This window comes from Arthrobacter sp. MYb214 (genome assembly GCF_002979865.1).
Taxonomy (GTDB): domain Bacteria; phylum Actinomycetota; class Actinomycetes; order Actinomycetales; family Micrococcaceae; genus Glutamicibacter.
The window spans coordinates 338091-395573 of record NZ_PCPZ01000003.1; the positions used below are offsets into that span (position 1 = coordinate 338091).

The 57483-nt window shown below is 60.0% G+C and carries 50 protein-coding genes and 3 pseudogenes (2 of these 53 running past the window's edge); 27 read left to right on the forward strand and 26 right to left on the reverse strand.

Annotation, left to right across the window (positions count from 1 at the left end):
* A protein-coding gene (locus CQ012_RS10345) for an alcohol dehydrogenase catalytic domain-containing protein (RefSeq protein ID WP_105656074.1) crosses the window boundary here: on the forward strand, nt 1-180 show its end. Its footprint begins 993 nt before the window's first position; only the last 180 of its 1173 coding nucleotides appear in the window; its start codon lies off the left edge, out of view; its stop codon occupies nt 178-180.
* A gap of 3 nt (nt 181-183) precedes the next feature.
* Here CQ012_RS10345 and ku read toward each other — a convergent pair whose 3' ends face one another.
* Nucleotides 184-1149 carry a non-homologous end joining protein Ku gene (gene ku / locus CQ012_RS10350; RefSeq protein ID WP_105662153.1) on the reverse strand — a complete coding sequence of 322 codons (966 nt, stop codon included), beginning with the start codon at nt 1147-1149 and terminating at the stop codon, nt 184-186.
* A 164-nt stretch (nt 1150-1313) separates the two neighbouring features.
* On the opposite strand from ku, the gene CQ012_RS10355 reads away from it, so the two are divergent.
* The 3 genes from CQ012_RS10355 to bcp all read left to right on the forward strand — a co-directional run bounded on the left by CQ012_RS10355 (nt 1314) and on the right by bcp (nt 5075).
* On the forward strand, nt 1314-3830 hold the full coding sequence (locus CQ012_RS10355; RefSeq protein WP_105662084.1) for an ATP-dependent DNA ligase: 2517 nt from the start codon (nt 1314-1316) through the stop codon (nt 3828-3830).
* Nucleotides 3831-3844: 14 nt separating this feature from the next.
* Nucleotides 3845-4102: a DUF4235 domain-containing protein gene (locus CQ012_RS10360; RefSeq protein ID WP_105656071.1), complete on the forward strand. Its 258-nt coding sequence runs from the start codon at nt 3845-3847 to the stop codon at nt 4100-4102.
* A gap of 496 nt (nt 4103-4598) precedes the next feature.
* The gene (gene bcp / locus CQ012_RS10365; protein ID WP_105662154.1) at nt 4599-5075 is read left to right on the forward strand and encodes a thioredoxin-dependent thiol peroxidase; all 477 of its coding nucleotides are present in this window, start codon (nt 4599-4601) and stop codon (nt 5073-5075) included.
* A 128-nt stretch (nt 5076-5203) separates the two neighbouring features.
* On the opposite strand, the gene CQ012_RS10370 is transcribed toward bcp, so the two are convergent.
* The 4 genes and pseudogenes from CQ012_RS10370 to CQ012_RS18000 all read right to left on the reverse strand — a co-directional run bounded on the left by CQ012_RS10370 (nt 5204) and on the right by CQ012_RS18000 (nt 8856).
* Nucleotides 5204-6283, reverse strand: coding sequence for a carboxylate-amine ligase (locus tag CQ012_RS10370; protein WP_105662085.1), 1080 nt, complete (start codon nt 6281-6283; stop codon nt 5204-5206).
* Nucleotides 6284-6611: 328 nt separating this feature from the next.
* Nucleotides 6612-7606 (reverse strand): annotated as a pseudogene (locus tag CQ012_RS10375) (IS481 family transposase).
* Nucleotides 7603-8781, reverse strand: coding sequence for a Cmx/CmrA family chloramphenicol efflux MFS transporter (locus CQ012_RS10380; protein ID WP_105662086.1), 1179 nt, complete (start codon nt 8779-8781; stop codon nt 7603-7605). Before CQ012_RS10380 ends, CQ012_RS10375 begins: the two are co-directional and overlap by 4 nt.
* Nucleotides 8782-8802: 21 nt before the next feature.
* Nucleotides 8803-8856 carry a chloramphenicol resistance leader peptide gene (locus CQ012_RS18000; RefSeq protein WP_124770126.1) on the reverse strand — a complete coding sequence of 18 codons (54 nt, stop codon included), beginning with the start codon at nt 8854-8856 and terminating at the stop codon, nt 8803-8805.
* A 677-nt stretch (nt 8857-9533) separates the two neighbouring features.
* Between CQ012_RS18000 and CQ012_RS10385 the strand changes: the two genes are divergently transcribed.
* A complete protein-coding gene (locus CQ012_RS10385; RefSeq protein WP_286134638.1) occupies nt 9534-9851 on the forward strand; it encodes a hypothetical protein in 318 nt (105 codons plus the stop codon).
* 142 nt (nt 9852-9993) lie between these two features.
* Here CQ012_RS10385 and CQ012_RS10390 read toward each other — a convergent pair whose 3' ends face one another.
* Nucleotides 9994-11370 (reverse strand): NAD-dependent succinate-semialdehyde dehydrogenase, encoded by a 1377-nt coding sequence (locus tag CQ012_RS10390; RefSeq protein WP_105662088.1) that lies wholly within the window; start codon nt 11368-11370, stop codon nt 9994-9996.
* Nucleotides 11371-11800: 430 nt separating this feature from the next.
* Between CQ012_RS10390 and CQ012_RS10395 the strand changes: the two genes are divergently transcribed.
* The 6 genes from CQ012_RS10395 to CQ012_RS10420 all read left to right on the forward strand — a co-directional run bounded on the left by CQ012_RS10395 (nt 11801) and on the right by CQ012_RS10420 (nt 16613).
* Nucleotides 11801-12673, forward strand: a complete 873-nt coding sequence (locus CQ012_RS10395; protein WP_105662089.1) for a hypothetical protein — start codon at nt 11801-11803, stop codon at nt 12671-12673.
* A gap of 9 nt (nt 12674-12682) precedes the next feature.
* Nucleotides 12683-13102 carry a phage holin family protein gene (locus CQ012_RS10400; RefSeq protein WP_105662090.1) on the forward strand — a complete coding sequence of 140 codons (420 nt, stop codon included), beginning with the start codon at nt 12683-12685 and terminating at the stop codon, nt 13100-13102.
* Nucleotides 13099-13677, forward strand: a complete 579-nt coding sequence (locus CQ012_RS10405) for a DUF3618 domain-containing protein (protein ID WP_105662091.1) — start codon at nt 13099-13101, stop codon at nt 13675-13677. The genes CQ012_RS10400 and CQ012_RS10405 overlap by 4 nt, the downstream gene beginning before the upstream one ends.
* Nucleotides 13678-13832: 155 nt before the next feature.
* A complete protein-coding gene (locus tag CQ012_RS10410; RefSeq protein ID WP_181149053.1) occupies nt 13833-15215 on the forward strand; it encodes a cryptochrome/photolyase family protein in 1383 nt (460 codons plus the stop codon).
* Between the two features lie 316 nt (nt 15216-15531).
* Nucleotides 15532-15942 carry a DUF4383 domain-containing protein gene (locus CQ012_RS10415; RefSeq protein WP_041650329.1) on the forward strand — a complete coding sequence of 137 codons (411 nt, stop codon included), beginning with the start codon at nt 15532-15534 and terminating at the stop codon, nt 15940-15942.
* Nucleotides 15939-16613 carry a hypothetical protein gene (locus tag CQ012_RS10420; protein ID WP_105662092.1) on the forward strand — a complete coding sequence of 225 codons (675 nt, stop codon included), beginning with the start codon at nt 15939-15941 and terminating at the stop codon, nt 16611-16613. The genes CQ012_RS10415 and CQ012_RS10420 overlap by 4 nt, the downstream gene beginning before the upstream one ends.
* 52 nt (nt 16614-16665) lie before the next feature.
* On the opposite strand, the gene CQ012_RS10425 is transcribed toward CQ012_RS10420, so the two are convergent.
* The gene (locus CQ012_RS10425) at nt 16666-17727 is read right to left on the reverse strand and encodes a 2,3-butanediol dehydrogenase (protein WP_105656062.1); all 1062 of its coding nucleotides are present in this window, start codon (nt 17725-17727) and stop codon (nt 16666-16668) included.
* A gap of 186 nt (nt 17728-17913) precedes the next feature.
* Here CQ012_RS10425 and CQ012_RS10430 point away from each other — a divergent pair, with 186 nt between their 5' ends.
* The 9 genes from CQ012_RS10430 to CQ012_RS10470 all read left to right on the forward strand — a co-directional run bounded on the left by CQ012_RS10430 (nt 17914) and on the right by CQ012_RS10470 (nt 28393).
* A complete protein-coding gene (locus CQ012_RS10430; RefSeq protein WP_219844364.1) occupies nt 17914-18444 on the forward strand; it encodes a very short patch repair endonuclease in 531 nt (176 codons plus the stop codon).
* 55 nt (nt 18445-18499) lie between these two features.
* Entirely contained in the window at nt 18500-19783 is a 1284-nt protein-coding gene (locus CQ012_RS10435) for an MFS transporter (protein ID WP_181149054.1), read from the forward strand.
* A 216-nt stretch (nt 19784-19999) separates the two neighbouring features.
* On the forward strand, nt 20000-21544 hold the full coding sequence (locus CQ012_RS10440; RefSeq protein ID WP_105662094.1) for an ABC transporter substrate-binding protein: 1545 nt from the start codon (nt 20000-20002) through the stop codon (nt 21542-21544).
* 1 nt (nt 21545) lies between these two features.
* Entirely contained in the window at nt 21546-22499 is a 954-nt protein-coding gene (locus CQ012_RS10445; RefSeq protein ID WP_286134640.1) for an ABC transporter permease, read from the forward strand.
* Entirely contained in the window at nt 22492-23343 is an 852-nt protein-coding gene (locus CQ012_RS10450; protein WP_286134641.1) for an ABC transporter permease, read from the forward strand. The genes CQ012_RS10445 and CQ012_RS10450 overlap by 8 nt, the downstream gene beginning before the upstream one ends.
* Nucleotides 23336-24874: an ABC transporter ATP-binding protein gene (locus CQ012_RS10455; RefSeq protein WP_105662096.1), complete on the forward strand. Its 1539-nt coding sequence runs from the start codon at nt 23336-23338 to the stop codon at nt 24872-24874. The genes CQ012_RS10450 and CQ012_RS10455 overlap by 8 nt, the downstream gene beginning before the upstream one ends.
* Nucleotides 24875-24942: 68 nt before the next feature.
* Entirely contained in the window at nt 24943-25782 is an 840-nt protein-coding gene (locus CQ012_RS10460) for a transporter substrate-binding domain-containing protein (RefSeq protein WP_181149055.1), read from the forward strand.
* A 674-nt stretch (nt 25783-26456) separates the two neighbouring features.
* A complete protein-coding gene (locus CQ012_RS10465) occupies nt 26457-27110 on the forward strand; it encodes a helix-turn-helix domain-containing protein (protein WP_105662097.1) in 654 nt (217 codons plus the stop codon).
* The gene (locus CQ012_RS10470) at nt 27107-28393 is read left to right on the forward strand and encodes a type II toxin-antitoxin system HipA family toxin (protein ID WP_105662098.1); all 1287 of its coding nucleotides are present in this window, start codon (nt 27107-27109) and stop codon (nt 28391-28393) included. The genes CQ012_RS10465 and CQ012_RS10470 overlap by 4 nt, the downstream gene beginning before the upstream one ends.
* 83 nt (nt 28394-28476) lie before the next feature.
* Here the strand turns inward: CQ012_RS10470 and CQ012_RS10475 are convergent, their stop codons facing one another.
* From CQ012_RS10475 to CQ012_RS10490, 4 genes are all read right to left on the reverse strand, one after another.
* Nucleotides 28477-29550 carry an alkene reductase gene (locus CQ012_RS10475; protein WP_105662099.1) on the reverse strand — a complete coding sequence of 358 codons (1074 nt, stop codon included), beginning with the start codon at nt 29548-29550 and terminating at the stop codon, nt 28477-28479.
* Between the two features lie 211 nt (nt 29551-29761).
* Nucleotides 29762-30514, reverse strand: a complete 753-nt coding sequence (locus CQ012_RS10480) for an SDR family NAD(P)-dependent oxidoreductase (RefSeq protein ID WP_105662100.1) — start codon at nt 30512-30514, stop codon at nt 29762-29764.
* 179 nt (nt 30515-30693) lie between these two features.
* A complete protein-coding gene (locus CQ012_RS10485; protein WP_105659173.1) occupies nt 30694-31491 on the reverse strand; it encodes an IclR family transcriptional regulator in 798 nt (265 codons plus the stop codon).
* A gap of 93 nt (nt 31492-31584) precedes the next feature.
* Nucleotides 31585-32886, reverse strand: coding sequence for a flavin monoamine oxidase family protein (locus tag CQ012_RS10490; RefSeq protein ID WP_105662101.1), 1302 nt, complete (start codon nt 32884-32886; stop codon nt 31585-31587).
* Between the two features lie 133 nt (nt 32887-33019).
* On the opposite strand from CQ012_RS10490, the gene CQ012_RS10495 reads away from it, so the two are divergent.
* Complete coding sequence (locus CQ012_RS10495) at nt 33020-34396, forward strand: PucR family transcriptional regulator (RefSeq protein ID WP_105662102.1); 1377 nt, start codon at nt 33020-33022, stop codon at nt 34394-34396.
* Nucleotides 34397-34503: 107 nt separating this feature from the next.
* Here the strand turns inward: CQ012_RS10495 and CQ012_RS10500 are convergent, their stop codons facing one another.
* The 12 genes from CQ012_RS10500 to CQ012_RS10550 form a co-directional block, all read right to left on the reverse strand.
* Nucleotides 34504-36015 (reverse strand): MFS transporter, encoded by a 1512-nt coding sequence (locus CQ012_RS10500; RefSeq protein ID WP_286134432.1) that lies wholly within the window; start codon nt 36013-36015, stop codon nt 34504-34506.
* A gap of 529 nt (nt 36016-36544) precedes the next feature.
* Entirely contained in the window at nt 36545-36730 is a 186-nt protein-coding gene (locus CQ012_RS10505) for a hypothetical protein (RefSeq protein ID WP_105659169.1), read from the reverse strand.
* Entirely contained in the window at nt 36727-37116 is a 390-nt protein-coding gene (locus CQ012_RS10510) for a riboflavin kinase (RefSeq protein ID WP_105659168.1), read from the reverse strand. Before CQ012_RS10510 ends, CQ012_RS10505 begins: the two co-directional genes overlap by 4 nt.
* 36 nt (nt 37117-37152) lie before the next feature.
* The gene (locus CQ012_RS10515; RefSeq protein ID WP_105662103.1) at nt 37153-38631 is read right to left on the reverse strand and encodes an aldehyde dehydrogenase (NADP(+)); all 1479 of its coding nucleotides are present in this window, start codon (nt 38629-38631) and stop codon (nt 37153-37155) included.
* Between the two features lie 31 nt (nt 38632-38662).
* On the reverse strand, nt 38663-39469 hold the full coding sequence (locus CQ012_RS10520) for a 2-keto-4-pentenoate hydratase (protein WP_105662104.1): 807 nt from the start codon (nt 39467-39469) through the stop codon (nt 38663-38665).
* 95 nt (nt 39470-39564) lie between these two features.
* Nucleotides 39565-39990 carry an ester cyclase gene (locus CQ012_RS17765; protein WP_219844153.1) on the reverse strand — a complete coding sequence of 142 codons (426 nt, stop codon included), beginning with the start codon at nt 39988-39990 and terminating at the stop codon, nt 39565-39567.
* 4 nt (nt 39991-39994) lie between these two features.
* Nucleotides 39995-40528 carry a flavin reductase family protein gene (locus CQ012_RS17770; RefSeq protein ID WP_208294291.1) on the reverse strand — a complete coding sequence of 178 codons (534 nt, stop codon included), beginning with the start codon at nt 40526-40528 and terminating at the stop codon, nt 39995-39997.
* 9 nt (nt 40529-40537) lie between these two features.
* Nucleotides 40538-41926, reverse strand: a complete 1389-nt coding sequence (locus CQ012_RS10530; protein WP_105662159.1) for an LLM class flavin-dependent oxidoreductase — start codon at nt 41924-41926, stop codon at nt 40538-40540.
* Nucleotides 41927-42459: 533 nt separating this feature from the next.
* Nucleotides 42460-43851 (reverse strand): ABC transporter ATP-binding protein, encoded by a 1392-nt coding sequence (locus CQ012_RS10535; protein WP_105662105.1) that lies wholly within the window; start codon nt 43849-43851, stop codon nt 42460-42462.
* A complete protein-coding gene (locus CQ012_RS10540; protein WP_105662106.1) occupies nt 43848-44606 on the reverse strand; it encodes an energy-coupling factor transporter transmembrane component T family protein in 759 nt (252 codons plus the stop codon). Before CQ012_RS10540 ends, CQ012_RS10535 begins: the two co-directional genes overlap by 4 nt.
* Before the next feature lie 7 nt (nt 44607-44613).
* On the reverse strand, nt 44614-45420 hold the full coding sequence (locus CQ012_RS10545; protein WP_105662107.1) for a glycosyl transferase family 9: 807 nt from the start codon (nt 45418-45420) through the stop codon (nt 44614-44616).
* A 117-nt stretch (nt 45421-45537) separates the two neighbouring features.
* Nucleotides 45538-46635: a nucleoside hydrolase gene (locus CQ012_RS10550; RefSeq protein WP_105662108.1), complete on the reverse strand. Its 1098-nt coding sequence runs from the start codon at nt 46633-46635 to the stop codon at nt 45538-45540.
* Between the two features lie 692 nt (nt 46636-47327).
* Between CQ012_RS10550 and CQ012_RS10555 the strand changes: the two genes are divergently transcribed.
* On the forward strand, nt 47328-47915 hold the full coding sequence (locus CQ012_RS10555; RefSeq protein ID WP_181149056.1) for a helicase associated domain-containing protein: 588 nt from the start codon (nt 47328-47330) through the stop codon (nt 47913-47915).
* Between the two features lie 408 nt (nt 47916-48323).
* Here the strand turns inward: CQ012_RS10555 and CQ012_RS17440 are convergent, their stop codons facing one another.
* The gene (locus CQ012_RS17440; RefSeq protein ID WP_146112952.1) at nt 48324-48620 is read right to left on the reverse strand and encodes a hypothetical protein; all 297 of its coding nucleotides are present in this window, start codon (nt 48618-48620) and stop codon (nt 48324-48326) included.
* 343 nt (nt 48621-48963) lie between these two features.
* Nucleotides 48964-50052, reverse strand: a pseudogene (locus CQ012_RS10565) (IS110 family RNA-guided transposase).
* A 113-nt stretch (nt 50053-50165) separates the two neighbouring features.
* Here CQ012_RS10565 and CQ012_RS10570 point away from each other — a divergent pair.
* A complete protein-coding gene (locus CQ012_RS10570) occupies nt 50166-51668 on the forward strand; it encodes an integrase core domain-containing protein (protein WP_105662111.1) in 1503 nt (500 codons plus the stop codon).
* A gap of 163 nt (nt 51669-51831) precedes the next feature.
* Here CQ012_RS10570 and CQ012_RS10575 read toward each other — a convergent pair.
* Nucleotides 51832-51966, reverse strand: a pseudogene (locus CQ012_RS10575) (ISL3 family transposase); the annotation flags it as partial.
* A 975-nt stretch (nt 51967-52941) separates the two neighbouring features.
* Between CQ012_RS10575 and CQ012_RS17445 the strand changes: the two are divergent.
* The 4 genes in view from CQ012_RS17445 to CQ012_RS10585 are tightly spaced (each overlapping or abutting the next) and all read left to right on the forward strand, a layout consistent with a single transcriptional unit that may run on beyond the window.
* Nucleotides 52942-53877, forward strand: coding sequence for a hypothetical protein (locus CQ012_RS17445; protein WP_146112953.1), 936 nt, complete (start codon nt 52942-52944; stop codon nt 53875-53877).
* Entirely contained in the window at nt 53874-55403 is a 1530-nt protein-coding gene (locus CQ012_RS17450) for a DISARM anti-phage system protein DrmE domain-containing protein (RefSeq protein WP_146112954.1), read from the forward strand. The genes CQ012_RS17445 and CQ012_RS17450 overlap by 4 nt, the downstream gene beginning before the upstream one ends.
* Nucleotides 55400-57103: a nuclease-related domain-containing DEAD/DEAH box helicase gene (locus tag CQ012_RS10580; RefSeq protein WP_105662112.1), complete on the forward strand. Its 1704-nt coding sequence runs from the start codon at nt 55400-55402 to the stop codon at nt 57101-57103. Before CQ012_RS17450 ends, CQ012_RS10580 begins: the two co-directional genes overlap by 4 nt.
* Nucleotides 57103-57483, forward strand: the beginning of a protein-coding gene (locus tag CQ012_RS10585) for a helicase-related protein (RefSeq protein WP_105662113.1). It continues 3111 nt past the right edge of the window; only the first 381 of its 3492 coding nucleotides appear in the window; the start codon lies at nt 57103-57105; its stop codon lies off the right edge, out of view. Before CQ012_RS10580 ends, CQ012_RS10585 begins: the two co-directional genes overlap by 1 nt.

The window sequence follows — 57483 nt, forward strand, 5'->3', positions numbered from 1 at the left end:
GGCCAATGCAATGTGCGCTCATGGACCCAGAAGCTGCTGCCGCTGGCCGAGGATGCAGCCGATCCGCTGGGCCTGGACGACTTGGTCACCCACGAGCAGCCGCTCTCGAACGGTCCGCAGATGTACGAGACCTTCCAGAAGAAGCAGGATGCGTGCATCAAGGTGGTGCTCAAGCCCTAGCGGCTAGGCGCTTTTCTTCCCGGAACCGGAGGCCTTCTTCTTGTGTGGCGAGGAGGAGGCCTCCTTTGCCGTTGCCTTCTTCGTGGCCGGCTTCTTGGCTGCCGTTTTCTTCGCAGGTTTCTTCGCTGCTGGCTTCTTCGCCGCCGCGGCCTTCCCATCCTTGGCTGCCTTGGCCGGGGCCTTGGCCTTGCGCCCGTCGATGCTGCGCTTGAGCGCCTCCATCAGATCGATGACCTCCCCGGACTCGCTGCTCTGGTCCGGGGAACCGAAGGTCGCCTCGGTATCCAGGTCCTCACCCTGCTCGATTTTCGCTTCGATCAGCGCCTGCAGCTGGACTTGGTAGTCATCCTGGAACTCGTGCGGCGTGAAATCACTGCTGTACTGGTCTACCAGGGAGGCAGACATCTTCAGTTCCTGCTCGCTGATCCGCGGTGATTTCTCCGGTGCCACTGCCTCGGCATCGCGCAGCTCGTCCGCCCACATGACCGCTTGCAGCACCATCACCTTGGATCGGACACGCAAGATGCCCAGCCGGGTCTTCTGGCGCAGGGCGAAGCGCACCACTGCCAGCTTCTCGGTGTCCTGAAGCGTTCGGCGCAACAGCTCGTAGGCCTTGGGCGATTTGGAGTCCGCCTGGAGATAGTAGCTCTTCTCCAGCATCAGGGGATCTACTTGGCTGGCCGGGACGAACTGGACCACCTCGATTTCGCGGCTCTTCTCCGCAGGCAACGCGTCCATGTCCTCATCGGTGAGCACAATGGTCCGTTCTCCGTCCTCATAGGCCTTGTCCAGATCCTTGTAGGCGATTTTCTTCCCGCACACTTCGCATCGGCGCTCGTAGCGGATCCGTCCGCCGTCCTTGTCATGGACCTGGTGCAGGTCGATGTCGTGGTCCTCGGTGGCGCCGTAGGCCTTGACCGGCACGTTCACCAGGCCGAAGGCAATTGATCCAGTCCAGATAGCTCGCATGGGCATAGTGAAGCATCTTTCCAGCCAGTGTGTCACTGCCCTAGTGATTCTGGCAGGCGGCGCTGAGGTTCGGCAGCGCGAAACGCAAAGCTTGCTTGGAACGCTGGATTCCCCGGCGCCGCTCGGGAAGATTGGTCCTCATAAGGCAAAGCAAAGGACAGCGCATGGCACGCAGGGAGCAAACCGTCACCGTCGCGGGGAACACGCTGAAGGTCAGCAATCTGGATAAGGTCCTGTACCCGCAGACCGGGACCACCAAGGGCGAAGTCATGGACTACTTCCAGCAGGTGGCCCCGGTGCTGATTCCGCATGCCGCGTGGCGCCCGGCCACCCGCAAGCGCTGGGTGGACGGCGTGGGGACCCCCGAAGAACCGGGCAAGGTGTTTTTCCGCAAGGATCTCGAGGACTCTGCCCCAGGCTGGATTCCCTCGGCCAAGCTGCAGCACAAGACCCACTCCAATATCTATCCGCTAGTCAACAACGAGGCGGTGCTGGCCTGGATGGCCCAGGTGGCTGCGCTGGAAATCCATGTTCCCCAGTGGCGCTTCGATTCCTCGCTGGAACCTGCCAATCCGGACCGGCTGGTGCTGGACCTGGATCCCGGTCCGGGCGCGGGCTTGGAGCAGTGCGCTGAAGTCGCCTTGATCTGCCGAGAGATTCTCGACGGCATGGACCTGCCCAGCTTTGCGGTGACCTCCGGTTCCAAGGGCATCCACCTCTATGCCGGACTGGATGGCAAATACACCTCGGAGCAAGTCAACGAGGTGGCCAAGGAATTGGCCTCCACCTTGCAGAAGGAGCATCCGCAACTGGTTCTCGCCAGCATGAAGCGCTCGCTGCGCGAGAACAAGGTGTTCGTGGACTGGAGCCAGAATAACGCCTCGAAGACTACCGTCTGTCCGTATTCGCTGCGCGGCCGGGCACGGCCCACTGTCGCGGCCCCGCGAACCTGGGAAGAAATCGAAGCGCCGGGTTTGGAGCAGCTGGACTTCCACGAGGTGCTGGACCGCATTGCTGATGGAATCGATCCGCTGGCGCAGCTGGCCTCGGGACAACAGCAGGACCCGGATCGTCTGGCGGTCTACCGCTCCAAGCGCGATGCGGCGCTGACACCTGAACCGGTGCCGGAGCAATCCGGGAATTCCCAGTCCGGTCAGCCGGGCGGAAAGGACGGCACCGGGCTGTCCTTTGTCATCCAGGAACATCATGCCCGCGCGCTGCATTGGGATTTCCGCCTGGAGCACGAGGGAGTGCTGGTCTCCTGGGCGGTGCCCAAGGGTCCACCCCTGGAACCCGGAATCCAGCGCTTGGCGGTCATGACCGAAGACCATCCGCTCTCCTACGCAAGCTTCGAAGGCAGCATCCCCAAGGGCCAATACGGTGCTGGGGAAGTATCAATCTGGGATTCGGGCAGTTGCACCATCGAGAAGTGGCGCGAAGGCAAAGAAGTCATCGCGGTGCTCACCGGCTCCCGCGAGGGCGGGCTGGGCGGAGTGGACCGGCGGTTCGTGCTGATCCAGGCCGCAGGGATGGGCGGCAAGGACAATTGGCTGCTGCAGCTGGCCAAGGAACAGCCGGCCGGAGCCGAGGCGGGAACGTCCGCTGATTCCGGTGGCGGAGAACCGGAGGCTGCTCGCGAGCCTAGCGCCAAGCAGGCCGTGGCTGATCTGTCGGGCCAAGCGTTGCGCCCCATGCTGGCCACTGCCGGCACTGCTCGGGAGATCTCCGGCGAGCGGGGTTGGAGCTTTGAAATGAAATGGGACGGCTACCGCGCGTTGGCAGTAGTCGATGGCGCCAAAACCAAGCTGATCAGCCGCAACGGCCACGACCTGACCGGAGACTTCCCGGAACTCGAAATCCTCGGTTCGCTGCTGCCGGAACGCTGTGTGGTGGACGGGGAAATCGTCGCCCTGGATTCTTCGGGCCGCCCTGACTTCTCGCTGCTCCAGCAACGGGTGGCCCACCAGCGGAAGAAACGCACGAAGCAGGCCTCGGCCATCAGGATCCAGTACCTGGTCTTCGACGTGCTGCAGCTGCCATATGACAAGGATGCAGGACTGGTGGATCTGACTGCTCTGACCTACGAACAACGCCGCCAACGGCTTGCGGGCCTGGATCTCGACCACCAGTACGTGCAGGTGCCACCGGCCCACACCGGGACCTTGGAGCAGGCCATCGAGACCAGCCGTGCGCTGGGCCTGGAGGGCGTGGTGGCCAAGGAACGCGACTCCGTCTACGAGCTGGGCCGGCGCAGCACCAGCTGGGTGAAGCTCAAGCACCAGCGGCACCAGGAAGCTGTGGTGATTGGCTGGCGGTCTGGACAGGGGTCGCGTAGCCGCAGCCTGGCATCGCTGCTGCTGGCCATTCCGGGAAATGGCGGCTTGGAATACGCCGGCCGGGTGGGCACCGGATTCAGCGACGCGCAACTGGCCGAAATCCGCGAGCGGCTTGAAAAGATCGAACGCAAGACTCCCCCGGCCAAGAACATCCCGGCAGCGCATCAAAGCGATGCGCACTGGGTGAGCCCGAAATACGTGGCAGAAGTCCGATACAGCGAACTGACCTCGGACCGCCTTCTGCGCCATCCGGTGTGGCGTGGCTGGCGCGATGAGAAGCAACCGGATGAGGTCCGCTGGGAACCGGCGGAGCCGACCGGGAACCAAACTCCAACTAACCGCTAACAGAGGAGCAGAACATGAAATTGCTGGTAAAGATCTTCGGAACCCTGATTTCGCTCGGTGCAGGCTGGCTCGGAGCCAAGCTCGTCTCCGGGGTCTGGCATAAAGCCATGGGTGAAGAACCGCCATCGCTGGCCAACCCCGAAAAGCAGCAGCAGGCCGCCGTAGGCAAGGTGCTGGCGTTCGCCGTGATCTCGGGGGCAAGCGCTTCTGCCATCCAGGCCATGGCCAAACGGTGGACGCGTTCCCTCGAAGCCAAGGCCGCCAACCGCTAGCAGGCCGCATTCTGGCCGGTAACCGGATGCACCGGGTCGCGCAGCTGTTGCCAGTTGCCCGCCTCGGTGTTTTCGTTGGTGCAGGGCAGCTTTCTGCGCGGTGTCCACTGCCCTAGTGCATCGCGGATGGCTGAAGGCCTGCGGGACTCGCATGGTGATCAATTGGCCGGGCGACAGTTTCGCCAGCACGCAGAACTGCCAACGGGAAAGCAATCTTTTGCACCAGCCAAGCCTTCCTTGATGCCTTGTAAGCGTGCCTCACGGTCAATGGCGAGGTTGTTGCCTTCCAGAAGTCGTTGGATCGCTCCCGGCTGGCGTTCTGCTCTGGCAGGCAGGAACACCCCGGAAAGTTCGGTAACCGCGAGGACACCAGAGCATCAGGGCGCGAATGCTCAGTGGTCCAGTCCGTTGGAAATATATCCCAGAAGTCTCTGGCATTGAGTGCATCCACTGAATTAGAATGAAAACAAAATATCACTATATGAAAGTTGAATCGATGACTGCCCATTCTTCTCCGCTCACCGCCGGCCAGCCAGCGCCAACCTTCTCCCTGCAAGATGCCAAGGGAGAGACCATCTCGCTTTCGGATTATTCAGGGCAGAAAGTCATCGTGTATTTCTACCCCAAGGCCGCGACTCCCGGCTGCACCACCGAGGCCTGCGATTTCCGCGACAACCTCAATTCGCTGCAGGCCGCAGGATTCTCCGTTCTGGGCATCTCCCCGGACGCGCCAGAAGAGCTGGCAGCCTTCGCTAGCGATGAATCGCTGAACTTCCCGCTGCTTTCCGACCCGGGCAACGAAGTTGCCAAAGCCTACGGCTCCTACGGTGAAAAGAACATCGGCGAAAAGACCGTCGTGGGCACCCTGCGCTCCACCGCTGTCATCGATGAAGACGGCAGCATCCGCCAAATTGAATATGCCGTGGATGCCCAGGGGCATGTGGCGCGACTTCGCGATTCCCTCGGAATCTAGAGGATTCCGCACCCGGATCTTTCCGGTGCCAGCCCGGATGCTTCGAGCCGGGGCCAGCTTTCACCGGCCCCGGCCACACCCTGCAGTCTGCAGTCTGCAGTCTGCGTTGAGGATCCCTGGACGGCAAGCTACATCTGCATCTCGGAATGGGCATTGGCCAACAGATGCGTGAAAGCACCACGCTCGAATGCAGCCCGCTGGCGAACCGCTCCATTGCCTGTCTCCAGCATGTTCCTGAGTGAAATCACGGCATAGTCGTAATCTCCATGAGCCCTCAATGCGTCCTCAATGAGTCGGAGCATTCTGCGGGCCAGTTCCTCCACAGCGACCTGCTCTCCGGTTCGCGTGTCCACGTGCACTCCGGTGATTCCGTTCTTGGCCGCTTGCCACAATGAGAGGTCCAGGACTTCGGGCAGATACTCGATCGCATCGAATTCGCCGGCCACCGCAGTCTCGACCAGCCCTCGCATGAGCACGGCCAGCAATACCGAATCCTGCGCTCTCAACTGCGAGTCCGCGACCCGAATTTCGAGTGTCGGGTACTTTTCCGACAACCGGGCGGACCATCCGATGTGGCCTGGGTCGGGAACTGCATCGGTTCCATTGATTCGCGCAAGCCGAGTCCCATAGTCTTTCGAATCCTTGAAGTACGGCGGAATTCCCTGGACGGACCACTTTCGATAGTGAATGGTTCTCCACGATGAAAAGTTGCTGTCGCCCCCTTTCCAATACGGAGAATTGGCGCCCAGGGCGCAAAGAAATGGCAGCCATCCGCGCAAGAAGTTCAGCGCACGAATTCCCGCTTCGGAATCAGGGATGGACACATGGACGTGCAAACCGCACATGTAATGCTCTGACGCTATTCCGGAAACGAAGTTGCCGATTTCCCGATACCTTGCATTATCGGTCAGCTCCGGAGCCTGCTGGGCAATCATCGGCGCCGCGCCCAAACCCGCGACCAGCAGGCCGCGGGAAGCCGCTTCGCCTGCCAGAGCCCTGCGGAAACTTCCCAGCTCATGCAGGGCCTGATCCCGGTCTTCGCAGATGGCGCTAGCATGCTCTATTTGGCAAGCAAGCAATTCGTTCTGCACTTCGCCATCGCGCTGCGAATCCAGCGCTTGCCGTAACGCTTCTTTATCCGTGCTGGCCGGCAACCCTGTTTCTGCGTCGAACATGAAGAATTCTTCTTCAATGCCAAAGGTGCTCATTTCGTGCCTCCCGGAATATGGTTGCTAGGGCGTCGGACCAGCAACCGGCCTGTGTGGACTTACTGCTGGCTAACCTGGTCTGCCTGATGCGAACTAGCGGGGAGCTGCTCATCTTTCTTCTTGCGCGGAACGGAATGCCGCATGATCAATCCCCTTTCAGCTAGGCTGCGAATTTCCGGATGGCCGCAGCTTCATCCGCCTCGGCGGCTTGCGTTCTGCGTAAGCGGATTCTGAAACAGTAGATCCCGTAGCCTGGCTGCATCTGCTTGCCCGATGGATTCTCATGGTTTTCCCATCAACCCAGAATGAATCGGACATGAAATCTGAACTAGCTGTGAGGTCCAGGGACATTGTTTAGTCGGGCGAAGGGTGCGCAGCCAATCGCTGAGTGGTGTCGGTGGTGGTTGTAGAAGTGGAGCCAGCCGGGCAGAGCCAGGCGTCGCTCGGCGTTTGAACCGTAAAACTTGGCATAAGCCCACCCGCCCCCGAGTGTGCGGTGGAACCGCTCGATCGTCCCGTTCGTCTGCGGCTGGTAGGGAGGTGCTCGCTTGTGTCTGATGCCAAGCCGAGCGCAGAAGTCCCTCCAAAGGTGGGATCTGTAGGCCGACCCATTGTCGGATAGGACTCGCTCGACGGTCACGCCCCGTTCAGCGAACCAGGCCACAGCGCGTTCGAGAACTCCCACCGCTGTGCTTGCCCGCTCGTCCATGCAGATCTCTGCATAAGCGGCTCGGGGGTGGTCGTCGATCACTGTGTGAACGAACGCCGTTCCAGTCCGCGGCTTGTGGTCTTTGCCTCTGGGCAGTCCCGGAGTGGCGGTTCTGTTCCGTGCGCCTTGCTGCCGACCAACGTAACGATGTCCACCACCGTCGGGGATATTCCCGAACTTCGTGACATCGACATGGATCAACGATCCCGGATAAGGGTGCCCATGTCGCCGCAAGGGCTCACCAGTGACACGATCGATACGGGAGAGGCGGTTCACGCGGCAACGGGCGAGGACCGCGTGAACCCTGGACGCCGGGAGACCAAGTCACGCAGCGATCTGGGCTGGACCAGCCGAAGTCGCAAGCGCAGATTGATGATCTGCTTCTTCTAGGCATGCTCGGGCGTCCTGCCTGGACTGCAATGCGGCCTGCTGGAGCGATCCTGCATCCCATGCCCACCCTCTTCCCGTCAACGACCGGCCCCCCCCTTCCGGGCAGTGATCGGAGAGAGCATATACATCTTCGCTGTCATCGTGGCCGGATAGCCGTCTTCAACAATCAGACGGGCTATCCGGAGACGGGTACGAGGCGTGAACAGCGCATTTGGATCTGTCATCGATTGGCCTCCGCAGTGGTTTCCAAAAGCGTGCGCCGGCTCAGCACCATGGTCAAGAGCGCGGCCGCCGCCAATGCCGCGGCCACCCAGACCGGCGCGAGCACCCCCAACCCTGCCGCGAGCCCGAACGCGCCAAGCACAGGACCCGCCGCGGCACCGAGGTTCAATGCCGCGGTTGCGTACGAACCGCCCATCGTTGGAGCAGCCGACGCTGCATACAGCACACGCGTGATCAAGGTGCTGCCAACGCCGAACGACAGGAAGCCCTGAACGAAGACGAGGACGATAAGCGCAACGGGATGCGACGCGACCAATGCCAATCCGATCCATCCTGTCAGCAGCAGCGGGCCGCCGACTGCAAGCACGACGCCGGGGCGTTGATCTGACAGTCTCCCAGCGATCGTGACGCCAAGGAATGATCCGACGCCGAACATCACCAGTGCGAAGGACACCCACCCATCAGCCATCCCCGCAGTCTCGGTCACTACGGGGGCGAGGAAGGTGAACGCCGCAAAGGTCCCTCCGTTGATCAGCGCTCCAAGTGCCATGGCCAGGATGAGCCGCGGCGTCGCCAACTGGCTGAGCTCGGCACGAAGCCTTGGCGAGGACCCGGCAGTTGCGGTCTGACCGGCATTGTTCGTGATCCCTCGAACGACTCCGAAGACCGCCGGAATACAGAGGATGGCGACTGCCCAGAACGTCGTTCGCCAGCCCAACGCTGTGCCGAGCAGAGACCCAGCGGGGACACCCGCGACCGTTGCGATCGTCGTGCCGGAGAGCAGGATCGACAGTGCACGCCCCTTCTGGTTCGCTGGCACGAGAGTAGTGGCCGTGCTCAGTGCTACGGCGAGGAATCCTGCGTTTGCAAGAGCGCTGAGCACCCGGGTGATGAGGAGGAGAGCGAACACGGGTGTCATCGCTCCGATGACGTGGCTTCCCGCGAACACGAGAAGGCAGACGATCAACGTGAGCCGCGGTGGCCAACGGCGAGCGAATGCGGCCATCACTGGCGCGCCGATGACCATACCGATCGCGAAGGCCGAGGTCAGCAGGCCCGCCGTGCCGACCGAGACGTCAAGCTCGGTCGCGATCGCGGGGAGCAATCCCGCGAGCATGAATTCTGAAGTGCCCATGACGAAAACCGCCAAGGCAAGCATGTAGAGAGCAAAAGGCATCGAGTACTCCGAGGTGAGAAATCAAGAAATGGTTCTTCTTGTCACCACGGCCAGCACCCCGGGTACGCCAGACATACGCCCACACAGATCGTGGGCGTCGTAACTACTGGTTGAAGGGGCTGGCGGTATGACCGACAACCCCGGACTTGTCTGACTCGGGACTCGACATATCCCGAACTCTACAGCGCTCGACTGCGCGTGGTGTGGATAGACACGTCCCTAATCGGCACGACGTCGTTGCGCGCGGGGGCAGAACACTGTCCCTGGACATCACAACTGGCTCTGGAAGCGGCAACGATCTGCCCGCAGCTGCGGCGAACAGCAAGCACGGCTGTGGACCTTGGAAATGCGGTCCGTTCCGGCGTACATACGAAGCCTAGCGACGGGCAGTCCGCGGCAGACCAAACAAACTACTGACTAGGCCGGAAGCTAAGTTCAAAAAGCTCTCCTCTGAGCCTGAAAATTAGCTGAGAACCCAGGGGCACCCCTCCCGGTCGTAGACCAAGTGGCCTAGATTTAAAGCACACTCCGCTTCTCAACGACGGCGAACCTTGCCTGCTGGCAGACTCATCGGCAATCTGCGAAGTGGCGTGACTTATGGGGTGCACTCGAGAGTTACGAACAAAGTGGAGGTAGTACTAATGCCAGGACGTATAGTCAGGTCCAAGACTGCTGAACGTGTCGCCGAACTCCTGGGGTCGCGCGAAGGACGCTCCCATCTGAGCGAGTACGGGTGGATCCAAGGAATGCCCGTGATCATTGCACAACTCAACGAGCCGGTAGACGACGTCATGGGCCTCGCTTCCGTTCACAATTGCGCTGTTCTCGTGGCGATACTGGACGCCCAGGGCGAGCAGCTTCGTTTCATCCATGTCTCGCCTCCCAACGGTGCTCTCCAGATCGTCGATGAGACTCCTGCGAATACCCGGATCTGCACGCTCTTCGAGCAAGCGGAGGAAAGCGGCATGCTGGCCTTCCGAGTTCGGTATTGGACCCACACGGCAATTGCCAACGCCCTGCCAGTCTTCACCCCGGAAGAACAGTGGCCGCTGGCGATGACGCGCAGCTAGCTGCCGGGGCACTGGAGGCCCCGCCCAGGTGCCGCTGATTCAACGGCTCGCTGCTAACCGCATATAGGCCATTTTCGACTGACGGTCCTGGCTTACCCGGAATTCTCCGGGGAAGCCAGGACCGTTGCCGCAATCCCCTGTCTTAGCGCCCAGCGATCTTCACCAGCTTGTGGTTGATGAATTCGTCCATGCCGTACTTGCCCAGCTCGCGGCCGATGCCCGAGCGCTTCACGCCGCCAAAAGGCAGCTCAGGGTAGGAAGCCGAAGGCTCGTTGACGGCCACCATGCCGCTTTGCAGCTGCACGGAAACGCGCTCTGCGCGTTCCATGTCCTGGGTGTGGATGGAAGCTCCCAGCCCGTAGTCGGTGTTGTTGGCCAGGGCCACGGCTTCTTCTTCGCCATCTACCTTGTAGAGCACGGCGACCGGGCCGAAGAGCTCCTCGGAGAAGGCACGCATCTCGGGAGTCACCCCGGCGAGGATGGTCGGCTCGTAGAATGCGCCCGCGCCCTGGATCGGCTTGCCGCCGGCCAAGACCTGGGCACCCTTGTCGATGGCATCCTGCACCTGTGCGGCCAAGCCGTCGCGGGCAGCGGCCGAAGACAGCGGGCCAAGGAAGTTCTCCGGCTGGGCCGGGTCGCCCACCTTGATTCCGGCCACCTGCTCCACCAGCGCTTGGGAGAAGTCCTCGTAGACCGAGGAATCGATGATGAAGCGCTTGGCCGCGTTGCAGGCCTGGCCGGTGTTCCCGAAGCGGGCGCGCATGCCCAGCTTGGCGGTGCGCGCCACGTCCGCGTCGTCGAAGACCACGAATGGATCCGAGCCGCCCAGTTCCAGCACCACCTTCTTCAGGTTGCGCCCGGCAATCTCTGCCACGGCGGATCCGGCGCGCTCGGAACCGGTCAGGGATACTCCCTGCACCCGGCGGTCGGCGATGATGTCCGCGACCTGGTCATTGGTGGCGAAGATGTTCACATACGCACCCTGCGGGGCCCCTGCTTCCTTGAAGATCTCCTCCATGGCCAGCGCCGACTCCGGGCACTGCGGCGCGTGCTTGAGCAGGATGGTGTTGCCGTTCATCAGGTTCGGCCCGGCGAAGCGTGCCACCTGGTAGTACGGGAAATTCCACGGCATGATGCCCAGCAGCGCGCCGACCGCTTCCTTGCGCACCAGCGCCTTGCCGCCCGAAGCGATCTCCAGCTCCTCGTCGGCCAGGTACCCCGGGCCGTTCTTGGCATAGTAGCGGTAGATCGCCGCCACGATGCCGATTTCCCCCAGCGACTGCTTGATGGGCTTGCCCATCTCGCGGGTGATGATCGCGGCCAGCTGATCGGCGCGTGCCTCGTAGATGTCAGCCACCCGCTCCAGCAGGGCGACGCGTTCCTCCAGTGCGGAGACCGACCACTGGGTGTAGGCGTTGTGCGCCTCGGCGATGGCATCCTGGATCTGCGCATCGGTGGCAGTCGGGTAGGTTGCTTCGACTACGCCGGTGGCGGGGTTGGTAACGGCATAAGTGGACATGGTGCTCCTTCGAAGATTCGCTTGTTGGACACTTAGCGCCCAGTCTTCCAGCTCCCGTCGCCAATGCCCCGGACTCGTCGGGTATTGGCGTGTTCGCCACGGAAACTGCCGCTGCTCCTCCAAAGCCGCGGACTGGGCCGCAGCAGGGATTGCAGTACTGCTGGACTCCTCGCAGCTGCGCCGGGTGGTGCGCTGGACGCTCGGGATCCGGCTCGATCCTACTCGCTTGCCTCCTGCTTTCCTGGAAGCTCCGAGCTGTCGCCACCGAACCTGAATGCTTCCTGCGGATTGGCCGCGATCTGTGACCTGCGGCGCGCTCTTGCCTAGCGTCGTAGGCAACCAGCAGCGCTCCGCACGGACTGCGGAGCCGAATGCGCGGCCACCTGCCGCGCCACCCGCAGCTGACGACAGCAGCAGAGGAAGGGAAGACATGAGCACCAACGATTACACCAGTTCGAATCCATTCCCCGATGACCCGCGCAGCACCCCGCAACCCGGAACCGTCCGCCACGGCTTGAACGATCCGGATCCGTTGACCGAGCCGCAAACCGACCTGTTCCCTTCGGGCACTGTCGAACCGGTACCGGCCGACGCGCATGATTCCGATGACCGGCAGTCCGCAGGAAGCGGCAGTACGTCGGGCAAAGCGCAGGCAGCCCAGGATCTGGCGCGCGAGGGCCAGGAATCCGCCACCCACGTGCTTGACAGCGCCAAGCAGGAAGCCTCGATGCTCGCGGAGCAGGCCAAGGACCAGGCCACCCACCTGTGGGATGAACTCGGCTCCGACCTTAAGGAGCAGACCTCCGCGCAGCAGCGGAAGGTCGCGGCCAACCTGCGCGACATCAGCGATGAGTTCCGCGCCATGCTCGACCAGTCCAGCGCGAGCGGAACCGCCTCCATGCTGGTGGACCAGGCTTCGCATCACAGCGGACAGGCCGCCGATTGGCTCGAACAGCGCGAGCCGCACGACTTGCTGGATGCGGTCAAGGGCTTTGCACGCAAACGCCCTGCGGCCTTCTTGGGGCTGGCGCTGGGCGCCGGCCTGCTGGCAGGACGCATGACCCGGAATGCCAGCGAGCCGAAGGAAGGCACAGTGCACCGCGACCAGGAACCGCGCCCCGGCACCACCAGTGCACCGAACGCCTCGGCCGGAGATGGGCCAGGTCCGGTGCGGGTTGACCCGTCCTTCCAGGGAACCACCCGCGTGGATTCGGCAGGCAACCCGCTGCATGCCGATTCGGTGGACGTTGACCCGCTGCGCTCCTACCCTCCTGGGGATCCGCGCAGCACCGACTACCGCTAGGAGCATTCGATGACTCACACGACGCCAGATCCCGATTCCGCAGAACATGAACGCAGTTCCCTCGGCGCCCTGTTCAATGACCTGACCCAGAACGTATCGCTGCTGGTTCGCCAAGAGATCGAGCTGGCAAAGACGGAGCTGAAGGAGTCGGCCAGCTCCGCCGGCAAGGGTGCGGGCATGTATGCCGGTGCCGGTGTTGCCGGCCACTTCGTCTTGCTGTTCCTTTCCGTTGCGGCTTTCTTCGGATTGTCGCTCTGGATTGGCTACGGCTTCTCGGCTTTGGTGGTCGCCGCCCTCTGGGCGGTGATCGGTCTGGTCTTGGCAAGTGCAGCCAAGAAGAAGATGCAAGAGATCAAGGGACTGCCTAATACGGCCGAAACAGTCAAGAGGATTCCATCAGCTTTTACTCCGAAGGATGATGCATCATGAGCAAGAATTCAGAAGAACTCCGCGCGGAAATCGCCCAGACACGAGGCGACATGCAACAGGATGTGGATGCGATTGCCGACAGGGTCAGTCCCAGCCACATTGCCCACCGCCAATCCGAAAAGGTCAAGGACTCATTCAGGAAGGTGAAGGACTCCGTCATGGGAACCGGTGAATCAACAAGTGACCAGCTGCACCACTACAGTGAAGACGCCACGGAAGCCGTCAGGGACGCACCGCACAGGGTGGTGGAGCAAACCAAGGGCAATCCGCTGGCCGCCGGAATCATCGCCTTCGGGGCAGGACTGTTGGCCTCGTCGCTACTTCCGGGGACCCAGAAAGAAGCCGAGCTGGTCCAGCGGGTCAAGGACAAGGCAGAACCGCTGGCCGAAGAGGCCAAGGATGCGGCGAAGCAGATTGCCGAAGACCTGCGGGAGCCTGCGCGGCAGGCCGCCGAGGACCTGCGGGATTCCGCCCAGGAATCCGTGCAGACCGTGAAATCCGAAGCCAACTCCGAAGCCGAGCATCTGCACGGCGAAGCGAAGGACACGGCCAAGCAGATGGGTAACGACTCCTGATCCCTAGGCGCGGCAAGAGGCTGGTGCGTGCAATCTCTGATTGGAACCACCAGCCTCTTGCTCTGCCCGGTAGGCGCTGAACCAGTCGGGGAATCCACCGTGATTTAGCTAGCTAAGCTAAATAACCACTAGGATGAGTCCATGGAGAATCCCAAATGACTCAGTCTGCTTTGCCTACGCAGCTGGTATGGTTCCGCGATGATCTGCGCACCAGCGATCACCCCGCGTTGGATGCCGCGCTTTCTTCCGGTCCGGTGATCGCGGTCTATGTCCTGGACCAGGAATCTGCCGGCATCCGCCCGCTGGGCGGCGCGGCCAAATGGTGGCTGCATCAGGCGCTGGAGGACCTTCGCAGATCGCTGGAAAAACTGGGAATCCCGCTCATCCTGCGCCAAGGCCCATCCGCCGGGATCATCAGCGAACTCGTGCACGATGGCAACGTGCAGACCGTGCACTGGAACCGCCGCTACGGCCACGCCGAACGCGCCGTCGACATGCAGATCAAGCAGGACCTCCACGCGCGAGGCGTCCACGCCCACAGCTACAGCGGGACGCTCCTGCATGAGCCCTGGGAGCTGCTGACCAAGAACAACACCGGCTACAAGGTCTTCACGCCCTTCTACAACGCGTTGCGCGACAGCGAGATCCGACCTCCGTTGCCCGCGCCACAGGCACAAGAACCCCTCCCGGACACTAATCTTCCCGCCAGCGACGAGTTGGAGAGCTTGGAATTATTGCCGGCTTTGGACTGGATTGACGGGCTCGCCGCGCAATGGGAACCCGGAGAAGCGCCTGCGCGCCAGCGCCTGGAGCAGGTGCTGGAATCGATCGCCGAAGACTACCCGGAGCACCATGACCGCCCCGATCTGGACGGAACGTCTGCCCTCTCCCCCGCCTTGCGCTGGGGGCATGTCAGCGCAAGCCAGATGTGGGAGGCGCTGGGCCGTCTGGCCGCCGTAAATCCCGAGGCTTCCGACGGTGCCACCGCGATGCGCCGCCAGCTCGCCTGGCGGGATTTCTGCTGGCACCTGTACTACCATCACCCGCAGCTTCCGGAGCGGAATCTGCGTGCGCAGTTCGATCATTTCGACTGGGCCTGGCCTGAGGCAGACCCGCAGGCCGCGGAATATATGAGCTGTTGGCAACAAGGACGCACCGGTTTCGGTCTAGTGGACGCCGGCATGCAGCAGCTTTGGCAGACCGGATGGATGCATAACCGGGTGCGGATGGTGGCAGCCAGCCTGCTGGTCAAGAACCTGCAAGTGCATTGGAAGGTCGGCGAGCGCTGGTTCTGGGACACCTTGGTAGATGCGGATCTCGCCAGCAATACTGCCAATTGGCAGTGGGTCGCTGGAAGCGGCGCCGACGCGGCACCGTACTTCAGGGTGTTCAACCCGGAACTGCAGGCCAAGAAATTCGATCCCCAGGGAAGCTACACGGCTCGATTCGCGCCGCTGGCCGCGGAGCCCATTGTGGACCTGAAGCAATCGCGGCAGGCTGCATTGGATGCTTACGAGCAGATGAAACTCAGCTCATAGTCGCGAAGCGTCTGGCAGCGCGAAGATGAAGCCCGCAGATCCACGATGACCTGCTATTCGCTGTTTCGGCCCAACGCATCTTCGGCTCGCTCTCTCAACGCATCAGCTTCCTTGCCGAGGGATCCAGAGCCTCCCCAACCGAACACCAATGCGAAAACGCCTACCGCATCCTTGGGTGCCTCCGGTGCCGGCAAATAAGTCCAATCAAGACCAATCCGCCTTCCGTCCTTCTCCGAAGAACTTCTACAGGGTTCCTTCCGGAACCCGCAGAACTCGACACGGACTAGAATCCGTGTCCCAGGAAGGACTGATTGCCATGCGCACATCGCCTAACCGCTTGCTCGCAACGATTTTCGGGGCCGTGTACCTCCTTGTCGGCCTGCTCGGGTTCCTTGTCACTGCCGGCGTGGATTTCTTCGCAACAGAGGGCGGGAAGCTGATCATTTTCGAGGTCAATCCACTTCACAACGTCATCCACCTGGCCATCGGCGCAGCACTGCTCATCGCTGGGCTCGGATCCGTGCGTGCTTCCAAGCTCGCCAACACCACGGTGGGCGCCGTCTACCTCCTGGTTGGCATCCTCGGCCTCTTCTTGGCTTCGACAGCGCTGAACATCATTGCCCTGAACGGTGCGGATAACGTCCTGCACCTAGCCAGCGCGATTGTCCTGCTGTCGGTAGGCCTGTCCCAGGACCGGACGCCAGCAGCCCATACTGCACGGTCATGATTTCCCATGAGGCCATGGAGCCTGCCACCGAACCTGCCATGCAAGGGCGAGATGCAGTTGCGGGCTCCATTGCCTTCGGCGGCCTCTATGCCGGGATCGCCGGACTGGGAGTTGCGGCGCTGGCCGCGGCCTCCTCCGCCAGCCTGGCCTCGGTATTCGGGGTCGGGTCCGCCCCGGCACCGTGGTGGGCGTGGCTCGGCGCGATAGCATCCGCGGCCTGGGCCGGGGTGGCGCTTTTGTACGCCGTTGCCAGCCTGCTGAAGGCAGCGGCCCCTGCCGTGAAGCTTGCGGTCCCCTGCCTGGCGCTCGTCTCCTCCGTGCATTTAGCCAGCATTGTTGCCGGCCTTTGGGGGTTCCCGGAGGGAGCGAAGAATCTGGATCTCACGATTGCTTCCTTGCTGTTGCTTGAGCTGTCGGTGCTGGCGGTCTTCGTGTGGCAGCGCAAGCGGCGGAAGAACTATCCGCACCGGGCAGTGCGTTCCAGCAGCCTAGTTGTCCTCGGGAGCATGTTTGCCGGTTCGGTTGCGGTTGCGGCGGTTGCCAGTTTGGGGTTGGCAGCTTCTTCCGCTGGAGAACTCGCGGTACCGCATTCCGAGCACGGCGCTCATCGTTCGGGAGACATCGACCCGGGAATCATTGGGAAAATGAAACAGGCAGAACACCACCACTAGCCGCAGCCAGGGGGCCAGTGCCAGTGATCCAACTGGCCCCGATAGCTGCAGGCTAGGCCCGCGGATCAACAATGATCTTCACGTGTTCCTCATTGTTGTTGATCAGCTGGTCGAACCCTTCGGAAACCAGCTCGTCGAGCCCGATGCGCCCGGTGATGAACGGGGCCAGGTCCAGTTTGCCGCTTTGCACCAGGGCAATGGTGTCCGGATGGTCATTGGCGTAGCCGATGGTGCCGCGCAGGTCGATTTCCTTCAAGACCAGCTTGGGCATGTCCACTTGCGGCTTATGCCCCCAAATCGAAACGTTGACGATCACCCCGCCGGGAGCCACCGCGTCCAGGAGCATATCCAGGACCACCGGGACCGAGGAGCACTCGAATCCGGCATCGGCCCCGCGTCCTCCGGTCGCCTCGCGCACCTTGTCCGCCACGTCCCCGTCCCTCGGATCAAAGACCTCGTCGGCAACCCCGGTTTCCCGCGCCTTGGCCTTGCGGGCCTCGGAGAGTTCCGAGATGTAGACCGTCAGCCCTTTGGCCTTAAGCACCGCTGCGGTCAGGAGGCCGATCGGGCCGGCACCGCCCACGATGGCTATCTGCCCTGCCTGGACGCCGGAGCGGACGAAGGCGTGGTGGGCCACCGACAGCGGCTCGATCAGCGCGGCCTCATCCAGGGGAATCTTGCCGATCGGATGCACCCAGCGGCGTTCCACGACAATTTTCTCCGATAGCCCTCCGCCGCGACCGCCCAGGCCGATGAAGTTCATGTCCTCGGAGAGCTGGTACTGCTGGCCCTTGCCGGTGTCCACATCTTCATGGATGATGTACGGTTCCACCACGACGTGCTCGCCGACTTCAAGTCCGGTGACGCCCTCGCCCAGGGCGGTAATGGTTCCGGAGAACTCATGGCCCATGGTCACCGGCGCGCTCTCTCCCGAGATCGGGTGCGGATGCCCGGCCGGCGGGATGAAGATCGGGCCCTCCAGGTATTCGTGCAGATCGGTGCCGCAGATGCCGCACCAGGCCACGTCGATGGCCACCGTTCCGGGCTTCAGCACCGGCTCATCGATGTCCTCGATCCGGATGTCCTTCTGGCCGTAGTACCGTGCTGCGCGCATGGCTCCCCCTCGATTCTTCTGCCTGTTGCCGACCGGCCCGATCCCGGCCGGCCATTCCAGCTCCAAGCTACTGCGGCAGCCAAGGTTTGGGAACCGTTGCAAGAGGTTTCATCCGATGGCACCGGCAAGCCATCCAGCCAAAGCCCAGCCAGCAGTGCGCGGCCTGGTCGCGGCGCACAATGGACTATGGACATCATGTCGGCGGCGCAGCGTTCGGCGCTCATGTCGCGCATCTCCAGCAAGAACACCGGACCGGAACTGGTCCTGCGCCGGTTGCTGCATGCCGCCGGGTACCGCTACAGCGTGCACGGCGTCCTGCCCGCACGGCAAGTTGCCCAGCTGCGTGCTGCGCATCCCGGCATCCCGCTGCGGGGCGGAAAGCTTCCCGAATCCCCGGATCTGGTCTTCAGCGCCCGGCGCAAGGCCATCTTCGTCAACGGCTGCTTCTGGCACGGCCACGACTGCCCGGTGGGCCAGCGGCGCCCCGCATCCAATACCGGGTACTGGAACCCCAAGCTGGATGCCAACATCGCCCGGGACCAGCGCAATCGCGATAGCCTGGCGGCACTTGGCTGGGAATCGCTGACGCTCTGGGAATGCGAGCTGAAGGCGATGGATGGCGTCTTGGACAGGGCAGCAAGTTTCCTCGGACCGGTACGGATCCTGCCGGGCAGCCCCGGCGGGCAGGACCCGTCCCAGGGCACCGGAGTTGGCTAAGATCAAAGAGTCCGCCCGATCTGCCCGCAGCGCACCTGCCCGTTCCCCGAGGTCCATGAAAACCAGCACGTCCCGCTTCGAAGTCCCGGTACTGCTGGGAACCCAGACGCTGTTCAATATCGGCTTCTACACCGTGGTTCCCTTTCTTGCCGTAGTGCTGGCCAACGACTTCCTGTTGGCAGGCGCCGCGGTGGGCCTGATCCTGGGCATCCGGACCTTCGCCCAGCAGGGCCTCTTCCTGGCCGGAGGCAGCCTGGCCGATAGCTTCGGCGCCCGGCGCATGATCCTCATTGGCTGCGCAGTGCGCGCCGCCGGGTTCTTCACGCTGGCCGCCTCCCTATCCTTGGGTGACCCGAAGCTCTGGTTGTTCATCCTTGGCACATTGCTCACCGGATTCGGCGGGGCACTTTTCTCTCCGGGCCTGAGCATTCTGGTGGGTGCGGCCCAGACCGCGCGCGACAGGGGCCAGCCCACGGGAGCCAAGCGGGCCACGCTCTTTGCGTGGCTGAGCGTCACCGGAGAAATCGGCGCGGTGGCTGGACCGCTGGTGGGAGCGGCCTTGTGGGATTGGGGGTTCGCGGCCGTTGCAGGTTTCGGGGCAATCTTCTTCATCGCCATCGGACTGTTCCTGGCTGCGACATTGCGCCGCTACGCTCCGGAAGTCACTTCGCTGGATCATGCTGGATCCCGGGCCAAGCGGCCGGCCCAGCCTGGCAGCCTGCGCCGTTGCCTGGCGGACCGGAAATTCGTGGCCTTCTGCGCCTTGCATGCCTCGGACCTGCTGGCATACAACCAGCTCTATTTGGCCATTCCCCTGGAATTGGAACGCACCGGCCTGCCCACCCAGTGGCTGGGACTGGTTTTCGCGTGGATCTCCGTGCTAACTCTGGGCTTGCAATTGCCCATCGCATGGCTCGCCGCACGGATCGGCTCGGCGGCGACCCTGCGTTGCGGATATTTCTCCAGCGCCCTGGGGTTCGGCGTACTCGCATTTCTCCCCGCCACGGCTTTTGGCGAGAATACCGCGGCGGTACGCATCTTGTGCGCGGTCACCCTGCTGGCCTTGGGGCATATGAGCGTGCACCCTGCAGCTCTTTCGCTGGTTCCCGGATTCGCCGGGCACCGGGGTACCGGATCCTACTTCGGCTTGCTGTCCAGTTGCGGCGGCCTGGCGGTGCTACTGGGGAATTTGCTGGTGGGCTGGCTCTTGTCCCAGGCCGGCCAGGGCCACGTCCCCGGATTCCTGCCGTGGCTGGTTCTCATCATTCCGCTGGTCGTTGCTTCTTGGCTTGGCGCATCGCTCGTGAGGCGTTCAGGCCTGCAGACCCAGGGTGCGTGAACTGCGACACATGACGCGCTGCCCTCGCAGAATTTCCACGGGGCACCCCAAGTTTGCACTACTCAGCTTCCACTCTTCCCAGGCTCTCTGCGGGGGCTTTTCCTCCGCTTTCCCTGCCGGGTCATAATCAGCAAAACGAGGCAACTAATTAGGGTACGCTTACCGAGGCTCTATTGCATTAGATGCCAATCCATCACGTAATACCGAAGGATTTCCATGAAACTTGGACGATTGAGCGTTGCCGCAGGTTTTGCGGCCATTGCCCTGGCGCTGACCGCCTGCAGCTCCACCTCTGCGAGCTCCGCCCCGGAACAAGCCGCGGACTCGGAAGCCCGCGTGGTCGTGGCCAATTTCCGCGCGCCGGTATCCAACTGGGCGTTGGAAAGCGACGACGCCTATGTGCTCTCCATCGCCGGTTGCTTGGAAACCCTGGCCAAATACAACCAGAGCACCAAAACCGTTGAACCGATGCTCGCTGCTTCCTGGAAGCAGTCCTCGGATACCGAATGGGATTTCGAGCTGCGCAAGAACGTACTGTTCCAGGATGGCACCGCCATGGATGCCAAGGCCGTTGCCGGCTCGCTGAACCACGTCCTTGAGGCCACCGCTCCAGCCCGTGCGGTGAACCCCAAGACCATCAAGAAGGTCCAGGCCCTCGACGCTGATACCGTGCGCGTCACCACACCCGCCGCGGATCCGTTGCTGCCCTACCGCATGGCCAGCGTGAACGCCGGCGTGCTTTCCCCTGCCGCGTACACCGGCAAGGGCATCGACCCGATGAAGCACTGCACCGGACCATTTGCCCCGGTCTCCGAAAAAGCCGGGCAGTCCCTGACCTTGGACCGCAACGCGAATTACTGGGACGGAGAGGTGAAGCTGGCCGGCGGCGAAATCCGCTACATCACCGAAGGCGCCACCCGCGCCACCCAGGTCCAGACCGGAGAAGCGGACATTTCCATGTCCATCCCGGCCACCAGCCTGGCGGCTCTGGAAGCCGATAGCAAGATCAGCGTGCTCAAGGCCGACTCGCCTCGCACCTCGACCTTGTACCTGAACAACTCGCGCGCTCCATTCGAGAGCCGGGAGCTGCGCAAGGCCGCCACCATGGCCCTGGATCTGCCGGCCATGGCCGCCAGCATCTACGAAGGCGCAGCGCAGCCTGCCACCGGCCCCTTCGCCCCGAGCGAGCCCTGGGCCAACCCGGATCTGGCCGTACCGCAGGTGAATATCGAAGAAGCCAAGAAGCTGGTGGAAGCGTCCGGCTACCAGCAGGACAAGCCCCTGGAAATCATTGCGATCACCGAACGCGCGGAGTTCGCCGGCGTGGGCGCCATCATCCAGGAGCAGTTCAAGCAGATCGGCTTGCAGGCCAATGTGGTGACCAAGTCCTACGGCGCCGCGGAACCGGATGTGCTGGCCGGCAACTACGACATGATCCTCAGCCAGCGCAACCGGATGATCGACATTGCCGATCCGATCGGCTTCCTGCAGTCGGACTACACCTGCGAGGGCGGCTACAACCTGAGCCACTACTGCAACAAGGACTACGACCAGCTGATCGGCCAGGCACTGGCAGAGAAGGACGAGGCCCAGCGCCACGACCTGTACCGCCAGGCAGGGGATCTGCTCGCCGACGACGCCGCGAACGTCTGGCTGGTCAACGAGCAGGCTATCGACGGCGTGGGAGCCAAGGTCCAGGGCTACGTCCAGGACCCGCTGACCCGCTACGTGCTGACCAAGGATCTGGCGAAGACCAGCTAGCGTGTCTCCTCTAGCCACCATGCTGCGCCGGGCCATTGGACTCGGCGCAGCAGTTCTGCTTTCATCCTTCGCGGTATTCCTGGTCCCCTTCGTTTCCCCCGGGGACCCCGTGCGGTCCTTGCTGCGCGCCCGCATGGACATCGGGGCCGCCGACGAGGCAACGGTGCAGGCCTACGCACAGCAATTCGGCCTGCACGACCCGATGCTGGTGCAGTTCGGACGGTGGCTGGGCCGGTTCGCCACTGGAGACATGGGCATCTCGCATATCAGCGGCACCCCGGTAGCCGACCAGGTGCTGCCGGCCATTGGCGTCACCCTGTCCTTGGCCGGCAGCGCGTTGGTGGTGGCCATCGCCGTGTCCATTGTCTTGGGAGTGCTGTCGGCCACCCGTGCCGGGAGGTGGCCCGATAGGCTGATCACCTCGGCGACCCATGCGTTGATTGCCATCCCCGAATATGCGCTGGCTCCGCTGCTGGTCCTGCTCTTCGCGGTGCGCTTCTCGCTGCTTCCCTCGGCCGGTTTCGAATCCCCGGCCTCGATGGTGCTGCCGGTCTTCATTCTGGCCTTGCGCCCCATCAGCTTCTTCACCGTCGCGGTGCGCTCTGGGGTGCGCCAGGCATTGGACTCCGAGCACGTGCTGGCCGCCCGCGCCCGCGGGCTGAGCAGCACCCAGGGGCTGGTCCGCCATGTGGTTCCCCACGGTTTGCTGCCGCTGTGGACCATGGTGGGTGTCTGGTTTGCCGGGCTGCTGGGCGGGTCGGTCATCGTGGAAGTCATCTTCGCCATTCCCGGAATGGGCCGGCTGATCTTCGACTCCATCGTCGATGCCGATATCCCGGTCGCCCAGGGTGGCGTGGTGGTGGTCGTCACCTGTGCTGTAGTGGTGACCGGAATCGTTGACCTGGTGCACAGGATCAGCGATCCCAATGTGAGGATTGGTGTACGACATGGCTAGGAATCATTCCAGGGAAATCCTGCTTTCCCCTCCCGCGTTCATCTTGCTGGCGGTGGTCGTCCTGACCATCGCCGCTCCGTGGATTTCCCCCTACAACCCCGACGCCCAGAACCTGGCGGACCGGTTGCAAGGTCCCAGCCTGTCCCATCTGCTGGGCACCGATGCCCTGGGCCGCGACACCTTGAGCAGGGTGCTGCACGGTGGCCGGTTCTCGCTATCGGTAGCACTGATCACCACGCTGTTCGCACTGCTGGTTGGCACCGCACTGGGCCTGCTCAGCGCGGTGCGCGGCGGGTGGCTGGATGAGCTCTTCCTGCGCGTGAACGACTTGCTGCTCGCGCTGCCCGAAATCGTGATTGCGCTGCTGATCATCGCGGTCATGGGTCCCGGATTCTTCACCATGGTGCTTTCCGTAGGCGTCGTGGCATGGACTCCCACCGCACGGTTGGTGCGTTCCATGGCGGCCCAGGCGTTATCCACCCACCATGTCGAAGCCTCCAGGCATGTCGGCGCTTCGCGCTGGTTCATCCTGCGCCACCACGTCCTGCCCTTCGTGGCTGGACCGGTGCTGGCCCAGGCGGCATTGCGCTTCGGGCTGCTGCTGGTATTGCTCGGCTCATTGTCCTATCTGGGCATCGGCGTCCAACCGCCGCAGTCCGACTGGGGTTCAATGCTGGCCGAAACCCAGCCTCATGCCATCCGCTCCCCTTGGGGCCTGATTGCGCCGGGCGCGGCCATCTTCCTGGTCAGCTTCTGCGTCACCTTGCTGGGCAATCGAATCACCCACGTGCTGGGCGGGCAGGACGTGCTGGCCACCGAAGCCAAGGCGGAAGCCCATGACTAGAGAACTTGAATTCATTGATCTTTCGGTCAGCTCCGGCGATCAGCGATTGCTTTCCGAAGCACGCGGCGCCCTGCGAGCCGGCGAATTGGTGGCGGTTGTCGGACGTTCCGGTTCCGGCAAGACGCTGCTCACCAAGGCGATCATCGGCCTGCTGCCCCAGCAGCTGCGTGCCGAGGGCCAGATCCTGCTTGACGGCCAGCGCCTTGACCAGCTGGGCGAGAAGGCCATGGACTCGGTGCGCGGACGGCGCATCAGCATGCTGTTCCAGCAGCCCAAGCGCGTGATGAACCCGCGGCTGACCATCCGCGCGCATCTGCTTGAAGCCCTTGGAGCCCACGGCTGGGGCAAAGCCCGCCAGCACGAGCAGCAGGTGCTGTCCTTGCTCAAAGAAGTAGGCCTGTCCCCTGCCCAGCAGATTGCCGGCCAGCGCCCGGACCAGCTTTCCGGCGGGATGGCCCAACGCGCCATGCTGGCCATCGCCTTGGCCGCTGACCCGGAGTTCATTTTGGCTGATGAACCAACGTCATCCTTGGACTCGATTCTCAAGGCCGAAGTGCTGCAATTGTTGCGCCGCAAGCAGCAGGAACGTGGCGTGGGCGTCCTGTTCATCACCCACGACATTGCCAGCATCCAGCACATTGCCGACCGCGTCGTGGTGGTCAGCGACGGGCAAATTGTGGACCAGTGCCCCACCGCGCACATCTTCTCCAAGGACCGCCATTCCAAGACACGCGAGCTGGTGGAAGCCAGCTTGCCTCCCCTGCGCACGCCACGCGTTAAGGATTCCGCATGCTTGCTGGAAGCGGTGGATGCGGGCAAGAACTACACGCGCCGCGCGAAGGGACCGGCGGCATTGAAGCCCACAAGCTTGCGCCTGCACGGCGGCCAGATCCTGGGAGTGGTGGGCCGCTCCGGTTCGGGCAAGAGCACCTTCGCCAGGCTGCTGGCCGGGTTGGAAGAGCCGACGACCGGACGGATCATCGATACGCACCACAATGGCGAAGCGACGCGGGTGCAGGTCATTGCCCAGGAACCGTACTCTTCCTTCGATCCCCGGCTTTCCATCCGCACGTCGATGGGCGCGGCGGTGCACCGGCTGCCGGCAATCCAGGCCGGCGAGCGCATGGCGCAAGCCATGGCCCAGGTGGGGCTGCCCGGGGAATTACTGGATCGCAGGCCTGGCCAATGCTCCGGCGGCCAGCTCCAGCGCCTGGCTATCGCGCGGGCGCTGCTGACCGAACCCCAGGTATTGATCTGCGATGAGTCCACCTCGGCACTGGATTCGGTAGCCCAGCGCCACGTCCTAGACCTGCTGCTTGATTTGCGCGAGCACATGGGGCTGAGCCTGGTGGTCATCTCCCACGACATGGACGTGATCCGCTACGTGAGTGACGACGTGGCAGTGTTCTACGAGGGCAAGCTGGTGGAGCATCGTCCGCTCAACGAGTTCCTGGGCAATGCGGAACATCAGCACAGCAAGGATCTCGTGGCCGCGCTGGACCTCACCGCAGCGGTTCCTTCCGCCGGCTGATTTCTGCTCGCGTAAGAAAACCCGGAACTCTTGTGCCCTGACTTGGACCGCTTATAGATTGATGGACTATGACCGACAGTTCGCAGAAGAATCCGTCCATCACCCGCCGCTTGCCATTGCTGGCCCTATGCGCAGCCTTGTTCCTTGCAGGCTGTTCCGCTCCAGCCCCGGATTCCGGCGACGCCCAGGAGCCAGCTTCCGAGAGCACCCGGCTGGCCAGCGTAGCTGAAGCCGGAACGCTGAAGGTCTGCACCACCGGGGACTACCGGCCGTTCACCTATCTTGACCCGGACACCGGGCAATGGTCGGGAATCGACATCACGATGGCCAAGAATCTTGCCGAGTCGATGGGCGCAGAGCCCGAGTTCATCCAGACCTCCTGGAAGGACTTGATGCCGGACTTCCTCTCCGAATGCGATATCGCCGTGGGCGGGGTATCCATTTCTATGGAACGCGCCCAGCAGGCCTACTACAGCGAAGCCACCCTGGACGAGGGCAAGACGCCCATCACCTTGTGCGAGAACGTGGAGAAGTACGACACGGTCAAGGAAATCAACCAGCCCGGGGTCCGTTCCATCACTCCGATTGGCGGGACCAACGAGAAGTTCGCCGACGCGAACTACCCGAAGGGCGAGATCATCCGTTTCGAGGACAACAACAAGATCTTCGATGAGATCATTGCCGGGCGTGCCGACGTGATGACCACCGACGCCTCGGAGACCCGCTGGGTGGCCAACGAGCACCCCGAGCTGTGCGCGGTGCACCCGGATCAGCCATTCAATTTCTCCCAGAAGGCGTACCTGCTGCCGCTGGGCGATGACGAGTTCCAGGAATACGTGAACCAGTGGCTGAACATGGCCAAGAACGATGGGACTCTCGCGGCTGCCGAGAAGCCCTGGTTCGGATAAGTTCGAAGCCACAAGAAGCTTGCCGCTTTCCTTGCAAGCAGCAGGACCTCCTCCAGCTTCTTGATTGGCCGTGATTGAGGCGGACCGATACTCAGCGGATCGGTCCGCAAAAGGACTCGCGCAACGGTTGGATCAGGTCATTGCCTGGATCATGATGAAGGATGCTTGGTTTTGCTGGAGCCATGTCCGGCATTCCGGCCCTCGACTGATTTTTCATGCCCCACGAACCACCAAGCGGAAAGTGATAGCAACACGGATCCTTACTATCATTTTCTAAGAAAGTGATAGTAAGGGAAATTCATACCGTCGCTTTGGAGGGACCCATAGCCGGCTCTCTTTACGCCTGGCCTGCGTTCAGCTCCTCTATTTTGAGGTACCAAGAGCACTTCTGCCTGCCGAAAATCCTCATATCTTCTCCGGTGCTGAAGTTCAGCGATCGGGATGACTTGGACTTTGCGCAAATGAAAAGCTCATCAAGAGCGATTCGACGCAAAAGCTTTCGCTATTGAGACCTCCCTGTTGTCCAGTGACCTAAGCCTAAGTGCACGTTCATTCACATTAATGAAAGTGAACAAACGTACACTTTCGTAAAAGTGTACGTACGTTCACTTTCATGATTGTGCACGTACGTTCACTTATAATAATGTTCATATACGTGCACAACAGGAGGTTTCATGAATCGCGACGTTTCGACCCAAAAGGAACTCGGAGCATTCGTGCATGATGCCCGGATGAAACTCGGCCTCACTCAAGAAGCCCTAGCCGACCGCGCAGGCGTTTCGCGCAAATGGCTTATAGGCCTGGAGCAGGGTGTACGCACGAGAGCTGAACTCGGCAAGGTGTTAGATACCTTTGAAGCACTCGGGATATCAATAAATCTTTCTTTCAATGCTGAACCCGAAATCGAGTCATCAGATGAAGACCGCTACCATTCGATAGCTCGTATCTCTCCGGCCGCGTCGGAAGCAATTAGAAAAGCCTCGAGTTTGGATCATTCCTCTTTCCCAAGATTGGCACCCTCGAACATAGGTCAATCGGCTTTCCGAAAACTAGCCGCATCAGGGCTCGGCGAATCCTCATTCCAAAAGTTCGCCAAAGAACTGCGCAACCAAACAGGCATCCGAAACCTAGCCGCCTCCGATCTCGGTCAATCGGCGTTGCAACAGTCCCTTAGAAAAGGGTTGCCTAGTTCAGATGCTTCGACTTTCGATCGCAACTCAAGCACCGCGAACGACGTAGAAAGCGAGCAGGATCAAGCACTTCTTGATAATGACGAATGCAATGAACCGGACAATAAAGATGAGAACAACGAACAGGGCCCGCGATGAAAGAACTCGTGACCTTTTTATACGGGCAGCCTGTCGGAATCCTTCAACAAGATCATTCTGGTAACAGAAAATTTCAATTCGTCCCACAAGATTCTAGACAAGCCAGATTATCCCTGGCAATGCCCTATCGAGAGACCCCTTACCAGCGCTCTATTACTGATCCGTTCATCGAGGGGCTAATTCCGGAAGGCGAAGCTGTCCGCCAGTCGTTCGCTGATGACTTTGGCATATCGGCAAAGAATCCCTTCGCCTTACTTGAGCATATTGGGTTTGAATGTGCAGGAGCAGTGCAGTTCGTACGGCCGGATGAAATTGACGAGCTAACGCGTTCCGCAGGTGAACTCGTGGCTTGCAACGACAATGAAATCGGTCAACGCATCAGGGTTCTATCTTCGTCTCCGAAAGGATCGTGGACTGTCAGTCGTGAACGGTGGTCACTAGCTGGAGCTCAAAGCAAATTCGCTTTGAGATGGCAGGACGGATGGCATGAAGCCACTGGCAGCGAACCGACAACCCACATTTTCAAGCCCGGCATCCAAGATTTTCGAGATCAAGCACTCAATGAGCACCTATGTCTGAAGACTTTGGGACGCATGGGATTACAAGTTGCCGAAACCAACTTCACGCAGTTTGACGGGCAATCGACAATCGTGGTGAAACGGTACGATCGGCTTATTGAGGGAAACAACGTCTATCGGGTCCATCAAGAAGACTTCTGCCAGGCCACTTCGACCTTACCTACAAACAAGTACGAATCAAACCGAGGGCCCAGCGCATTAAAGATCATCAATACCCTCCGGGAAGCCCGCGCTCCCGAAACTGAAGTCCACAAATTCGTTGAAGGCCTAATAGGAAATTACCTTTTGGGAGCTCCCGACGCACACGGCAAGAACTACTCGATACTCCATCTTCCTGATAGCCGTGTGCAGCTTGCGCCATTTTATGACATCGCATCTGGCTTGCCCTACGAACACGTTAGCAACGACGGTTTTCCGAAGAAAAACGATGGATTGCGGAAGGCCGCCATGTCCATCGGGGGCGAGCGACAGTTCGGGAGAGTCTCATCAAAGCATTGGTCAAGATTTGCTAGTGAAGCAAAAATAGATGAAGAGTGGTTGCGGATGACAGTGAGTGCGATGACGTACGCTCTGCCTATCGCCATGGCAGAAGTTTTCGAAAATGAATCCGAGGCCATAGGCAACAGCGAACTACCGAGCAAGCTTTATCCAAAGGTCGAACATCTCTGTGCGACAACTCAAACTCTTCTAGAGCATGACGTGTAGCTCGCTGGATATGGAGAAGCCACCGCTTCCGTTTACGAACGGAAGCGGTGGCTTCATCTAAACTAAGTCAGAAGTTTTAGAGGCTAGTTCTCCCAGAATGGGTAGTCGATGTAGCCCTTTGGACCTTCGGTGTAGAACGTCGCGAAGTCTGGTTCATTCAGCGGCAACTGTTCCTTCCACCGGCGCACCAGATCCGGGTTGGCAATCGCAGGGCGTCCCACGACTACCGCTTCGCCCCAGCCTTCGGCAGCCACGCGCGCGGCTTCCTCATAGGTGGTGATCTCCGCGAAGCCGGTGTTCAGCAGCACCGGTCCGCCAAAGGCCTTGCGCAGCGACTGGACCAGCTCGCCGGCTGGGTCATGGTGCAGGATGCTCAAGTTGGCCAGCCCCAGTGGCGCGATGCCCTGGACCAGCGCGGTGTAGGTAGCCAGCACATCCGCACGATCGTTTTCCACGGCACCCTGGACATTGTGTTCCGGCGAAATGCGCAGGCCGGTCTTGCCAGCGCCAATGGCGTTGGCTACTGCGGTCACGACTTCGATGACGAAGCTGGCCCGGTTCTCCGGGGAACCGCCGTAGTTGTCGTTGCGGGTGTTGGCCGAAGGCGCCAGGAACTCGTGCAGCAGGTAGCCGTTGGCCCCGTGAAGCTCCACGCCGTCGAATCCGGCGGCGATGGCGTTGCGCGAAGCGGTGACGAATTCCTCGATGATCCTTGGGAGTTCTTCGGTGGCCAGGGCATGCGGAACCGGGTACGCGTGCTTTCCGGTGTAGGTGCGCGACTCGCCTTCAACCGCGATGGCGCTTGGCGCCTCGACGTAGTCAGCACCGGTGGTCTCCGGGTGGGTGACACGGCCAGCGTGCATGACCTGGGCAACGATGAGGCCGCCTTCGGCGTGCACCGCATCGGTGACCTTCTTCCAGCCGGCAATCTGCTCCTCGGTGACCAGGCCCGGCTGGCGGACGAAGCCCTGGCCGGCAAAGCTCGGGTAGGCGCCCTCGCTGACGATCAAGCCCAGGGACGCGCGCTGGCGGTAGTACTCGACTACATCTGCGTTGGGCACGCCGTCCTTGCCAGAGCGAGAGCGGGTGAGCGGTGCCATGACCAGGCGGTTGGACAGCTTGAGGTCGCCGAGGGCGAGAGGGGAAAACAGATCCATGGGGCGGGACTCCTGAATTGGAAATTGTAGTTGCACAGCGTAACTACCTCCGCAAGCAACTTATTCCGTTTCGGCTAAGAACATGAGCTGGCTAACGGCTCCAAGGCATTGGAATCGCCTGAGGCTCATTGCTTGGATTCGCGGGCTCGCCAGGAGCAATAAACCAGCGGATGCGGCACAGCTCCGCACCGCATCCGCTTGATCCGACGGGCTATACGGCGGTATAGCCGCCGTCAACCAGGTGGTAGCTGCCGGTCACGAAGGACGCGGCATCGCTGGCCAGGAAGGCCACTAGCGCCGCCACTTCTTCCGGCTTGCCCAAGCGGGCAATCGGGTGCTTGTCGACCAGCGCGTCATAGGCTTTCTTGGGCATCTGCTGCAGCAGCGGGGTGTCGATGAAGCCCGGGGCCACGCTGTTCACGCGTACCCCTGAGGTGGCATACTCCACGGCGGCCGTCTTGCTCAGGCCCACCACGGCATGCTTCGTGGAAACGTAGGCGGAGCTGCCGGCGAAGCCCACCGAGCCGAGGATCGAGGCCATGTTCACGATGGACCCTCCCCCGTTCTCGCTCATGGCGTTGGCCTGGGCGCGGGTTCCGCGGAAGACGGCGTTGAGGTTCACGGAGATGACCTTGTCCCAGTCCTCGTCGGTCAGCTCGCCCACCTTGGCGGCGCGGCCGCCGATGCCTGCGTTGTTGACGCCGATCTTCAATGGAGCCATGGCGTTGGCGGCCTTGATGGTTTCGTCGATGACAGCCGAAGAGCTGGCATCTCCTGCAACAGCTACAGCTTCTCCGCCTGCGGCCTTGATGGTTTCCACGGTAGCGCCCGCGGCCTCGGCATTGAGGTCCTGGACCACCACTTTGGTTCCGTTGGCGGCTAAGAGGATGGCGATAGCCTGGCCGATGCCCGAACCGGCGCCGGTGACTACTGCCGAACGATCTGCTACATCATACTGAGCCATGATGGACCCACTTTCCGTTTCAAGATGGTCACGGGATTTCCGTTGGCCTCATACCTTGGACGCTACTCCGATCCATCTCGAAAGTCGATGACGTGTCAATCAAAGGTCTATGAGCTCAGTCACTGCTCCGCAGAGCCAACCAGGCGACGCAGGTTGCTGCACGCCAGCATTGCCCGGACCTATTCCCCGGTCATCGAAACGATGCGTCGGCGTACCATCTTGGCGCCTTCAAGCAGGCCCTCGATCTTCTGCACTTCCAGCTTTTCGGTGTCCACGCGGTGGCGCGGTGCCATGTAGGCGAGCATTCCGATGAGATCGTTGCCAGCGCCGCGGATCGGGACCGCCACGGAAATGATTCCCACTTCCAGCTCGTCAATGGTGCTTGCCCAGCCGCGTTCGCGAATCTGATCCAGCTCGGCGTCCAAGGCTTTCCATGTGGTGATCGTTTGGCTCGTCAGCTTTTCCAGCTTGCTTCCGGTAGCAATGCGGATCGATTCCTTATCCAGTTCGGAAAGGAGCAGCTTTCCGGTAGCCGAGGCATGCAATGGCCAGCGCTGGCCCTGCAGCTCGGTCATCGACATTCCAATGGCGCGCGGAGACGCTTGCTGCACGAGATCCAGGTCGTACTTCCCGTGGCGCACGCTCAGCGTCACCGTTTCGTTGAGCATGTCGGCGATCTCCACTACCACGTCGCTGACCCTGGATAGCAACCCCGGGGTGGGATCAACGTCCTGGGCAATGCGGGCCAGATCCCAGCCGAGGGTGTAGTGCGTGTCCTGGCGGTCGACGAACCCTTCTTCTTCCAGGGTCAGCAAGAGGCGGAAGACCGTGGCCCGGGCCAAGCCGATCTGCTTGGCGATCTCCGTGACCGTCAAGGGTTCCCCCCTGGCGGCAAGGGCGCGCAGCACCGCGATTGCCCGTGAAACCGACCGGTTTGCCGCCATGCCGCCAGAGGATTTTCCACTTGTTTCTCCCATGGAGGGGAACCAGCCTTTCGAATAGTCTTCTATTCAGCCTAGCCGGTTGACCGCAGGGTGAACACTCTGCCCATAAATCGAGCCAAGGCCCGATTACCATTCGAGTGCGGCGCGCACCTCACGGGATACCCGCAACCCGCTCTCGATAGCACCGTCGAAGAAGCCGGCCCAAAGGTTGGCCAGGTCGCTGCCGGCCAGGTGCACTGCCCCTTCGGCACGCTGCAGCTCGGCTTGGCCCGTGGTGTAGGCCTGCGGCCGGTGGATGAGCCAGGTTTCCTTGGCGTAGGGATCCGCGTTCCAGTCGTGGGCCGCGATTTCCAGGACTTCCAGGTCATCGCGCCAGGCACGCAGCGCTTCCTGCACGTCCTCGATACTGGTGATGTCCAAGCGTGAGGCGTCGGCGCCGAAGGAGACCAGAACTGCATCCTCTTCGCCCACGAATTCCGTGCGTACCACCGAGAGCGGGTGCTCCTGCGTGGAGTACGCGAAGAATGGCTTGATCGGACCCTTCACCCGGATCCAGAGCTTGAGCCCCTGTGATGCGGTACCTGCCTGGCTCACCTCGCGCTTGACCGGCGACAGCGCAGGCTGGATATCCAGCTCGTGCAGGATGTTCAGCGGAACGGTGACAATGACCCGGCGAGCGCGCAAGCTCTCGCCGCTTGCCAGTACCACGGTGGCGCCCTGCTCATCGTGGGCAATCGAGGCCACTGGCGCATTCAGGCGGATCTCTCCGGGAACGTCGGATGCAATGGCCTTGACCAGCTGGTCATTGCCATCTTCCAGCCGGTAAACGGCGCTGGCCTCATGCATGACGCGCCATGCTCCGGAGGTGGCCGCGGTCCAGCGGATCGCTGCGCTGAAGCCGACCTGGTCCAGCGGCCCATTGCAATGCCCCACCCAGGCCGCTTCATTGGCCTGCCGCTCGTCATCGCTCAGATCCAGGCGGTCAAGGGCCTGCTGCAAGGTCAGCTGATCGGCCTGCGCGAACTGATCGTCATTGGAGACCAAGTCGGGGCGCGGCAGGAGCTTTCCGCTTTCGCCTACCAGGGCGTGCATGCCGTGGTCGATCAGGTCCATGAAGCCGGCCAGGTCCCCGCGCTGCACCTTGCCATCGGCATACCAGAAGGTCTCCTCGGACTTCGGGCCGCGGCCCGCGCGCAGTCCGTAGCGGGTGACCTCGGCCCACACGTGCGGCTGGGTCCAGTGCAGCCAGTTTCCGCCCAGCTCCAGGTGCTTGCCCAGGCGGTCCTCGGTGTAGAGGCGGCCGCCCATGCGGTCGCGCGCTTCGAGCACGGTGACCGAGTAGTCGGCTGCGCCCAGTTCGCGGGCGGCGGTCAGTCCGGCCAGGCCGGCGCCGATGATGATGACATCTGAGTCGTAAGTGTTGTCCATGGTTTTCCGGTCCTTTTCATGTGCCAGTCGTGTACTGGTAGCCACTGTATGGTGCGGCATCCCGGAGATCACTTATGCGGATGTATGATATTCATACTATTTTCATCACTGCGCACAAAACCCTGGAGAAAAGATGGCGGAACTGCTCACGATCGCCAAACTCATTTCTGATCCGGCCTTGGATACCAAGGTGATCGCCGGCCAGTCAGGCCTTGGACGCATCGTGCGCTGGGCGCAGACCAGCGAATCCGCTGAGCCGTGGCGCTGGCTGGGTAACGAGGAACTATTGATGTCCCTGGGCCTGAATATCCCCGCGGAAGCCCAAAAGCAGGCCGATTTCGTCCGCAAGGCGGATGCTGCGGGGATTGCAGGGCTGATCATTGGCCAGGATGGGCTCGCACCCGAGCTCACACGCGAGATGCTGCAGGCGGCCGATGAACTGACCTTCCCGGTGCTGTCCACCGGACCGCAAACCCCCTTCGTGGTGATCGCCCGGACAGTGGCCGCCGTGACCACCAACCAGCTGAACCGCTCGGTCCTGCTACTTTCCCGGATGTACCAGGAAGCCGGATCGCAGAACCGGAAGGGCAAGCGCAGCGGCGACTGGGTGGAAAAGCTGTGCTCGGTGGACATTGCTGTCCAGGACACGATGACCGGATGCCCAGTGATCGGCACACTGCCCACGAATGCGCATCGCCGCCACTCCCTGTCCACCATCCGCCCCACCCAATTGCTCGTCCCGGCCGACGCGCAACTGGATGCCCTGCTGCTGGTGCACCTCAAGCAGATCCTCGCGGTCGATGCCAATTCGCTGCTCCAGGATGCCGGCAATGCCGTCGCCGCGGCCGAAACTTCCCTGCGGCTGGGCCTGGCCGGCAAGCTGGGCGAACAGGATATCGATGGCGGTGCATGGATCGCTGGGGAGCCCGGATTCCGGGTCGCCTGCGCCCCGGGAAAGCTGCTCGATGCCGTGGCGATGTCCCTGTCCTTGCACGGGTTGATGCCGCTAGCCACGTCGTGGAAGAACAACTCCATCGCCGTCGTGCGCGAGAAGGATCTTCCGGTGCTACGGACGATCGCCAGCGAATTGCAGGCCACTTTCGGACTAAGCTCACCGCAGCAGCGCTTCGCGGACCTCGAAGGCGCGGCGCAAGAAGCGCAGGGGGCGATTCCTTCTGAACCCCGGCCCGGAGAACTCGTTGAATTCTCCGGACTGCAGGTGTCACTGCTGGCCCGATCCGCCTCGGAAGCCGAGCGAATCGTCAGCATGGTGCTCGGCCCGCTGGCAGGCTCCAGCAACCAGGTAGCCGTGTACCGGGATTCCCTTTTCGCCTTGCTGGACCGCGACCTGCAATGGCAGCACACCGCAAATTTCTTGGGCATTCACCGGCAGACCTTGGCCTACCGGATCAAGCAGGCCGAATTGCTGACCGGGCGCAGCGTACGCAAAGTAGTGGATATCTCGGACTTCTACCTCGCGCGCAAGGCCTGGCCCGTGGTGCAGGCCTAGCCAGTACGCACCGGCTCCAGCGGATAATTCCCGCAATGCAAACCGCCCGGTGCGCGTTCCCTCCATCGGGAACGCCCACCGGGCGGTTGCTGCGAGGCATATCGAAGCTAGCTACTTGTTTCCGGAGCACGCGCTGGCACTGGGGCGAGAAGCATGGTGGAGGTATCCAGCAGCTCATTTTCATCCTGTCCCTTGGCCAGGGCCAGCGCTTCTTCGCGCGTGCGCACCACGGGCACCGAACCTAGCAGCGGACGAGATGCCGTCTCGCGCAGCTTGAAGGTGGCACAGAGCGCAATAACCGAGAAGAACATGATGTAGTAGGCCGGCGCGAAGTGGTTGCCCGTGGTATTCACCAGGATCTGGCTGACCAGCGGCGTGGTTCCGCCGAAAATGGAAATCGACAGGTTGTGGGTGACGCCCATTCCGCCGTAGCGCGAAGCGGTGGGGAACAGCTCGGACATGACAGCTCCGGTCATGGCCAGGAAGAACGCGCTGGGCAGGGCCACCATGAACAGCGAGAGGTACAGCGACCACATCGTGCCAACATGCATCAGCGCGAAGGCCGGCACCAGCAGGACCAGGTTGCCGATGGTCGCGATCATGTAGATCGGCCGCCGACCGATCTTGTCCGACCAGTTGGCTATCACGGGGATCAGCACTGCCTGGAGGACCAGCACCACCACAGCTGCCACCGCGGTATGCACCGCTGGCGAGCCGATTTCCGCTTCGAGATAGGTGGGCATATAGCTGGTGAGCATATATCCGGAGGTGCCGTCCGCGGCGATCAAGGCGCAGCCGATGAGGATCTGCGGCCAGTAGTGGCGGAAGATGTTTGGCAGATTGTGGCGGACGAACATTGGATGGACCTCGCCGACCTCGGCAGCCTCGCGGGCCGCTTCGAAGGTCGGGGATTCCGGGATCTTGCTGCGCAGCGAAATCGCCACGATGCCCAGCGGCAGTGCCACCAGGAACGGAATGCGCCAGCCGCCGGCGAGCATCGCATTCTCGCCCCACGCCGAGGTGGTGATCGCGGAGGTGGCAGCGACAACTGCCGCACCGGCAGCGAAGCCGAGCATCGATCCCGAGTTCAGCAGGGAGGTCATGAATCCGCGGCGGTCATCCGGGGAGAACTCGGCCACGTAGGTTGCGGCGCCGGAGTATTCGCCGCCGGTGGAGAAGCCCTGCAGCATCTTGAGCAGGTACAGCGGGACGATCACCCACAGGCCGACCTGCCCAGCGGTGGGAAGCAAGCCAATCAGCGTGGTGGCTCCGGCCATCAGGGCGATGGTGAAGAACATGACCTTGCGCCGGCCGATCTTGTCCCCGAGCGGGCCCAGGATCATTCCGCCCAGCGGGCGGACGATGAAGGACACGGCGAAACCGAACAGCGTCACCAGCAGGCCCATGCTCTGGTCCATGCCTTCGGTGAAGACCGCGGTCATGGTCACTGCCAGATAGCCGTAGACCCCGATGTCATACCATTCGATGAAATTGCCAATGCCCGCGCCGATCTGTGCGCGGCGCAATTCCTTCTTGTCGACGACAATGCAGTCATCGGCGCGGAGCCTGCGCGATACCTTGGGCAACGCGGGACGCTGCATTCTCGATGATTCGCTCATCGTATTCTCTTTCCTGCCGGGAATTGGTTTCGAGATCTGATGCTCTCGCTGCGCATGAACTGCTGTGGAATTTTCACTTGCAATAGCGAAACAAGAACTTCATAACGTTCACCAGATGATCATGCTAGTTATCTAGTGAACACGACACTTCGGTGATGCACAACACATTCTGCAAAACATTTCATCATCGGACCCAGCTTCGGGGCCCGGAAATTCAAGGAGTGCAGCTGCACGAACGGAACTGACATGGAGACTGAGATGATTTTGCCGCCCTGGGCGTTGCGCAGAAATGTCCCGGATTAAACCCGCGACGGCGCAGGAGCATTGCCCGTATGGCCGGGCCCATAGCGGCACAGGGGCACCAAGGCAGCACCAGAAAGCCGCGCGAGGCAGCGGGATGATCCTGCGGGGATTCGCGCGGCTTGGGTGGAGAAGGCACCAGGAATTTTACCGGCGGCCCCTCAGGCCCGCAACGTCCAGCGCCCGGGAGCCAGGGGCCTTGTCCAGCAGGCCTGGTCCCTGCCGGAGGCTATTTTCCGCTGTCCATGTAGTGGATGCAGCGGCGGGCCAGGCTCTTGCTCACCCCGGCTTTTTGCGCGATGCGCTTGGCATCGCGGATCGGCACCGGGATGCCCTGGCGTTCAATGACGGTCGCCACCCGCTGCACCGCCCAGGACGGCGGCGCAGCCGGGGGCGCCATTGCGATCCCGCTCATGCAAGGACGCTTTCCCGCAGCTGTGCCGCGCGTCGCGTCTCGGCCACATCCCGATGCAGCTGCTCCACCAGGGTTCCAGCATCCGCATATTCAATTTGCGGGCGCTGGAATTCCAGCAGGCGCACCACCAGGTGCTGACCGTAGAGATCCCCGGAGAAGTCGAGCAGATGCGCTTCGAGCAGCACCTGCCCGCCGGTGCGGTAGAAGGTGGCGCGCCGGCCGATGGACACGCAGGCAGGCACCTGGCGCCCATCGGGCAGCTGCACTTCGGCACCCCACACGCCATCGAGCTGGTCATCTTGCAGCATGGGGATATTCGCGGTGCGGAAGCCGAGTTCTCGCCCGCGGGCGTCTCCGTGCTCGACGATTCCTTCAATGGCATGCATGGGCTCTTCCCTCCTGGTGGTACTTCGCGGTTCCGGTCAGCGGCCGCGCGGCTGGCCGTTGACCAGCTGCGGAACGCTGTCCGGGTTGGCATCCTGCAGCTGTGCCGGGAGCAGATGCTGCGGGAAGTTCTGGTAGGCCACCGGGCGCACGAACCGCTCGATGGCGGCGGCACCGACCGAGGTGGTCCCCACCGCGGTGGTGGCCGGGTAGGGGCCGCCATGCTGCTGGGCGTAGGTCACCGAAACCCCGGTGGGCCACTGGTTCCACAGCACGCGTCCGGCCTTGTTCGCCAGCACCGCGACCAGCTCTTGGACGCGGTCGCCTTCTTCGCCGTGGATGGTTGCGGTCAGCTGGCCCTCGAAGGTCTGCGCCGCAGCCACCAGCTGCTGCTCGGAGTCGTATTCCACGACCAGTGCGGTCGGCCCGAAGCACTCGGCCTGCAAGGCCTGCGGATCTGCCAGCAGCTCGTCGATGCCGGTGATCAGCAAGGTGGGCGATGGCTGCTCGCCCAGCGGTTCGCCGCCCTGCGCGAGCACCTCGACACCGGGGTGCGCGGACAGCTGGTCCAGCACCTGCCCGTAGCCTTCGCGGATGCGCTGGTTCAGCAGCCCGGCCCCGGCCGGGAGCGCGGCCTCGGACAGCAACGGGCGCAAGCCCGAGCCGCGCGGGATGAACAGCGTTCCGGGCTTGGTGCACAGCTGGCCGGCGCTGGTGGTGAAGGAGCCGATGAAATCGGCGACGATCTGCTCGCCGCGTACGCTGGCAGCCTGCTCGGTGACGAACACCGGGTTATTGCTTCCCAGCTCCCCGTAGAAGGGAATTGGTTCATCGCGGGAAACAGCCAGGTCCATCAGGGCCCGGCCCCCGGGGATGGAACCGGTGAATCCTGCGGCCTTGATCCGCGGATCCAGCAGGACGGTGCGCCCGGCTTCGGTTCCGAAGACGACCTGGAATAGCCCGTCTGGCGCGCCAGCCCCGGCCAAGGCCTCGTTGACCACCTGGGCGGTGAGCCGCGAGAGTTGAAGATGCCCATGGTGCGCCTTGACGATGACCGGGTTGCCAGCCGCCAGCGCCGAGGCGCTGTCGCCGCCGGCCACCGAGAAGGCGAAGGGGAAGTTGCTGGCCGCGAAGACCACGACCGGACCGAGCGGAATGCGGGTGCGCCGCAGATCCGGGCGGGCGGCTCCCATGGGCCACTGCGCATCGGCATGGTCGATGCGCGCGTCGAGGTATCCGCCATCGCGCAGCAGTTCCCCGAAGAAGCGCAGCTGGAAGGTGGTGCGCTTCAGTTCCCCGCGAAGACGCGGCTCGGGCAGGTTGGTCTCGGCCATGGCTACCGGAACCAGCTGGTCTGCGGCGGCATCCAGCGCATCGCCCACGGCGTCCAGGATTCCGGCTCGCTGGGCCGGGCTGGTAGCGGCCCAGGTGCCGAAGCTGTCCTGCGCGGCGGCAAGATAGGCTTCCAGCTGCCCGCTGGTGGTGTTTTCGGTAGTTGGTGCAATGCTCAGGGACATTTTCAAGCTCTTTTCTGCTCTGTGGAGCGGTTCAGGAATGCGTGGCGGAACTAGGTTCCGGCGTGTAGTCGAAGGAGATTTCTCCCCAGCCTTCGAAGCGGCCGGTGACCGCCGTGCCCGGGACCATCTTCTCGGCGGCCAAGCAGCTGCCGGGCAGGATGAATTGGCCGGCCTTCAAGGTGATGCCGTATTCGGCGATGCGCCGGCAGAGCCAGGCGATGGCCGACACAGGATTGCCGTGGATGGCATTGGTGTTCCCGCGGGCCACTTGTTGGCCGTCGAATTCAATGCAACCGGGCTGGTTGGCGAGATTGACCTCGGACAGCTTGCGCGGCTGCCCGCCGAGAATCACCCCGCCCACCGAACCGTTATCGGCCAGGGTGTCGAACAGGCCGATCTTCCAGTCCTTGATCCGCGAGTCGATGATTTCCAGTGCGGGCACCACGAAGTCGGTGGCGGCCATGACATCCGCTGCGGTGACATGCTTGCCGCCCAGGTCCTTCTTCAGCACGAAGCCCGGTTCCAGCTCGATGAACGGCTCGATGAAGTCGGCCGCGCTGATCGGCAGGTTCTCCGGGTAGAACTGGCTGGCCAGCAGGTAGCCGTAGTCCGGTTCGTCCACCCCGAACTTGCTCTGCATGGCCTTGGCGATGTTGCCCAGCTTGAAGCCGGCGATGCTGTCCCCCGCTTCGACATTCAGCCGGATGATCTCCTGCTGCACGCGGAAGGCATCGGCCACCGTGGGGCCTGCGGAATGATCGATCAGGCTCTCCAGTGGCTGGCGTGATTCCTTGGCGGAAATCAGGCGTAGGGCAGTCTGGGCAATGTTGATTGGCAAAGGGATCTCCATCCTCACCTCGGGCGGCGCTGGCCGCCGGAATGTCTTGGGACGACGGGGCAGCGGCTTGCCTGCCGCCCCGTCGCTGCTGCTTGCTACTTTTTGATCCGCTGGTCGCCCAGGTGCCAGATACTCATGGCCGAAAGCATTTCTCGCGGATCCCAGACCACCGATTCCTCGGTGACCTTGCCATCGCAATGGCTGATGAAGGTCGCGCCGGTAACAGTCACCGTGCGTCCGGTCGGCGGGACGCCCATGAATTCCCCGGTGTGCACCCCGGTGCTGCGCCAGTGGATTGCTGCCAGGTTGTCATCCTCGATAGCCCGCAGGATTTCCATGTTGAAGTCGCTGAAGGCCTGGTGGGATTCGGTGATCTGGCGGAACAGGTCATCGATGCGCTCTTCGCCGGTCTTGGAGTAGCGCACGTAGTCTTCGGATACCAGATCCGCGAAAGCCGCGGTGTTGCCCTTGCTCCACGCCTCGGTCCAGGCGGAGGTGATGCGTTCCAGGATTGATGCCATGATGCTAGGCCTTTGCAGTTGGGGCCGGTGCCGGCCAAAGGTTGAAATCTCCGAATTTTCCGCCGCGGAAGAGCAGCGCTTCGCGCTCTGTGGCTTCCATGGTTTCCACTCCGCCGACAATCATGTAGTGGTCACCGGCAACGACTTCCGAAAGCACTTCGCAGTCGATCCAGGCCGAAGCGCCGGCGATGCGCGGGGTGCCGTTGGCGCCGATCTCGTAGTCGATGCCCTCGAACTTGTCCACACCCTTGCGGGAAAGCGCCCGGCTGACCGGAAGCTGCTCGGTGGATAGGATGTTCGCGGTGAAGCGGCCCAGGGAGCGCAGGGTCGGCCAGGTGCTCGAACCCTTGTCGACGCAGAAGGTGACCAGCGGCGGTTCCAGCGACAGGGACATGAAGGTTCCCACGACGAAGCCCATGGGCTTGCCGGCGGCGGTCATGCCGGTGATGGCGGTGACGCCGGTGGGCAGGGCGCCGAAGACCTTGCGGTATTCGGCCGGATCAATCCCCGTGTTCTGCGGGGTCACAATGATGGACATGGGAAACTCCTAGCTGGCTTGCGCGGTGGTCTGCTGGTTCAGTGCTGCGCCTGGGTGGTCCAGGGGCAGCCGGGCGTTGCCTTCTCCGAAGAGCGTCTCGCGCAGGGTGGACCCGGCGAAGGAGGTGCGCATGGCGCCTCGGCGCTGCAGCTCGGGAACGACGAATTCGGCGAAGTTCTTGATGTCCTGGAACTTGATGGCATTGGCCAGGTTGAAGCCGCTGGCTCCGGTCTGGTCCATCCAGGAAATCAGCTCATCCGCGCAGGTTTCCGGTCCGCCCACGATGACTGGCGAGGTGCCGCCGATGCCGATGTACTCGGCGATGTCGCGGGTGGTCCAGTCCTTGGACGGGTCCATCTTCAGGAAGAAGTTCAGCATGGTCTGCCCGGCGTTCGTATCGATTTCCTTCAGCGGGACATCCGGGTCGAAGGCCGACAGGTCCACCCCGGCCCAGCTGCTGTAGCGGGCCATGGCCCCGTCGTAGGAGACCAGCTTGAGGTACTCCTCGTATTTGGCCTGCGCCTCTTCATCGGTGGCAGCGCTGATGACGGTGATCATCTGCAAGGTGGCGATGTTCTCCGGATTCCGCCCGAATTCCAGCGCCTTGGCCTTCAGCCCGTCGACCTGCTTCTTCAGCGCTTCCTTGGTCATCGCGTTCAGGAAGACAGCTTCGGCTGTCTTGGCGGCCAGCGCCACGCCGCGCGGGGATCCGCCGGCCTGGAAGATTACCGGGGTGCGCTGCGGCGAGGGTTCGCACAAGTGGATGCCTGGAACGCTGAAGTGCTCGCCCTGGTGCTCGATATTGTGCACGCGGCTGGGGTCCACGTAGGTGGAGGTCGAGGCGTCGCGCAGCACTGCGTCCTCGTCCCACGAAGTCTCCCAGAGCTTCATGGCCACGGTGATGAATTCCTCGGCGCGGGCGTAGCGGTCGTCGTGGGCTTCGGCGGCTTCGAGCCCGGCGATGTTCCGCGCTGCGCTGTTGGTGTAAGAGGTGACTACGTTCCATCCCACCCGGCCATCGGTCAGGTGATCCAGCGTGGAGAACTTGCGGGCCAGCTTGTACGGGGCGTCGTAGGCGGTGGAGGAGGTGACGCCGAAGCTCAGGTTCTTGGTTACCGCGGCCATGGCCGGAATCAGGTATGAAGGATCATTGGCCGGGATCTGCGCGGCGTCCTTCAGGGAATCGTTCACCGACCCCTTGTAGGTCTCGTGGTAGCCGTCGTTGTCGGCAAAGAAAATCCCGTCGAAGCAGGCAGCTTCGAGGAGCTTCGCGTACTCGACCCAGTAGCCAAGCGACTTGTATTCACCACCCCGGTCCTTCGGATGGCGCCAAGTGCCAGCGGAAAGATGCGCCGGGCCGTTGAAGTCGAACGCGAAAACGCGCATCTCCTTTGTCATGTTGAATCCCTTCAATGCGTTCACTAGATGAACTATGTGTTTATTCAGTGATCACAGACTAGGGTGTCGAAGGCCACATCGTCAAGCGGTAAAGGAGTTCTATTTCACATGGATCGGTAATTGTGACAAGCAACCGGGCAGGCGCGCTTTGCAGCTACAGCCAGCTGATTCGGATTCCTCCACGTCACTTCGCGTACGCGTGGGATTGATTGCAGGAATTCGGGTGACGCTATGAGAATGAGTTGGTCCAGGGAGAAGCCAGCGGAGCGACTGGATCAGTTCTCGTGATGAGTTGATTAGCGATTGCGCTATTGCCTTGGCTCGGGGGTCAATCCCTTGCACGGCCGGAATGAAGATACAGGTCGCGAGGTCCAGGAATGACTGCTCGAATGGACGAGTACCGCGAATCCGTTGGGGCGAAAGGGCGCGCATTCAGCGTGCGGCTTGCATGGCGCAGTGACTTGATCACTCTGGTGAGCACCGGGAAGAGGCTTGGCCTAAACGCGGGAGCCTGTCCCGCAGCAGAAAAATTGCTACGACAGCTGGTGCACCCTGTGCGCAGTGCGCGAGATGAATCGCTCATCATGGGAGGAAAACAGCACCGCTCCCCCGCGCTCGAATACCGAATCGATGACCTCGTGCAGGATTTGAAGCCCGGCCGAATCCATCGCCTCAGTTGGTTCATCAAGGAGGAGCAGCCGAGGTTCGCGCACCAGCACGGTGGCCAAGGCAACGAGCCGGCGGGCCGAAGCCGGCAGTTCATAAGGGTGGGTCTGAGCATAGGATTCCAGGCCCAGCTGTTCAAGCACCAACGGCACACGGGCGCGTTGGATGCTCTTCTTGGGAAGGCCGAAAGCGATCTCCCGGGCTACCGTACGTTCGAAGAGCTGATCCGAAGGGTTCTGCAGGAGCATTCCGGCATCAGCTGCCACCCGCATCTTTCCGGAAGCTGGCTTGAGCAGCCCTGCGGCGGCTTTGAGCAGCGTGGTCTTTCCTGTTCCGTTGGCGCCAGCCAGCCCCACGCATTCTCCTGCATGGACTTCGAGGTCTAGGTTGGAGATGACCGGGGCGCTGGCGCCCTTGTATCCGAGCTGCACGCCAGCAAAGGCCAGCAGGGGCTCTGCTGATGCTGCTGCGATGGATGGTCTTCTTCGTTTGGACGGCAACGCAGCAGTTCCAGTGCCTTCAGATGCCGGCAGCAAAGTTCCGTCCGCCAAGGTCCACAGGGCATCTGCTTCGGCTTCCCATGCTTCAGTTGTCCGAGTCAGCACCACAAGCGCGGTGCCCGCGGCGCGCAGCCGTGTGATCATCGCGGTCACTGTTGCAGTTGCCTTGGAATCCAAACCGGCCAGTGGTTCGTCGAGCACAATGATGGACGGTTTCGCGGCGGACAATGCAGCTAACGCGACGAGGCGTTCCTGGCCTCCTGAAAGCTTGGCGGGGTCGCGTTCCAGCAGATGTTCCAGGGACAGCCGCGTGGAGAGCTCGCTGATGAGCTCTGTCATCTCTTCGCGGGGCATGCCTTCGTTCTCCCGGGCGAAGACAAGCTCTTCGGCAACCGTCTGGCGAATCCTCGAAAGGTAGAGGCCGGCATCCTGGGGCAGCAGTCCCACGTGCCTGGCCCAGCCGGCTATGTCGATTCGTGGCGAAAGCTCCGGAGAATAATCAATCCGTTGCCCCGCCAGGGTGACCGTTCCCTCGCACTGGTCGGCTCCCGGCCGCGGCAGCATGCCAGCTAGTACTCCGCCCAGCGTGGACTTCCCGGATCCAGAGTCGCCGGCAATGACAGTCAGGGATCCCGGGGAGAATTCCATCTCGATCTCGCGCAAGGCATCGGAGTGCGCCTCGGAGTAGCGGAAGCTTCCCAGCCTGAGGTGCAGCGCCGCCGTGGTTCCGGCACGTGCACGGTGCTCCATGTCCATCATGAGGCTCCCCCGAGAGGCAACAGAATCGCTACCGGCACCAGCACCGAACACAGCAGGGCAACCCAGCGGACGCCCCGCTGTATCTGCGAGTCTGCAACTTGGCGCAACCTGCTGTGCTCACCACGGGCGGGAAAACCGCGTGCCGCCAGATGCACCGAGCGGTCATGGGCATCTTGCACCGAGGAGAGCACCAGCGGCACGGCTCGCAGCCTCAGGCGCTGCAGCCAACCGGCCAAGCCACGGCCGGTTCCTGCCTTCCGCAAGGCCTGGGCTTCGCCGATGGCATGCTGCTTTTCCATCATCTGCGGAAGAAGGAACAGCGTGGATGCCAATAGGTATCCCGCCTGCGGCGGAGCCGGAGACAAATCGATGGCTGCCACCAACTGGTGCTTATCGATCAGCAAACCGCAAAGCAAACCGGCCACCACCAGCACGGCGGTGCGCAAGGCCAAGGCCATGGCAATCTCCACTCCCCCAAGCGTCAGTAAAATTGGTCCCCAGACCGCGATCACCGCCGAAGTTTCCTGCGAAGCCAGTCCATGGATCATCAGCAAGGACAAGAGAGTCGGGAGCATGATTGCACCGCTGAGCGCCGCGAGTTTACGGGACTTGCCCGCAACTGCGCCAACGGCCAGGCAAAGCACTATTACCGCGCAGTTCAGCCACCAGCGGCTGGCAGCCGTGGCCACTGAAACGGTGAGCACGGCTAGGCAAAGCACGGTAAAAGGATGCAAGTCAGCGATGCGGCGCTTCATTAGTGGCCTACTTGTTTCCGCTCTTGCCCAGCACCTTGTAGCGGCGAATGAATTCGAAGGAACCGCTCAAGCGCTTCGGCAGGGCGAAGACCAGCAGCGCTGCGATGAGGAAGACAATTGCCTTGTCTCCCGGGTCGGAGATCAGGGCCTGCTTGGTGACTGCGGAGAGCAGCGAATCTCCCATGGAGCGGAAGGCCGCAACCACTGCGCCGGTGCCGACGCCCGAGGTGCCGCCGTAGACGAAGGCAGCCACCGGGGAGGAGACTACGCCAACCAGTACACCGGAAACCAAGCCCGCGATTGGGGCAAGGTATGGCCGGCGCAAGGCGCCGTAGCGAGCGGCGGTTCCCGCAAGGAAACCGACTAATGCGGCTCCTGCAGCGAATGGCAAGACCGTTGGGGCGAACAGCGCCCAGATCAGCGTGCTGAGCACACCGGTGGCGGCACCGGCACGGCGGCCGGCCAGGAAGCCCACCAGCACGGTGCCCATGGAGTCCAAGTACAGCGGGACCATGACGGACCCGACGAATTGGCCCAGGATGATGTTCAGTGCCAGCGCAACCGGGATCAGTGTCAGGGCGGAGACCGGCAGATCCGGCAGCACAGCGAGCAGCAGCAGGACGGCAGCGATCAGGTAGGCAGCGAAAGTTGCCAAGGCAACTCCCTGGCCCAGGCCCTCGACGATTCCCGCGGGTTGGGTGATGACCAGGAACAGGTAGGTTCCAACGAGCAGCAGGGTTCCAGCTGCGCCGAGCACCCTGCGGCGCAGGAGCTGGGTCGCTGATGCTTCGGGCAAAAGAAGGTTCGGTGACATGATGAGGCAATCCTGGGGATACGAGTTTGGCTGCGCGCAGGATTGCTCCCGCAACGCGCGAATGGCGGGTCTATGTCACCTCGACCCGGTAGACGATTCTAGCCCACCTGCCCGTGCTCAGGAATTCTCGTTGAGTTTCCTTGCCAGCGCACCGAGGCGCTGGACCAGCTCGGCAAACCCTGCTTCGGGGTCATTTGCCACGACCACCTGGGCATTCGCCGGCTTGCCCCACAGCCCGCGGAAATCGGCCACGGTGGTACCAAAGAGCAAAGGCGATTCTGTCTCTACGTCCACCGTTGCGAGGCGGGTTTGGTACTCAAGCGTCCCCGCGGCGACACCAGCGGCAAAGTAGTCGTGCACGTGGGCAATGTAGCCCTGGTCGTAGTGGCGATGGAATTCGAAGTAGAAGCGCAGGGCATCGGAGAGATAGCGAACCAGCGGATTGGAGGACTTGCTCAACGTCCCTTCCGGGTCGCTAGCCTGGACGACTTCGGGTTCAGCGCATTCGGCTTCTTCGGAGAGCTTCGTCAGGAAGTCCGGCTGCATTTCGAAGCGTTCCGTGGTGTCCAGCGAACAGACGATTGGCAGCTTCGAGGAATCGAGCCCTTGTTCCGCCGCCGCCGTATAGGCAGCAAAAACTTCCTTTGCGGCGTGCGGGTCCACGTGGGTGTTCCACTCGGCCGTCGGCGTTGTATTCCCTTGGTAGTAGAAAGCACCGCCCATGATCACTACTTTGCGCAGCAACCAGGGAAGACGCGGTTCACCTCGAAGTGCCAGAGCGAAATTTGTCAGCGGTGCAGTCAGGAGCACCGTGAGCTCGCCTGGGTTGGCGCGTGCCGCCTGGATCCAACAGTCAACGGCGTCATTGCCTCCAGCTGAATCTGAGCCAGGATCGGGAAGCGTTGCGTATCCAACGCCCTGAGGACCATGAGTCTCTGGAGTTGTCACGAGTGGAATCTTAAGTGGTTCACTTGCACCGATGAGCACTAGAACGTCCGGCTTTCCGCAGAGGTTGAGCAGAGCGCGGTTATTCGCAGCGACTTGCTCGACACCAATATTGCCTGGGGTGCTGGTGACTGCCTCGATCTTCACGTGATCGAGCGAGCAGAGATACGCCAAGGCCAGAGCATCATCGATGCCGGTGTCGCAATCGATTAAGAGGCGTCTATGTAATGTGCGGTCACTCTGTTCATCATCTACGCTTTCGAAACTCATTCGTACTCCTACGAGTTGACGGCCGACGAACGGCTCACATATCCAAATTAGTGTGTCGTATTCTATGCGTGAGCAGTTCTAAAAACTGCTCTTGGACTCCGTTGCCATTCACCCAAACCGATTGATAAATATGAATCTATGGTATCTGCCTCGTTAGACGATATCGCGAGTAGCATTCAGACTTGTCACCTCGCCAAGCCGGTGATGGAAGCGTTGTCGTCCATGTAGACGACGATGCAAGGTCCGCGTCAGCTAAGATGGAACGTCGGCAGATTGATGCTGTGTCCAAAATCGCAGCTGGCCAACCAGTCGGGCTTTTCAGAACCAGCGAAAACCTACCAGGATCTGCGTTCGAGCATAGGATTCCCCTGTCTACGAACATGCTCGCTGCCGCAGACACTTCCTTGTCTCCTTATATGCCATTGCTGGTTGAGGCTGACTTCTTATTCACTTTAGACGGAGGAGCTATCTCCGGTTTTATCACTACAGAAGCACCGACGCACTATTATCAACTCCTTGTGGAAGTGAAATAGGAATTTTAGAACATCTTCGACAGATTTACGTCGACCGACAAGAAGATTGGGCTCAGCCTTCTACAAATTCGAATGCTGCGCGCTCTTCAAAAGGAGAACGTTGTGCAGTAGCTTGGTGCCATGGTCGGTTGGGACGTCTCGCGGCATCCGGAATGGGACATGATGTTCACCGCTTGCCTCACTGCGCGCGAAATCGCTGACCGATGCAAACAGAACATCGCGACCGGGCATCTACACATGAAAAACCGGGAAAAATATGACCCCGACTTCTATACCAAACACGTCGAAGCACTCGAAGCTCGGGGACCGCATCGCGTCAACACGAAATGGCGGAGGCGCGTTAAGGAAGCTCAAGATTTCTATACTTCTCAAGGACGCCTTCCGCTTCGCACTGGGGATTTTTCAGAGCATTCGTTGGCTAATTGGATCGCTGAGCAACGCCTCCTCTACGAACGAAATGAACTGCCACAAGCAAAATTAGTCCTGCTTGAGCCACTCACTGGCTGGAACGTCAATCCACGGACTCGAGAAAGCGAGCTGCGGTGGAGGAACAAGCTCGAGTCGTTCATCGACTTCGTGGCTACCGAACATCGCATGCCCAGATACAGGACATACGCCACACCAGAAGAGCATGCGCTGGGCGTGTGGTTGCATAATCAGCATCAACGACGCACTGAGAACCGGCTTGAGCTGTGGAAGCTTGAAGCACTCAACGAAGAGATACCCGAGTGGCGTAGCAGAGCATGAATCGAAGTCAGCGCATCGCGCCCCAAGCAACTTTGCAAAATAGCGTCCACAGTCCGGAAGATACAAAAAGAATAATCACGATTCCGAGCGACACATTTCCGATAACCAGGCGGACCATTGCCCTCCCCGCCCTTTTTGACCAGTCGCTTCTATTTGGCTAGGCACAATACGACCCAAAAGTTCAGTAATAATTCCCAGTATCAAAGCAGTGTTGGAAAGTGGATTTGCCTCACCGCTACCAGTGCTCTCATGCAGGGGTCTTCCATCCATCATGTAGCCAACGTGAGTAATGGGGTCTCACAATATCTATTGCCTGAGCTCGTCAGAACACGCCTCAAAATCTGCTTCGAGCACCCCGTGGTACTTGATCATGGTGTGCCTTTCGGTTTTCACATCCTGCACTCGACGCTACGGACGGAGAACGTAACTGACCGGTTTGAAGTCCGCCTCAAAGGTCGGTTCCAACTCCAACGCCAACTTTGCCTGAATCTCCCGCTCCTGGACAGTGGGGATTCCGAAGCGCCGAAGTTTTGGGTTTCCCGGTTTGGGAATCAAACGTTCCTTCACCGGCGATGGGACAAAGGCCTGAGACTTCAAAAGCTCCTTGTCTTCCTCCATAAATTCCACGCTTTCGACACCATCACCAGTCATGACCGGAATGCGCCGTTCAGCATCGGCAATCCTGGCATCCTTGTTGCGCTTCACCTGGCCACACGAACTGGTAAGGAATACCTTGTCATGGACGAGGTTGCACACATCGTCAAGAAATGAGGCTGGGCGCGTACTAATATCGGTCACCGCATGGCGGAAACGTGGGGGTGGATGATTCGGGGTCACAGCGATGTTTGCTGCAGCCCCTGCCGGTGCGCATGTTTCGTTCCGCCTCGCGCTTCAGCCCGTTATATTGTTGACAGCCCCTAAAAGAGGATCATAGGGACTGTCGGCCGACCAATCTCGGCATGGTGTCTTGCCCCTGTCTAACCAATGATCCGGGGGTGTTGCCACCGAGATTGGGATGGCAGTAGGGTGATTGACTCTTCTATGTCCGTCAAGCCGCAACCGGAACCTCTTCAATCATTTTTGAAGCACTGAAGATTCTGAAGATCCGACGGATGAGATAGCGTTTGATGCATCGACGGATCTCCTGATCAGTCTTCCCCTCAGCCTGACGCTTCTCAACATAAACTCGAGTCTCATCGTCATGGGCCATGCGTGTGACCGCGGCAATATGCAGGGCAGCATTTAATGACCTATCACCACCACGATTAAGCCGGTACCGGGTTGTGTTCCCGGACGACGCAGGAATCGGATTCACGCCAGCCAGGCAGGCAAACGCCGCTTCATTGCGCACTCGCCCATCATGGGACCACTCGACGAAGCACTTCGCAACTGTGATTGCTTTGAAGCCGACCTCATCCAATTAGGGTGCTGCTACGCTGACCTGCACCAGCTCGTCCAGTTGATGCTCTTTGGCAGCCAGCTGCTGATCCAAGTCCAGGACATGTTTGGCCAGTCGTACCGCTTCCGACCGTGCAATCCTCAGCGACAGTTCTTCTTCCCGGTCCCGCCACCGGCTGATTTCAGCAATCTGGCTTCCGATCAGTTTCTTTCGGGCATCAATCCCTAGGCCATTGCTGCGAATCGGGGCGTACAAGGCGTTCACGGACCTGGTACGGTCTTTCGCCATCGAGCTGCGTGCCGTGACAAGGATGCGCAATCCTTGGCGGATCCCCTCATTCAGCCGGGGATGGCGCAATTTGTCCACCGGAAGCGGCAGAGACGCCATTGCCATGCGATGCGCATCTAACACATCAGTTTTTCCCACACCACTGTTCTGTTTCTTGATCATGCGTGGTGCCTCGGATACGGGGAACCCATGGGCTGCAACTGTGCCGGCAAGGATCGCTCCATAGGTGGCGGCACCTTCAATGATCCAGAGGGTGTCTGCGTTGCCTTCGGTGCGTCGGGCGACCCAGCTAATGGCCCGGTTGATCCCACTGCTGGTCACTGGAAACTACTGGGTATCGAGTAGAGCGCCATTGCTGGAATCAGTGATGGCGTAGACATGATTACGTGCCTGGGTGTCGACACCCACGACAAATGGGTGGCAATGAGCGACGATAGGTTGTGCGGTCACCGTACTTTCCTTTCCTGGAATTCAAGGTCGGCCGTGAACGGCCGGTACCAGTCCGGGTAAGTGTCCTGTCTCCGCACTTCGTGGACACACGAACTCATGACTTCGTGGACACCATGTCTCAACAGTTCGTGGACAAAACCACACCGGTTTCTGGCACTGTCGAGAACACGAAAAGTGCCCTTCCTCCACGCGTACGATCCATGATCATCAACTTCGACCCCACACAACCAGATGCCCTGAGCATCAGCGAATTCTGCAACACTCAGAAAATCTCCCGAAGTATTTTCTATCGACTTCGACACCGGGCAACCAGCGAATCAGCTGCGGCTCTCCACCCGCACTCCAGAGCACCGAGAGAGCCAGCCAGGAAATACGGCCCAGCAGTGATCAACGAGCTGGTGAAGATCCGCCAGAAACTCAAAAAGGATGGTTGGGACTACGGTCCCAAAACCATTCATTATGAAGCAACGATTAACGAAGACACTTTCCCAGGCGGGAAGATTCCGCCTGTTGCTACGATAGGTCGCTTGCTGGCCGGCGTCGGCCACGTGGACGGTAACCCTCGCAAGCGACGGAAATCGTCCTATGTTCCCTTCGCAAGGTCAACGGCCATGGCCCTGTGGCAACTTGATGCTTTTGAATACCGTCCCGCCAAAAATCAGCTCATCACCGTGTGCCAGCTCATCGATGATGCCAGCAGATTCGATGTTGGCTCCCGAGCGTTCCAACGCCACGAAAACAGCCAGGACGCTCAAGAAGTACTCGTGCGCGCCATCGCTGAGTACGGTGCACCACAAGAGGTGCTCAGTGATAATTCCAAAGCGTTCAACCAGTTACGTAGCGGGACATTCGGTTCAGTAGAAATCTTTCTCGCATCCAAAGGAACCATGCCGATCACTGGGCTTCCTGGAAGGCCTACTACTCAGGGGAAGAACGAACGTTCACACCGTACGTTGCAACGTTTCTTGACGGCGAACAAGCCACAGGATCTGGCTGATGTGCAGAGGCTATTGAAACGCTACCGAGAACACTACAACAAACGCAGACCGCATCAATCCTTGAACCAAGCGACCCCACAGGCTGCCTGGGAACTGCTGGAACATACACCGGCCACTGAACCGATTCACTTATCAGTGTTGGAAGCGAAAGCTGCCGAGTATTTGAGCAAACGTCGATTAGCTCAGGCTACGGCCAGTAGGTTGGATGTGGTGGTGTCGAAGTCGGGTGAAATCATGAAAAGCACTCATGATGGATCGGATCCAGTGCCCCTGTTGGAATCAAATCAGATGCTTGTGGAAGTCACTAAGGAAAACCGCAGGACGTTCTATCAAGGGTTCCACATTTCGTTGCCCACATCGTTCGCTCGCCGTCAGTTCATCAGGACGATTACGGACACAGAATTTTTGTTGTCTGGCCCTGAGACTAGTGAAGTTGTCCTGTCGTTCCCGTTACCGATGGTGGCTCTAAAAGTTGAGGGGAAGTTCGTTTCGTCGTATTCAATCAGAGGAATTCAGATGACTATAGCGACTCGTCAATGGGTGAAGAAGGCAGAGCAGTACCGTGCCGTCATCCAGGCTCGTGAGCAGCAATCGCCGACGTTCTTTGAACATAGCTAGGTGGTATTCAGTTACCAACTGCTCAACTCGGTTGGCAGTTGGTAACTGTGTACAAAGCCATGAGTTCCACTGTCTACGAAGTGATGAGTTTCAGTGTCCACGAAGTAACGAGATTTCACACCCGCATACAAGAACAGAAGTACCTTCAATCGCTATTCTGCAACGGGTCCGGGGTGGTGACTTCGCAGAGGATCTCATCTTTCGTTGGGGTCAGGTGCTGCCCGATCGCAGTCAGGCCCAAGCCGTCGAGGCTGGCGAAAGTCGTGAGGTCTGGTGCGGTGAAGGTAGGATTGAGCAACGTCGAGGTCTTTCGAGAATGTTTGTGTGGTAACTTCCATTCTTCTGGAGGGCCTCGACTTTTTCGTGTCTTTCGACATGCCCGGGATTCGGGGTGTTGGATTCAGGTGGTTACACTCTCAATCCTGAAGAGCCGAAGTTGGCACGTAACAGGTCGGGCGATGACAGCGATTAGCATGGATCGTCGCCGAGGAGTTTTACGACCGAATTAGACGACCACGCGGGCTACACGTCACCACCCGAAAAATCACTCATCGTCTAATTTGGAGCATTGTTCCGGCAAATAAGTAGCGGAAACTGTTTACCTTCACCTCTTATAGCCTCATGATCAGAAAACGAGCGACTCAAGCTAATCTTGGCCTCGATTCCTGAACACTAGTTGATATACCCGATCAATGAGCATCTACGGGAGCTGTTGCAAACTACGGATATCCATCAGGGTCAGTCCCCAAGGGCGGTGCTGTCGAAAATAATAAATGACACAAAATTGTTGTCGGCATAGTAGTACCGGAGCTAGCTTCGCGCACTGACTACGTGCAGCAAATTGCTATCGGTCGTCATGATGGACCAGCTGACGAGCGACATGTGTGTGGGGCGAATTTGACATTGAATAACCTGAAGCAAATCGGTCGGAGCTACCACGGAATCATATTCATTATTGGTGCCGGATATGGTTACTCATCGCATAGAAAAGATATAGCCGAACGTCCTGCACCAAACCTATCTTGAAGGAGGCGTCAAACTCACCATCTAGACTGCGTCTATTTTGTAATAAATGGTATTAGAATGCACCTCCTCATATCTTGAACAGATGATAGAAATTATTTCAAGTTTTGCGTTACTATCATCCCAATGGACAATTTCACGTGTCGACAGAATACGATCTTAATTTCATAAAACTAGTATCGGTCAAAGCTAACCAGAGTGCTGCGACTTCCAGTAGCGAATATTTGTTGACGGGCAAGGAACGACACTTTTGGATATATCTCAATCTAAGACGACAAGGCTATTACTCTCCCAATCCCTGGATTCGACTGGACAAACTGCTTCTTGGATTGGTCCTTTGCTTGCGCTAGGGACTCGCGCTTCCAGATATTCTTCGAAGCTTGAAAAACGTCAGCTTGTAGTCGCAGTCTCTGTACCGATACGCGATTTTGCGGCAGTTCTGATTGGCTGCGGTTGGGTGCTTGCTAGCAAGCCCAAGCAGCTCGACACCCCACTAGAAGTGCTCAGAAAACTGCAAGCAGGAGACATTATTCGTGTACTGAACTCCTCAGAAATCATTGTGGGCCGTTTCTCGTCCCTCAGCGAAGATCAGATCCCCCCTCGTGCAAATTTTGCCGGTTCGGAGTGGAACATCGAGCGGATTAAAGCCGTGTTACCCATAGACGACCCTGGCTACACGGCGAGATCACTTCACCCCGAACTTTCAGCGATTCACCGGTTTGCCGGACTAGCCAAGAATTGGGAATCCCACTTAGCAGGCCCGACTGCCGACCTCGGTATTGTTGGCACCTTGACTTGGATCAACGAGGAAATGAAATACTACCTTGGCTTAGAACATGATCCTTACGATCTTGGCTCCCTAGATTCCGTCCTACTTCCAAAATATTTGCATGTTGCAACTTGGTACACCCATCTATACCACTCCACTGGGTTCGATGAGCGATTAGATGCCGCGAACAACCTGAGATCAATCATTCTTGACGGGAATGGAGCCATTAGTCACTTAAACGAATTAGAGAGTTCCGTCATCTTCTGTGTAATTGATCGCTCGTTAAGTGATGACACTGGCGCCGAAGTAATTAAGCAATTGCGAAACATGAGGGGTACACCATTGTCATTAGCAGATGATCTCCGGTGGAATCCACCGCGTGGTATTGAAGCTCTCGCATTTACGGTTCCGCAATGAATCGTATATCTAACGTCAACGCCCGATATTCCGCACAGGATTCACTAATTCGCTATGGAGTTGAAATGCTACTAGTCAGTGATCCACTGGGCGAAACGCTAAACCGAACAGTTTACAATCTTTCACGACTTATTCGTGGTCAAAACTTAAGCTCGCTAGAGGATCTGGAATCCGCTGCTAAGGCTTTGCTTTGGCGGCAGATTACGCGACCAGGACCGCCTAAATACAGCCAAGGGCTTGGCGAAATATGCGAGACAATCCAACGGCAAACGGCACGATTCAGTCATATGATCGAAGATCAAACCTTACTGATGGACTTAGGGGAAACTGCCGAACAAATATTGCTTGCCGATCCTCCATTAGGCAAGACCTTACTGGAATCTTGCCAGGAAGTCGGCGCTGATAAAGCAGTTGTACTGGCAGCAAACCGCCCGGCGGCTCAAGATCTGCGTACATGGCTAGAACCTTTAGGAATCACGGTACTTACGCGAAGTGAGTGGGCAAGGCTCCGGGATCCTTTTGAAGTAACCTACGTCATCGGACCCCCAAAGTTCTTTGGACCTTCTTTAGTCACCGCACCTGTTACTAACGAGCTTAGCTACATTTTACCGTCGTGGTTCAGAGATCGCAGTATTCCTCTTTCTTCAATTTCTGACTACTCCGAAGGAAAAATCGAAGTAAGACAACGCCTTTTTACAGTTAATTCTGGACTAGAAGTCGCGGCTAAATCAGTTGAGAATACGGCTGAGGAAACACCGGAACTCGAATCGTACCTCCCACAAGCGGTCTGGCCATCATTCAGTGACTCAACAAAGGAACCTACCGAAGACGAGGCTCGCGCCAGAAAGATCTACCTGAGCGGCGATTACTCCATCTGGCTCGATGACGGCGATCGCATCCGAACAGTAGATGTTGGTAACCCGCCAGGCGAACGAGTTTCTTATTCGAGTGTCAAGTCCGTGAAGTGTGGAACAGTCCTGCTTCTTCGACAAGGCGTTTCTGAATATGGTGCCCTCTACGATGCTTCAAAAAGGGCATTGGGCAAGCGTGCTACTGAAATTGCATTAACACAATCAAGCTGGAAACAAATCTTGAAAAAACGATTAAATGAGTATAGTAGAATATACGTCACCAACCAGCTCAAGAGAGCCGGAGTATCAACACCAAATCGCGCACTCGCTTGGACTGAAGAAAATCTAATCTGCCCACAGAAAAAGAACGACTTCCTATCGCTTTTACGTTGGCTGGGGATCCCCGAAGAGCCCACATTCAGCAACGCAATGGCGCTTAGGCTGCAAACTTATAGAACTCGAAATACCGTCTTGAAGGATTTGGAAGATTCCGTTTCAAAAGCAAACATGAGTCTTCTTGAAAAAAACGGATTCATTCAAATAGAATACACAACAGAAGGCTTTAGGGGGATTCTCGCAACAAGAGTTCTAGCAATTTCGCCAAAATACGAAATTGTTCCTAAGTCCAGCCTTAGAGTTCCAGCTATTGACAGGAGCGCCAAGTGGCTCGAATGATACCGTCATTTTGTCCAAGTGATGTCCCTCCGGGCGAAAAAGCTGTGTATTCGGCTTTTCAAGGGGAAGACAATACACGGGACTGGACAATTCTTCATTCGCTTGGAATAGCCAACCATATTCGTCAAGTGCAAGGTGAATCTGATTTTGTCTTTATTGTTCCGGGTTCAGGAGTACTAGTTGTAGAAGTTAAGTCTCACCTAACCGTTGGCCGGGATGAAGACGGTACGTGGACGCTCGGTAATGACAAACCTACTTCGCGTGGCCCTTTTCAACAAGCTAACGAAGCTATGCACAGCATACTGAAGTTCTTGGATAAGCAGAAATTGCATCTGGAAGACGTTCCTGTTCTATTTGCAGTATGGTTTACCGGAGTACGTGCACGTGCACTTCTCCCGAAGAATCCAGAATGGCATGATTGGCAAGTCCTCGACATAACCGACCTGAATAATCCACGTAAAGCAATCTTGAATGTTCTGGCAGCAGGTTCCAGCCATCTCGGCTCTAAGGTGAGAAGGTTTAGTACGGGCCTCTATGGCCCTGATTCTGCGAAAGCCAAGAGCATCGCGAGCGTGCTGCGCCCCAAGTTCGAATTGGCGACAGTCGGCTCGGATAGACGTAGAGACCGGGAAGCAAATCTAAATAGCTTCGTAGAAGAACAGTATCTGGCTCTTGATTCAGCCAGTGATAATTTGTCGATGCTTTTCTACGGTCCAGCCGGTTCTGGAAAAACATTCTTGGCACAAGAATCAGCTCGTCGCGAGGCGTCTCTTGACAGGCAAGGTCGGCTACTTTGCTACAACCGTCTTCTCGGAACGCATCTGGCTCAACAGATGAAGGGCGTTAAAGGGCTTACGACAGGAACTCTTCATCAGGAGCTGCTACGTATATCAGGTCTTGATCGCGTTCCGGAAAATGCAACTCCTTCATTTTGGAATGAGGAACTCCCGGAGCGTGCGTTAGAGAATATTTTGAATACAGGAGACAAATATGTCGGTGATTTCCTTGTAGTGGACGAAATTCAAGACATAGCCAAAGAACCACTACTCGATGTACTGGACGCGATGGTGGATGGGGGACTCCAAAATGGACGTCTTCTCTTCTACGGAGATTTTGAACGCCAAGCCATCTATACAAACAAAATGGGACGGGGTCTACTCTTCCAACGTTCCTCACAGATGTCGCAGTTCAAACTTGTTATGAATTGTCGTAATGTCCCCAGGATTGGTTACCAGACCAATATGCTCACAAAGCTCCAGCCGGGATACTCGCTGTTCCGCCGAGAAGATGACGGCATAGATCCGGAGATCCGAAAATATAAGCGAGCTGAAGACCAAACCGCATTTCTGTCCTCGGCTATCCGCAAGTTAAAAGCTGAAGGATACTCGCTGGATGAGATCGTGGTCCTTAGCCCACTGAGGGACATGTCAGCGGCCGCCCAAACTACCGATCCTTGGTTACGCCAGATTCTTTCATTCTTGGGTGATTCTTTGGAGACTACGCCAGGTAAGGTTCGCTATTCAACGATCCATGCGTTTAAGGGGTTGGAAGCACCGGTGGTTATCTTGACGGATCTTGATCACCGACATATGAGGCCACACGTAGAAGCACTCCTATACGTTGCCCTTACGCGGGCTACAGATCGCCTAATTGCATTTGCTGACGAGACGACACTCAAAAATCTTATAGGAAAAGGCTAATGTCAACTACTGAAGCTCGAGAAACCATTGAGTCAGAGATTCGCCGGGAACTATTCGGACCCCACGAAGGTGAACAATCAGTTGGCAGACCAATAGACACGTCTAGCGGCTCTGTCTCCTTTGCATCTATTGAAGACAGCCGTGGAAGATTCTATGACAGCGTCACGAACCAAGAAATCATAAGCTCCGGCACGCCTCTTACCAGATACGGTATCGGCGTTCTTCATGGTGGTGGGAATATCTCCACCGAATATACTCAAGAAACACTAGACCTGACCCAAGTTGCTGGAATTTCCCACAACGATGAAGATGCTCCTGGGTTTCCAGTGGAAGTGCTTTCCTCAAGCAATTTAGCGGAATCCGACTCGGACGATTTCGAT

Excerpts from the sequence above, each read along its gene's own strand:
- CQ012_RS10440 (WP_105662094.1), top strand. The coding sequence starts at position 20,000 with ATGAAACTTGGACGATTGAGCGTTGCCGCAGGTTTTGCGGCCATTGCC.
- CQ012_RS10425 (WP_105656062.1), bottom strand. The coding sequence starts at position 17,727 with ATGCGCGCAGCACGGTACTACGGCCAGAAGGACATCCGGATCGAGGAC.
- CQ012_RS10545 (WP_105662107.1), bottom strand. The coding sequence starts at position 45,420 with ATGTCACCGAACCTTCTTTTGCCCGAAGCATCAGCGACCCAGCTCCTG.
- CQ012_RS10390 (WP_105662088.1), bottom strand. The coding sequence starts at position 11,370 with ATGTCCACTTATGCCGTTACCAACCCCGCCACCGGCGTAGTCGAAGCA.
- CQ012_RS10480 (WP_105662100.1), bottom strand. The coding sequence starts at position 30,514 with ATGGCTCAGTATGATGTAGCAGATCGTTCGGCAGTAGTCACCGGCGCC.
- CQ012_RS10505 (WP_105659169.1), bottom strand. The coding sequence starts at position 36,730 with ATGAGCGGGATCGCAATGGCGCCCCCGGCTGCGCCGCCGTCCTGGGCG.
- CQ012_RS10465 (WP_105662097.1), top strand. The coding sequence starts at position 26,457 with ATGAATCGCGACGTTTCGACCCAAAAGGAACTCGGAGCATTCGTGCAT.
- CQ012_RS10380 (WP_105662086.1), bottom strand. The coding sequence starts at position 8,781 with ATGCCTTTTGCTCTCTACATGCTTGCCTTGGCGGTTTTCGTCATGGGC.
- CQ012_RS10430 (WP_219844364.1), top strand. The coding sequence starts at position 17,914 with ATGGACATCATGTCGGCGGCGCAGCGTTCGGCGCTCATGTCGCGCATC.
- CQ012_RS10510 (WP_105659168.1), bottom strand. The coding sequence starts at position 37,116 with ATGCATGCCATTGAAGGAATCGTCGAGCACGGAGACGCCCGCGGGCGA.
- CQ012_RS10355 (WP_105662084.1), top strand. The coding sequence starts at position 1,314 with ATGGCACGCAGGGAGCAAACCGTCACCGTCGCGGGGAACACGCTGAAG.
- CQ012_RS10515 (WP_105662103.1), bottom strand. The coding sequence starts at position 38,631 with ATGTCCCTGAGCATTGCACCAACTACCGAAAACACCACCAGCGGGCAG.
- CQ012_RS17770 (WP_208294291.1), bottom strand. The coding sequence starts at position 40,528 with ATGTCCATCATTGTGACCCCGCAGAACACGGGGATTGATCCGGCCGAA.
- CQ012_RS10420 (WP_105662092.1), top strand. The coding sequence starts at position 15,939 with ATGATTTCCCATGAGGCCATGGAGCCTGCCACCGAACCTGCCATGCAA.
- ku (WP_105662153.1), bottom strand. The coding sequence starts at position 1,149 with ATGCGAGCTATCTGGACTGGATCAATTGCCTTCGGCCTGGTGAACGTG.
- CQ012_RS10475 (WP_105662099.1), bottom strand. The coding sequence starts at position 29,550 with ATGGATCTGTTTTCCCCTCTCGCCCTCGGCGACCTCAAGCTGTCCAAC.
- CQ012_RS10455 (WP_105662096.1), top strand. The coding sequence starts at position 23,336 with ATGACTAGAGAACTTGAATTCATTGATCTTTCGGTCAGCTCCGGCGAT.
- CQ012_RS10495 (WP_105662102.1), top strand. The coding sequence starts at position 33,020 with ATGGCGGAACTGCTCACGATCGCCAAACTCATTTCTGATCCGGCCTTG.
- CQ012_RS10370 (WP_105662085.1), bottom strand. The coding sequence starts at position 6,283 with ATGAGCACCTTTGGCATTGAAGAAGAATTCTTCATGTTCGACGCAGAA.
- CQ012_RS10530 (WP_105662159.1), bottom strand. The coding sequence starts at position 41,926 with ATGACAAAGGAGATGCGCGTTTTCGCGTTCGACTTCAACGGCCCGGCG.
- CQ012_RS10485 (WP_105659173.1), bottom strand. The coding sequence starts at position 31,491 with ATGGGAGAAACAAGTGGAAAATCCTCTGGCGGCATGGCGGCAAACCGG.
- CQ012_RS10405 (WP_105662091.1), top strand. The coding sequence starts at position 13,099 with ATGAGCAAGAATTCAGAAGAACTCCGCGCGGAAATCGCCCAGACACGA.
- CQ012_RS10395 (WP_105662089.1), top strand. The coding sequence starts at position 11,801 with ATGAGCACCAACGATTACACCAGTTCGAATCCATTCCCCGATGACCCG.
- CQ012_RS10550 (WP_105662108.1), bottom strand. The coding sequence starts at position 46,635 with ATGAGTTTCGAAAGCGTAGATGATGAACAGAGTGACCGCACATTACAT.
- CQ012_RS10570 (WP_105662111.1), top strand. The coding sequence starts at position 50,166 with ATGTCTCAACAGTTCGTGGACAAAACCACACCGGTTTCTGGCACTGTC.
- CQ012_RS10400 (WP_105662090.1), top strand. The coding sequence starts at position 12,683 with ATGACTCACACGACGCCAGATCCCGATTCCGCAGAACATGAACGCAGT.
- CQ012_RS10470 (WP_105662098.1), top strand. The coding sequence starts at position 27,107 with ATGAAAGAACTCGTGACCTTTTTATACGGGCAGCCTGTCGGAATCCTT.
- CQ012_RS10540 (WP_105662106.1), bottom strand. The coding sequence starts at position 44,606 with ATGAAGCGCCGCATCGCTGACTTGCATCCTTTTACCGTGCTTTGCCTA.
- CQ012_RS10435 (WP_181149054.1), top strand. The coding sequence starts at position 18,500 with ATGAAAACCAGCACGTCCCGCTTCGAAGTCCCGGTACTGCTGGGAACC.
- bcp (WP_105662154.1), top strand. The coding sequence starts at position 4,599 with ATGACTGCCCATTCTTCTCCGCTCACCGCCGGCCAGCCAGCGCCAACC.
- CQ012_RS10535 (WP_105662105.1), bottom strand. The coding sequence starts at position 43,851 with ATGATGGACATGGAGCACCGTGCACGTGCCGGAACCACGGCGGCGCTG.
- CQ012_RS10360 (WP_105656071.1), top strand. The coding sequence starts at position 3,845 with ATGAAATTGCTGGTAAAGATCTTCGGAACCCTGATTTCGCTCGGTGCA.
- CQ012_RS17765 (WP_219844153.1), bottom strand. The coding sequence starts at position 39,990 with ATGGCATCAATCCTGGAACGCATCACCTCCGCCTGGACCGAGGCGTGG.
- CQ012_RS17450 (WP_146112954.1), top strand. The coding sequence starts at position 53,874 with ATGAATCGTATATCTAACGTCAACGCCCGATATTCCGCACAGGATTCA.
- CQ012_RS10460 (WP_181149055.1), top strand. The coding sequence starts at position 24,943 with ATGACCGACAGTTCGCAGAAGAATCCGTCCATCACCCGCCGCTTGCCA.
- CQ012_RS10555 (WP_181149056.1), top strand. The coding sequence starts at position 47,328 with ATGATGTTCACCGCTTGCCTCACTGCGCGCGAAATCGCTGACCGATGC.
- CQ012_RS10580 (WP_105662112.1), top strand. The coding sequence starts at position 55,400 with ATGATACCGTCATTTTGTCCAAGTGATGTCCCTCCGGGCGAAAAAGCT.
- CQ012_RS10490 (WP_105662101.1), bottom strand. The coding sequence starts at position 32,886 with ATGGACAACACTTACGACTCAGATGTCATCATCATCGGCGCCGGCCTG.
- CQ012_RS10500 (WP_286134432.1), bottom strand. The coding sequence starts at position 36,015 with ATGAGCGAATCATCGAGAATGCAGCGTCCCGCGTTGCCCAAGGTATCG.
- CQ012_RS10415 (WP_041650329.1), top strand. The coding sequence starts at position 15,532 with ATGCGCACATCGCCTAACCGCTTGCTCGCAACGATTTTCGGGGCCGTG.
- CQ012_RS10450 (WP_286134641.1), top strand. The coding sequence starts at position 22,492 with ATGGCTAGGAATCATTCCAGGGAAATCCTGCTTTCCCCTCCCGCGTTC.
- CQ012_RS10410 (WP_181149053.1), top strand. The coding sequence starts at position 13,833 with ATGACTCAGTCTGCTTTGCCTACGCAGCTGGTATGGTTCCGCGATGAT.